The 57671-nt window shown below is 44.3% G+C and carries 51 protein-coding genes (2 of these 51 only partly in view); 29 read left to right on the forward strand and 22 right to left on the reverse strand.

The annotated features are described in order from the left end of the window. Together K7G75_RS10590 and K7G75_RS10595 are read right to left on the reverse strand one after the other, a co-directional pair. Nucleotides 1-982 carry the 5' portion of an NAD(P)/FAD-dependent oxidoreductase gene (locus K7G75_RS10590; protein ID WP_262420330.1) on the reverse strand. It extends 140 nt beyond the left edge of the window, so only the first 982 of its 1122 coding nucleotides appear in the window; the start codon lies at nucleotides 980-982; its stop codon lies beyond the left edge, outside the window. A gap of 171 nt (nucleotides 983-1153) precedes the next feature. Continuing rightward, the gene (locus K7G75_RS10595; protein WP_222984221.1) at nucleotides 1154-4282 is read right to left on the reverse strand and encodes a WD40/YVTN/BNR-like repeat-containing protein; all 3129 of its coding nucleotides are present in this window, start codon (nucleotides 4280-4282) and stop codon (nucleotides 1154-1156) included. A gap of 344 nt (nucleotides 4283-4626) precedes the next feature. On the opposite strand from K7G75_RS10595, the gene K7G75_RS10600 reads away from it, so the two are divergent. Next, a complete protein-coding gene (locus tag K7G75_RS10600) occupies nucleotides 4627-4986 on the forward strand; it encodes a hypothetical protein (RefSeq protein WP_222984222.1) in 360 nt (119 codons plus the stop codon). Between the two features lie 9 nt (nucleotides 4987-4995). Here K7G75_RS10600 and K7G75_RS10605 read toward each other — a convergent pair whose 3' ends face one another. Further along, nucleotides 4996-6213 carry a PQQ-dependent sugar dehydrogenase gene (locus tag K7G75_RS10605; protein WP_222984223.1) on the reverse strand — a complete coding sequence of 406 codons (1218 nt, stop codon included), beginning with the start codon at nucleotides 6211-6213 and terminating at the stop codon, nucleotides 4996-4998. Between the two features lie 78 nt (nucleotides 6214-6291). Next, a complete protein-coding gene (locus K7G75_RS10610; RefSeq protein ID WP_222984224.1) occupies nucleotides 6292-6849 on the reverse strand; it encodes a DUF4251 domain-containing protein in 558 nt (185 codons plus the stop codon). A gap of 92 nt (nucleotides 6850-6941) precedes the next feature. On the opposite strand from K7G75_RS10610, the gene K7G75_RS10615 reads away from it, so the two are divergent. After that, a complete protein-coding gene (locus tag K7G75_RS10615) occupies nucleotides 6942-9167 on the forward strand; it encodes a DUF5916 domain-containing protein (RefSeq protein ID WP_222984225.1) in 2226 nt (741 codons plus the stop codon). An 80-nt stretch (nucleotides 9168-9247) separates the two neighbouring features. On the opposite strand, the gene K7G75_RS10620 is transcribed toward K7G75_RS10615, so the two are convergent. Next, the gene (locus K7G75_RS10620) at nucleotides 9248-9598 is read right to left on the reverse strand and encodes a winged helix-turn-helix transcriptional regulator (protein WP_222984226.1); all 351 of its coding nucleotides are present in this window, start codon (nucleotides 9596-9598) and stop codon (nucleotides 9248-9250) included. Between the two features lie 80 nt (nucleotides 9599-9678). Here K7G75_RS10620 and K7G75_RS10625 point away from each other — a divergent pair, with 80 nt between their 5' ends. After that, nucleotides 9679-10452, forward strand: coding sequence for a type 1 glutamine amidotransferase domain-containing protein (locus K7G75_RS10625; protein ID WP_222984227.1), 774 nt, complete (start codon nucleotides 9679-9681; stop codon nucleotides 10450-10452). Then, a complete protein-coding gene (locus K7G75_RS10630; protein ID WP_222984228.1) occupies nucleotides 10449-11078 on the forward strand; it encodes an NADPH-dependent F420 reductase in 630 nt (209 codons plus the stop codon). Before K7G75_RS10625 ends, K7G75_RS10630 begins: the two co-directional genes overlap by 4 nt. Nucleotides 11079-11087: 9 nt before the next feature. Here the strand turns inward: K7G75_RS10630 and K7G75_RS10635 are convergent, their stop codons facing one another. The 5 genes from K7G75_RS10635 to K7G75_RS10655 all read right to left on the reverse strand — a co-directional run bounded on the left by K7G75_RS10635 (nucleotide 11088) and on the right by K7G75_RS10655 (nucleotide 15819). Then, entirely contained in the window at nucleotides 11088-12005 is a 918-nt protein-coding gene (locus K7G75_RS10635) for an EamA family transporter (protein ID WP_222984229.1), read from the reverse strand. A gap of 76 nt (nucleotides 12006-12081) precedes the next feature. After that, entirely contained in the window at nucleotides 12082-12411 is a 330-nt protein-coding gene (locus tag K7G75_RS10640; protein WP_222984230.1) for a hypothetical protein, read from the reverse strand. Nucleotides 12412-12576: 165 nt separating this feature from the next. Beyond that, a complete protein-coding gene (locus K7G75_RS10645) occupies nucleotides 12577-13269 on the reverse strand; it encodes a YiaD family glycine zipper/OmpA-like lipoprotein (RefSeq protein ID WP_222984231.1) in 693 nt (230 codons plus the stop codon). 4 nt (nucleotides 13270-13273) lie between these two features. Then, on the reverse strand, nucleotides 13274-13756 hold the full coding sequence (locus K7G75_RS10650; protein ID WP_222984232.1) for a lipocalin family protein: 483 nt from the start codon (nucleotides 13754-13756) through the stop codon (nucleotides 13274-13276). Nucleotides 13757-13842: 86 nt separating this feature from the next. Beyond that, complete coding sequence (locus tag K7G75_RS10655; RefSeq protein WP_222984233.1) at nucleotides 13843-15819, reverse strand: alpha-ketoacid dehydrogenase subunit alpha/beta; 1977 nt, start codon at nucleotides 15817-15819, stop codon at nucleotides 13843-13845. Between the two features lie 105 nt (nucleotides 15820-15924). On the opposite strand from K7G75_RS10655, the gene K7G75_RS10660 reads away from it, so the two are divergent. From K7G75_RS10660 to K7G75_RS10680, 5 genes are all read left to right on the forward strand, one after another. Then, the gene (locus tag K7G75_RS10660) at nucleotides 15925-16881 is read left to right on the forward strand and encodes an isopenicillin N synthase family dioxygenase (RefSeq protein ID WP_222984234.1); all 957 of its coding nucleotides are present in this window, start codon (nucleotides 15925-15927) and stop codon (nucleotides 16879-16881) included. 2 nt (nucleotides 16882-16883) lie between these two features. Next, nucleotides 16884-17210: a translation initiation factor gene (locus tag K7G75_RS10665; protein ID WP_222984235.1), complete on the forward strand. Its 327-nt coding sequence runs from the start codon at nucleotides 16884-16886 to the stop codon at nucleotides 17208-17210. A 132-nt stretch (nucleotides 17211-17342) separates the two neighbouring features. Continuing rightward, nucleotides 17343-18275 carry a DUF1835 domain-containing protein gene (locus tag K7G75_RS10670; RefSeq protein WP_222984236.1) on the forward strand — a complete coding sequence of 311 codons (933 nt, stop codon included), beginning with the start codon at nucleotides 17343-17345 and terminating at the stop codon, nucleotides 18273-18275. A gap of 4 nt (nucleotides 18276-18279) precedes the next feature. Continuing rightward, nucleotides 18280-19152, forward strand: a complete 873-nt coding sequence (locus tag K7G75_RS10675) for a nucleoside phosphorylase (protein WP_222984237.1) — start codon at nucleotides 18280-18282, stop codon at nucleotides 19150-19152. Next, nucleotides 19153-20004, forward strand: coding sequence for a substrate-binding domain-containing protein (locus K7G75_RS10680; protein WP_222984238.1), 852 nt, complete (start codon nucleotides 19153-19155; stop codon nucleotides 20002-20004). A 12-nt stretch (nucleotides 20005-20016) separates the two neighbouring features. On the opposite strand, the gene K7G75_RS10685 is transcribed toward K7G75_RS10680, so the two are convergent. Next, a complete protein-coding gene (locus K7G75_RS10685) occupies nucleotides 20017-20682 on the reverse strand; it encodes a uracil-DNA glycosylase (RefSeq protein WP_222984239.1) in 666 nt (221 codons plus the stop codon). A gap of 118 nt (nucleotides 20683-20800) precedes the next feature. Between K7G75_RS10685 and K7G75_RS10690 the strand changes: the two genes are divergently transcribed. Continuing rightward, the gene (locus K7G75_RS10690; RefSeq protein WP_222985010.1) at nucleotides 20801-22972 is read left to right on the forward strand and encodes an endonuclease MutS2; all 2172 of its coding nucleotides are present in this window, start codon (nucleotides 20801-20803) and stop codon (nucleotides 22970-22972) included. A 124-nt stretch (nucleotides 22973-23096) separates the two neighbouring features. On the opposite strand, the gene K7G75_RS10695 is transcribed toward K7G75_RS10690, so the two are convergent. After that, nucleotides 23097-24695 (reverse strand): thiol-activated cytolysin family protein, encoded by a 1599-nt coding sequence (locus K7G75_RS10695; protein ID WP_222984240.1) that lies wholly within the window; start codon nucleotides 24693-24695, stop codon nucleotides 23097-23099. Nucleotides 24696-25008: 313 nt separating this feature from the next. On the opposite strand from K7G75_RS10695, the gene K7G75_RS10700 reads away from it, so the two are divergent. The 3 genes from K7G75_RS10700 (at nucleotide 25009) to K7G75_RS10710 (ending at nucleotide 28443) form a co-directional block, all read left to right on the forward strand. Then, complete coding sequence (locus K7G75_RS10700; protein WP_222984241.1) at nucleotides 25009-26889, forward strand: tetratricopeptide repeat protein; 1881 nt, start codon at nucleotides 25009-25011, stop codon at nucleotides 26887-26889. 116 nt (nucleotides 26890-27005) lie between these two features. Then, the gene (locus K7G75_RS10705) at nucleotides 27006-27890 is read left to right on the forward strand and encodes a hypothetical protein (protein ID WP_222984242.1); all 885 of its coding nucleotides are present in this window, start codon (nucleotides 27006-27008) and stop codon (nucleotides 27888-27890) included. A 145-nt stretch (nucleotides 27891-28035) separates the two neighbouring features. Further along, nucleotides 28036-28443: a thiol-disulfide oxidoreductase DCC family protein gene (locus K7G75_RS10710; RefSeq protein WP_222984243.1), complete on the forward strand. Its 408-nt coding sequence runs from the start codon at nucleotides 28036-28038 to the stop codon at nucleotides 28441-28443. Here the strand turns inward: K7G75_RS10710 and K7G75_RS10715 are convergent, their stop codons facing one another. The 5 genes from K7G75_RS10715 to aroC are packed head-to-tail and all read right to left on the reverse strand — an operon-like array spanning nucleotide 28444 to nucleotide 33913. Next, nucleotides 28444-29616 carry a flavohemoglobin expression-modulating QEGLA motif protein gene (locus K7G75_RS10715; RefSeq protein ID WP_222984244.1) on the reverse strand — a complete coding sequence of 391 codons (1173 nt, stop codon included), beginning with the start codon at nucleotides 29614-29616 and terminating at the stop codon, nucleotides 28444-28446. It abuts the gene before it with no gap. After that, on the reverse strand, nucleotides 29613-30440 hold the full coding sequence (locus K7G75_RS10720) for an N-formylglutamate amidohydrolase (protein ID WP_222984245.1): 828 nt from the start codon (nucleotides 30438-30440) through the stop codon (nucleotides 29613-29615). Before K7G75_RS10720 ends, K7G75_RS10715 begins: the two co-directional genes overlap by 4 nt. Next, nucleotides 30433-31464, reverse strand: a complete 1032-nt coding sequence (gene gshB, locus K7G75_RS10725) for a glutathione synthase (RefSeq protein ID WP_222984246.1) — start codon at nucleotides 31462-31464, stop codon at nucleotides 30433-30435. The genes K7G75_RS10720 and gshB overlap by 8 nt, the downstream gene beginning before the upstream one ends. A 23-nt stretch (nucleotides 31465-31487) precedes the next feature. Further along, nucleotides 31488-32792: a dicarboxylate/amino acid:cation symporter gene (locus K7G75_RS10730; protein ID WP_222984247.1), complete on the reverse strand. Its 1305-nt coding sequence runs from the start codon at nucleotides 32790-32792 to the stop codon at nucleotides 31488-31490. A 56-nt stretch (nucleotides 32793-32848) separates the two neighbouring features. Beyond that, complete coding sequence (gene aroC, locus K7G75_RS10735) at nucleotides 32849-33913, reverse strand: chorismate synthase (protein ID WP_222985011.1); 1065 nt, start codon at nucleotides 33911-33913, stop codon at nucleotides 32849-32851. Between the two features lie 193 nt (nucleotides 33914-34106). On the opposite strand from aroC, the gene K7G75_RS10740 reads away from it, so the two are divergent. Next, the gene (locus K7G75_RS10740; RefSeq protein WP_222984248.1) at nucleotides 34107-35024 is read left to right on the forward strand and encodes a UDP-2,3-diacylglucosamine diphosphatase; all 918 of its coding nucleotides are present in this window, start codon (nucleotides 34107-34109) and stop codon (nucleotides 35022-35024) included. On the opposite strand, the gene K7G75_RS10745 is transcribed toward K7G75_RS10740, so the two are convergent. After that, nucleotides 35013-37928: an FAD-binding and (Fe-S)-binding domain-containing protein gene (locus K7G75_RS10745; RefSeq protein ID WP_222984249.1), complete on the reverse strand. Its 2916-nt coding sequence runs from the start codon at nucleotides 37926-37928 to the stop codon at nucleotides 35013-35015. The two genes, K7G75_RS10740 and K7G75_RS10745, sit on opposite strands and share 12 nt — an antisense overlap. A gap of 89 nt (nucleotides 37929-38017) precedes the next feature. On the opposite strand from K7G75_RS10745, the gene K7G75_RS10750 reads away from it, so the two are divergent. Next, nucleotides 38018-38515: a hypothetical protein gene (locus tag K7G75_RS10750; protein ID WP_222984250.1), complete on the forward strand. Its 498-nt coding sequence runs from the start codon at nucleotides 38018-38020 to the stop codon at nucleotides 38513-38515. 101 nt (nucleotides 38516-38616) lie between these two features. Continuing rightward, the gene (locus K7G75_RS10755) at nucleotides 38617-39732 is read left to right on the forward strand and encodes a TlpA disulfide reductase family protein (RefSeq protein ID WP_222984251.1); all 1116 of its coding nucleotides are present in this window, start codon (nucleotides 38617-38619) and stop codon (nucleotides 39730-39732) included. Nucleotides 39733-39785: 53 nt separating this feature from the next. Here K7G75_RS10755 and K7G75_RS10760 read toward each other — a convergent pair whose 3' ends face one another. Then, nucleotides 39786-40436 (reverse strand): rhomboid family intramembrane serine protease, encoded by a 651-nt coding sequence (locus K7G75_RS10760; RefSeq protein ID WP_222984252.1) that lies wholly within the window; start codon nucleotides 40434-40436, stop codon nucleotides 39786-39788. Between the two features lie 54 nt (nucleotides 40437-40490). On the opposite strand from K7G75_RS10760, the gene K7G75_RS10765 reads away from it, so the two are divergent. Together K7G75_RS10765 and K7G75_RS10770 are read left to right on the forward strand one after the other, a co-directional pair. Next, a complete protein-coding gene (locus tag K7G75_RS10765; RefSeq protein WP_222984253.1) occupies nucleotides 40491-41387 on the forward strand; it encodes a lysophospholipid acyltransferase family protein in 897 nt (298 codons plus the stop codon). Between the two features lie 107 nt (nucleotides 41388-41494). Further along, nucleotides 41495-42031 (forward strand): Cif family virulence factor, encoded by a 537-nt coding sequence (locus tag K7G75_RS10770; RefSeq protein ID WP_222984254.1) that lies wholly within the window; start codon nucleotides 41495-41497, stop codon nucleotides 42029-42031. 4 nt (nucleotides 42032-42035) lie between these two features. On the opposite strand, the gene glmM is transcribed toward K7G75_RS10770, so the two are convergent. Then, complete coding sequence (glmM, locus tag K7G75_RS10775) at nucleotides 42036-43427, reverse strand: phosphoglucosamine mutase (RefSeq protein WP_222984255.1); 1392 nt, start codon at nucleotides 43425-43427, stop codon at nucleotides 42036-42038. Nucleotides 43428-43519: 92 nt separating this feature from the next. Between glmM and K7G75_RS10780 the strand changes: the two genes are divergently transcribed. The 4 genes from K7G75_RS10780 to K7G75_RS10795 are packed head-to-tail and all read left to right on the forward strand — an operon-like array spanning nucleotide 43520 to nucleotide 47413. Further along, on the forward strand, nucleotides 43520-44113 hold the full coding sequence (locus tag K7G75_RS10780; RefSeq protein ID WP_222984256.1) for an acyl carrier protein phosphodiesterase: 594 nt from the start codon (nucleotides 43520-43522) through the stop codon (nucleotides 44111-44113). Continuing rightward, nucleotides 44101-45783: a gamma-glutamyltransferase gene (ggt, locus tag K7G75_RS10785; protein ID WP_222984257.1), complete on the forward strand. Its 1683-nt coding sequence runs from the start codon at nucleotides 44101-44103 to the stop codon at nucleotides 45781-45783. Before K7G75_RS10780 ends, ggt begins: the two co-directional genes overlap by 13 nt. 11 nt (nucleotides 45784-45794) lie before the next feature. Continuing rightward, entirely contained in the window at nucleotides 45795-46712 is a 918-nt protein-coding gene (locus K7G75_RS10790) for an ATP-grasp domain-containing protein (RefSeq protein ID WP_222984258.1), read from the forward strand. Continuing rightward, a complete protein-coding gene (locus K7G75_RS10795) occupies nucleotides 46709-47413 on the forward strand; it encodes a hypothetical protein (protein ID WP_222984259.1) in 705 nt (234 codons plus the stop codon). Before K7G75_RS10790 ends, K7G75_RS10795 begins: the two co-directional genes overlap by 4 nt. A 22-nt stretch (nucleotides 47414-47435) precedes the next feature. Here K7G75_RS10795 and K7G75_RS10800 read toward each other — a convergent pair whose 3' ends face one another. Next, nucleotides 47436-48194 carry an XRE family transcriptional regulator gene (locus K7G75_RS10800; protein ID WP_222984260.1) on the reverse strand — a complete coding sequence of 253 codons (759 nt, stop codon included), beginning with the start codon at nucleotides 48192-48194 and terminating at the stop codon, nucleotides 47436-47438. A 192-nt stretch (nucleotides 48195-48386) separates the two neighbouring features. Here K7G75_RS10800 and K7G75_RS10805 point away from each other — a divergent pair, with 192 nt between their 5' ends. The 4 genes from K7G75_RS10805 (at nucleotide 48387) to K7G75_RS10820 (ending at nucleotide 51915) form a co-directional block, all read left to right on the forward strand. Continuing rightward, the gene (locus K7G75_RS10805) at nucleotides 48387-49649 is read left to right on the forward strand and encodes a putative DNA modification/repair radical SAM protein (RefSeq protein WP_222984261.1); all 1263 of its coding nucleotides are present in this window, start codon (nucleotides 48387-48389) and stop codon (nucleotides 49647-49649) included. A gap of 109 nt (nucleotides 49650-49758) precedes the next feature. Beyond that, nucleotides 49759-50535, forward strand: a complete 777-nt coding sequence (locus K7G75_RS10810) for a TIGR03915 family putative DNA repair protein (RefSeq protein WP_222984262.1) — start codon at nucleotides 49759-49761, stop codon at nucleotides 50533-50535. Between the two features lie 5 nt (nucleotides 50536-50540). Beyond that, nucleotides 50541-51326 (forward strand): DNA alkylation repair protein, encoded by a 786-nt coding sequence (locus K7G75_RS10815; protein ID WP_222984263.1) that lies wholly within the window; start codon nucleotides 50541-50543, stop codon nucleotides 51324-51326. Nucleotides 51327-51393: 67 nt separating this feature from the next. Then, a complete protein-coding gene (locus tag K7G75_RS10820; RefSeq protein ID WP_222984264.1) occupies nucleotides 51394-51915 on the forward strand; it encodes a DUF1579 family protein in 522 nt (173 codons plus the stop codon). Nucleotide 51916: 1 nt separating this feature from the next. Here the strand turns inward: K7G75_RS10820 and K7G75_RS10825 are convergent, their stop codons facing one another. After that, the gene (locus K7G75_RS10825; RefSeq protein WP_222984265.1) at nucleotides 51917-52441 is read right to left on the reverse strand and encodes a hypothetical protein; all 525 of its coding nucleotides are present in this window, start codon (nucleotides 52439-52441) and stop codon (nucleotides 51917-51919) included. Nucleotides 52442-52544: 103 nt separating this feature from the next. Here K7G75_RS10825 and uvrA point away from each other — a divergent pair, with 103 nt between their 5' ends. The 3 genes from uvrA to K7G75_RS10840 form a co-directional block, all read left to right on the forward strand. After that, complete coding sequence (gene uvrA, locus K7G75_RS10830; RefSeq protein ID WP_222984266.1) at nucleotides 52545-55406, forward strand: excinuclease ABC subunit UvrA; 2862 nt, start codon at nucleotides 52545-52547, stop codon at nucleotides 55404-55406. A gap of 17 nt (nucleotides 55407-55423) precedes the next feature. Continuing rightward, nucleotides 55424-56110 (forward strand): LOG family protein, encoded by a 687-nt coding sequence (locus K7G75_RS10835; protein ID WP_222984267.1) that lies wholly within the window; start codon nucleotides 55424-55426, stop codon nucleotides 56108-56110. 107 nt (nucleotides 56111-56217) lie between these two features. Then, nucleotides 56218-57671, forward strand: partial view of a gluzincin family metallopeptidase gene (locus tag K7G75_RS10840; RefSeq protein ID WP_262420331.1) — the 5' portion only. The gene runs 1285 nt beyond the window's last position; only the first 1454 of its 2739 coding nucleotides appear in the window; it begins with the start codon at nucleotides 56218-56220; its stop codon lies off the right edge, out of view.

Here is a 57671-nt window from a genome sequence, read left to right on the forward strand (position 1 = left end):
TAGAATCAAAGTTTGACTTCCATAGTTTTGTGTAATCGTCTTCCATTTTGGTTCTGGAATATCCTTTTTCGTTAAAATAGCGCAGCGTAACATCTGAAGCTATTTTCCCGGAATGTATGGCCATGGCCATTCCATTTCCACAAAGTGGATGGATCAATCCTGCGCTATCCCCGCACATTAAAACGTGATCATGGACCAGTTCCTTTTTTGCGAAGGATATTTGGGCTATGCTAAGCGGATTTTTGAATATTGGTTCGGCGGTTTCCATAAATTTCTTTAGAAAAGGGTTTTTGGACACCACGCGGTCATTGAAGCCATCAATACCTTCGTACTGCTGAAATACCTTATAGCTGGCCAAATAGCAAAAATTGATGAGTCCATCCTCTGTCATGGAAAGTCCCCCATAGCCTCCAGGAAAACAGTGAAGGGAAACTTCATTTTCAGGATGGTTGGCATACCTAAAGTGCCCTTTAACCCCAAGCCAGGGCGATTTTGTTTGCATAAATGTGCGGTCCATTGACTTGTCCAAGACCGAACGTTTTCCAAAAGCCCCGATGACCATACTTCCTGTATATTCATTTTCCTTGCCTTGAACAAAAAACTGGCCATCAACATACCTGATTGAAGAAACTGTTTCGAATGATATCCCAACCCCCAGTCCCAAGGCGAGCTGATATAGGGCATTGTCCAAGGTATACCTGCTGATTCCAAAGCCGCCCAAAGGCAATTTGCATCGAAGTCTCTTTCCTTTTTGATTGCTTATTGAAAACGTGTCTATGGGAACGGCTCCCAATTCGGTCAGGTCTAGCCCCAAGGACTCCAGGAACGGTCGGACCTCATTGGAAATGTACTCGCCACACACCTTATGGTGCGGGTACTTATTTTTCTCCAGAATTAATGTGGATAACCCCTGCTTGGACAAACAAATGGACGCTGTGAGCCCAGCAAGCCCTCCCCCAACAATGATGACATCATGGTTCATCAGGGTAAGTTACATTTAAAAAGCCTTATTTCATCTCACCAGGAGATATTGTAGTGGTTCCAATGGTTTGAATCGGGCATTTCGAAGCTATTCGTAGAGGGCTCTTATCATTTGTAGTATGGAAACTGGATGATAACAAAAGGTCGTATAGTAGGCTCCAGCTGGACATGTTTACGAGGGCCAGTATAATTCTGGCAGTCCAGCGCCCTGAAGCAAAACATTGAACTGCGCCACATCTTGGGTTTTTATCCGCTGCAAATCCAATTTAAGTTGGGACCATTGACCCAAATAGTCCCGGGCCACGTCCCGTACCCCCTGGGTAACCGGAAGGTTTCCTTGGTCAATACTGTTCAGAAAATCCTTGAACTTGATTAGCAGCCGAGCTTCGAACATATAGTTGCTTTGATACGTTCGCATCTCTTTCTGTAAAATTTCTGCAATCCAAGTCTCTATTTTCTCATTTAGGGCCTTGCCCTGCTCTTGTAGCTCGGCATCCCTTGTTTCGCCGAGGACAAAATCCAATTGTTGCTGCACCTTTCGTAGGTCCCGGACTCCTTTGGCCATTTCACTGGCTCCGCCATAAATGGATTTGGAAATGCCATCACGTTCTGCATAGGCAGCCTCCACATTGGCCACGCTAGTCTTGATGCGTGGGTCTATGGTTATTGCAAAATCCTGGGTTTGGCTTGTTCCGCCTGCAGTGAGTCGTACTTTGTAGTTGCCGGGGGCCGCATCGTAGGCACTAAGGTCGCGGTTAGTAGTATAGAGTTCGGTAAGGCAATCAAAGCGACCCACTTTCATATTCCAACTGTAGCGGTGTGCCCCTATACCCTTTTTCAATTGGGGTTTAATCAGCGTATCACAGCCCATACGGGCACGATCACTATATTCCGCATGGATGACTTTACCTGCACTATCCAGGATTTCCAAGGCCATTTGGGCGTTCTCACCCACTTCTTTGTTGTTTACATAGTGTATTTGCAATCCTTTTGGTGGATTTTGACCATATCCCCCATCAATACTATACGCTACCGATAATTCTGCATGGGTATCCCTGGGCTTAAACAGAAAATGGTCCGACTGGGCCACTGCATCGGAAATCTGATGCAGGGGCGTAAGGTCATCCAAAATCCAGATGGCGCGGCCCTGGGTCGTCACCACAAGGTCTTTGCGCTGCACCCGCATATCGGTTATGGGAACTTCAGGCAAATTGTTCTGCAGAGGAAGCCAGTGTCCACCATTATTGAATGAGACAAATACCCCCGTTTCAGTACCGGCATAGAGCAGTCCCTTACGGTCAGGGTCTTCACGAACACTGCGCACAAAAGTATCATTGGGCAGTCCGTTTACAATTTTCTCCCAAGATGATCCATAATCGTTCGTTTTGTACAATAACGGAGCAAAGTTGTTCAATTTATAGCCCGCTACGGCAATATATGCCGTTGCTGCATCGTGAGGTGACGGTTCCACTACGTTGATTATGGCCTCTGGCAATCCTTTGGGTGTGACATTGGTCCATGTTTTACCAGCGTCTTGGGACACGTGGACGAGGCCACAGTCCGAACCCACCCAGATTATCCCTTCCTTCATGGGAGATTCTTCAATATTGAACAGATTGTTGTAGCTCTCTGCAGTAATCTGTTCGTTGCTAATTGGATAGCCTCCTTTACCCTGATGCTCTTTGTTGTTTCGGGTGAGGTCCCCACTAACGGTTTCCCAGGTCACACCCCTATCCGTGGATTTCATCACATATTCCGATCCATAGTAGATTACATTGGGATTATGGGGCGAAACGATGACCGGACCGTTCCAATTAGCGCGCAGTTTTAGATTTTTTGGTTGCTCACCACTAATTCGTTCAGGATAGGGCCTTACCATGCGTGTATTATCAATATCCCTATCCCATTCCACAAAGTTGCTCGCAAAATAGGTGGAATACACAAAACGGGGATTGTTCGGGTCCATGGCCACTGTAGATGATTCTCCTGCACGCATAACATCCCAATGCATTTCACCAATGCCATCGTCCATTACACGACTATCTATGGCAATTGTACTATTGTCCTGTTGGCCTGAATACACTCGATAGGGATGCCCATTATCCGTAATACAGCGATAGAACTGTCCTGTAGGCTGGTTCATCAAGGTAGACCAAGTTTCACCTCCATTGTAAGTGACCGAAGCCCCTCCATCATTAGCGTTAATCATGATATCACTATTGTTTGGATTGATCCAGATATCATGATGGTCCACATGGCTTCCGGGACTTCCTGAAAATGTTTTCCCGCCGTCAACGGATTTCATGGCATAACTGTTCATAACCCACACTTCGTCCTCATCGTTGGGGTCCGCAATAATGTGCATATAGTACCATGCCCGGGCATGGGTGCCTGCATCATTCGATGTTTGCTCAAAAGTTTCCCCGGCATCATTGGAACGGTATACGCCTCCCTCCTTCCCAAGAGCCTCAATGGCCATGTAAACGATATTGGGATTGGCAGGTGAAATGTCGATCCCCATTTTCCCCTTGAGCTTGGGCAAACCTTTGGTGATTTCCTTCCAAGTTTTGCCACCGTCGGTGGTCTTGAAGACCTTGCTTCCCTCTCCACCACTCTGTACCACCCAGGGTTTCCTTTGAAAATCCCAGGAAGTGACCATCATAATATCTGGATTTTCGGCGCTCACGGTCATATCCACAATTCCGGAGTGATCATTGACGTACAGCATCTTTTCCCAACTTTCTCCCCCATTTTTGGAAAAATAAAGCCCTCTATGTTCATCTTCACCCCATGGATTCCCCTGCGCAGCCACGTAAACCAAGTCAGGGTTCTTGGGATGAACGACAACTTCCCCAATATGACGGGTAGCCTCCAACCCAATGTGCTTCCATGTTTTTCCTGCATCCGTGGATTTGTACATGCCATCCCCATGGGAGGTTTTGACTCCCCTGATACAGGATTCTCCGGCACCTACATATACAATATTATGGTCCGAAGGTGCCACAGTAATATCACCAATACCTGTAGTATTAAAAAATCCGTCCGAGATATTGTTCCAACTATTGCCACCATCAGTGGTTTTCCAAACACCGCCACCGGTGGCCCCCATATAATAGGTGAAGATATCGTTAGGCAGGCCCTCTACTGTGGTTACCCGTCCCCCCCGAAAGGGTCCGATGTTGCGATACGACATGGATTCATATAATTTCTCGCTAATCTTGGCCTCGGGAGCCTTTCTTTGCGCCTTTAGCGGAAGGATAAGGCAAAAGCCAAATACAAATAGGTGGATACGCATTCTCATCAGGTCGATTTTAATGTTGTTGGAGATAAATATAACATGAAAAAGGCAAGTATTTCCGCTCTAATGGGATTAACTTGAGGACAAGCTGTATAGTCCAGAAATTGGTATTTATCAATTGAAATAACCCATCTGTCAATTCAAAATACGTATCTGTCAATTTTTAGAATGTGAATCGTTCATTACGCTCTAATTTGAGGCTCATTATAATTAAGAAAATGACTACTCTAGAAACGATAAACCTCTTACAGATAATCAGTTTGATTCTTGTCGGATTTATTTTATACATGTTAGGGTTCCTTCATGGCACATACTGGAAAAAAAGAAACGGGATTTAGCAACTAGGGATGATTGACTATACGTCTAAACAAAACCTCGTTCTTTGCAGCAATCAGGAATTCATAATCAAGGTGGACGAGCTGCAAAACCAAAAAATCCGATACAGGTGCTGGCGGCGGCCCAAGACCACCATGGAGGATCCTGATTTAATCCTGCTCAATGGCAGCATCCGGGTTTTTGAACCTGCGGATAAAATGGAGTTTGTTTTTCCGTTTGGTGAACGAACCTATGTACTAGAGAAGATAATGCCACAAAACGAGCAGAATACCTCACATATATTCCTTGAGGTCTCTGATGATCAAAACCAAAAAACCACTTGGAAGCTCCAAGATGCTGTTATTCCCAATCAAGTTGACCGACTTTTGTAAAACTAAAAACTAGTTGCCCGCTGCATACGTGACCCTGTAGATTGCATCCCCAACATCATCTGAAATCAAAAGTGACCCATCTTCCAAAAACAAAAGGTCCACCGGACGGCCAAAAGCTTCCTGCTTTTCCTCATCCAGCCACCCATCAATAAAGGGTTCGTAACTTATCGCCTTATTGCCATCCAACTTTACCAAGGTCACCCTATATCCCACTTTGGATGACCTATTCCACGACCCGTGCTCTGCAATAAAAGCGTGACCCTTGAAGGCTTCGGGGAACATGGTTCCAGTGTCGAACTTAACTCCAAGTGGAGCCACGTGGGCGCCAAGGGGTTGAATGGGCGGAACAAAATCGGAGCATGGACGCTGATCACCGAATTCAGGATCTTTTACGGTTCCGCCATGGCAATAGGGGTAACCAAAATGCTGTCCTGGTGCCGTAATATGATTCAATTCACATGGGGGCACATCATCTCCCATAAGGTCTCTCCCATTGTCAGTGAACCACATTTCTCCCGTTTGCGGATGCCAAGTGAATCCAACCGTGTTCCTCACACCCAGCGCATAAATTTCCCTATTGCTCCCATCCATGTCCATTCTGGTGATGGTGGCAAAACGTTCATCTTCATTACTCCTTTCGCAAATGTTGCAAGGTGCCCCCACAGGAACATACAACTTTCCATCCGGACCAAAGGCGATATACTTCCAACCATGATGAAATTCTGTAGGATAATCATCATAAACAACCTCAGGTTGAGATGGGTTTGAAAGCTGCTGTTCAATATTTGGATAACGCAACAATCGACTTACCTCAGCCACGTATAGCGCCCCATCCCTAAATGCAACTCCATTCGGCTGCTCCAGATCTTTTGCGATTATGTGAACTTCATCCGCTTTAAAATCACCATCCGTATCCCGTATGGCATATACCATACCCTCGTTGCGGGTTCCCACAAAAAGGGTCCCCTCCGGTCCCATCGCCATGGACCTGGCACCATCCACGCTTTCGGCGTATGTATCAATTTTGAATCCTTCAGGAAGGTTCAACAGATGTAATGGCAAATTGGAAGTTGGGGCCTCCCCGCCTGGTTGATCGTCCTCCGCTTGTTGGACTGAATCATCTACAGCTTCCGACCCAGGAAGCTCTTTTTTTCCATTGCAGGACATGGTCAATAGACAAAACAACAAGCATATGACCAAGGATAAAGGTTGAAAATAGGTTTTCATAGTTCTTTTTGATTTGTAGCTATAAAGCTATCATAAATTGATTAGATAAGTAGAAATCGAAGCTACTTTGTCCGAAGATTATTCCTTCGTATCGGCCGATATTTTTCCAAAGTATTGGATAAGCCTGCGGTGGCTGCTTCCAATGGTGACCGTGCTTGACTTGGATGTAAGCATCAAGGCGGAAACCTGAAAGCTTTCGGTCCCATTGTTTATATTGAAGCTCATGTTATATCCACCTTGCTTTGCATTGGGTCGCATTTCAAAATCTGTGGGTACCCCATTGAATACGATTCCGGCATCGTCCGGATTATAAATACCGGGCATCTGCTGCTCCCCAAAATAGGGAAAACGTGCCATGACGCTATCCCCGGAGACACGCAGATAACTTTCTGTGCCCGCAAGGTCAATTCGGTTCAATGTACTCCCCAAGGGCAGCAAACCGGCATTGGCTATGGCACCCATGCTTTGGGTAGGCAAAGGTTTTGCCCAATCTGCTTTTATAACAAAGGAACGTTGCTGCAAAAGGCTGTCCAAGGTTGCCATTTGTTCAGGGGTAGCCCTGTTTTTGGGGTTGGACGCGCAGCCCAGCACCATGACCAATGTCACTATTAAAATAATTCCAGAAAAAAACCGCATTGTCAATTATTTGTTCCCTTCTTGAAGTTACAAAATTTGCACAGGATTTCCGATTTATGGAGTATATTTAAATCCTAACCAGACCTCATTTTATGAAAATCCCTCCAAGAAGACTGTTCTTGGTTTTGTTGGCCATCTACTCCAATTTAATTCTGGCTCAGGATGATTTGACCAGGAAAGGAACAGTCAATATGCCAGCTTACTACGCCACTGCATTACAACAAGACCCCATTATTGATGGGGAGGTCATCAACGACCCCCTTTGGCAGGGCGTACCTCCCATCACTGATTTAATTCAACTGCGACCGAATTATGGGGAACTTGTGTCTGAAAAAACAGAAGTTCGAATTGCCTATTCAAGTTCTACTTTTTATGTGTCCGTGGTTTGTTATGACACCGATGCGCAAAAAATTGTGGTGTCCGATTCACGTCGCGATGCCGATTTAAATGATGAGGACAGTTTTCTATTTATCATTGACACCTACCACGACCGGCAAAATGGATTTCTTTTTGGCACCAATGCCCAAGGCATGGAATATGATGCCCAAATCGACAATGAGGGCAAGGGAAATTTCAACGCCAATCGTCAACAGGGAGGCGTAATTGGAGGGACCAACCTGAATTGGGACGCCACTTGGAAGGTAAAATCACAACTGGGCGACTATGGGTGGAGCGCGGAATTTGCCATTCCCTTCCGGTCATTGCGCTATGCTCCCGGTGAGGACAGGACATGGGGCCTCAACCTTAGAAGGAACATCAGCAAGAACACCGAAAGTGCCTATTGGACTTCCCTACCATTGGGTTTTGATATGAAGCGTCTTTCCCTGGCAGGCGAGCTAAAGGGATTAAATCTTAGGAATCCTGGCAATCTAAAGTTTATCCCCTATGTTTTGGGGCAGTATGTCAACGATAAGTCTTTGGACCCTAACGAGACCGAGACAAATTTTGATGCAGGGGCAGACATCAAGTACAGCATTACCCCCAGTCTAACCCTGGACCTTACATACAATACGGATTTCGCCCAGGTTGAAGTGGACGATCAACAGGTAAACCTGGACCGATTCAATCTCTTCTTTCCAGAAAAGAGAGCTTTCTTTCTTGAAAATGCAGGGCAGTTCAGTGTGGGAAGCCCTGGAGAAGTCGACCTATTTTTCAGTAGGCGAATAGGTATTGGGGAAGATGGGGATTTGGTTCCCATTATTGGTGGAGCCCGATTATCTGGCAAGGTTGGTCAAACGAATGTGGGCTTTTTGAGCATGTTCACGGAAGATGTTGAAGAGGCTGCCATTGAAAAGAACAACTTTACTGTGGCCAGGGTGAACCATGATTTTCAGGGTACCCGCTCCTCTTTGGGCGGTATATTCATCAATCGGGCCGGTTTGGGGTCCATGGAGGACGATTACAATCGGGTTTATGCTGTTGACGGCAAATGGGGCATTGGGAACAAAGCCGAAGTTGATGGTTTCGTGGCAAAAAGTGCCACTCCCGGTATTGACGGCAATGATCACGCTTTTAAAATTTTGGGCAACTACAATTGGAACGGCTGGGACCTCAGGGCTGGATATACCGAGGTTGGCGAAGGATTTAATCCCGAGGTGGGTTTTTTGCAACGAACAGCATTCCGAAAACCCGAGTTTTTGGTATTCAAGGCGCATCGCTTTAAGAATACCGGAAATCTATTGGAAATACGTCCCCATGTTTCCTATCGAGGATATTGGAACTTTGATGATCAGTTGGTGACCGGTTTTTTGCACGTGGACAATCATTGGGAGTTCAAAAGTGGTTTTGAAGTGCATACCGGAATCAATTTCACCACGGAGCGGGTGCTGGAGGATTTCACAATTTCTGATGTTATCGTTCCTGCGGGGAATTACAAAAATGAAGAACTTCAGTTGATTGTCATCACCAATCCCAACAACGCCTTCTCATTTGATACGCGAACAATCATTGGTGGGTATTTTAACGGCCATCAAATTTCCAACAGTGGCACTGCACGGTACCGCATCGGTGACCGATTCAATAGTTCACTGACCATGAGCCATAACGATATTCAACTGGATACGGGCAATCTGACCGCTTTGGTCGGAGGCCTGCGGCTTTCCTATTCCTTCACGCCCAGAATGTTCCTTCAAAGTTTGATCCAGAGGAACAATGTGTCGAACATTACATCGGTGAATGCCCGGTTTGCCTGGTTGCAAAATGCCAATACGGGATTGTTTGTGGTCTTCAACATTGTGAAGGATGATGATTTGATTGACAGGGTGGATAATCAGGTCTTTACCATTAAATACACGCACCGTTTTGATATACTGAATTAAGATAATATGACCTTGAGCAACACCATGAACCAATCTGAAAGAGTTGAGACGTCCAATACAAATCGAGGTGTTTTGTCCACTTAGTCGGCTATTTCGATTCCATCCTCCGAGATAAGCTGGAACCCATAATCCCTGAGGTTTGAAATGATGGGAATGGCCCGTTTACCCTTTTCAGTGATATGGTATTCCACCTTTACGGGAACCTCGGCATAAACACTTTTGGCAACAAATCCATCATCCACCAATTCTTTTAATGATTTGCTCAACATTCGGTCAGAAATACGCTCGAAGCTGTTCTTTAATTCAGAAAACCGTTTGGCCTTGTCTTTCAAGCGCCATAGCAATGGCATTTTATAGGTACCCCCTACTTTGGCGAGTACATATTCCACCGGTGTGTAATAGACCTTATTATCAGTGATAAATTTTGGCACTTACTTTAATGTTAGTTTCTAACAAAGATGCTCAATTACCCTTTTGATTCCAAATCCCCCATACCTTTAAAACAAAAACAATGGGAAAAACAATAGAAAAAAAGAGCTACGTGCACATGCACGGCATGCCCACAAAAGGGAAAATCGCAATGGTGGCCAGCAGTCCTGCAATCTCCGAGCAAACAGGATGGCCCATAGGCTTTTGGGCAGCAGAACTTACACATCCCCTACGTGTTTTTCAAGAGGCCGGATACGAAGTGGAAGTTGTCTCTACCGAAGGTGGGAAAATCGAAATGGACTCCTATTCCAACCCACTGGATGAAAGTGGTTATTCGGCACATGATATTGTTTCACTTGGGTACCTACAGCAATCATGGTTTGTGGAATGTTTGGAAAACACCAAACAGCTGGCTGAAATCAATACCAAAGACTACGATGGCATTTTCTTGGTGGGTGGACAGGGTCCTATGTACACTTTTAAGGATAACCGGGCCTTGGAAGATATTTTTAGTGATTTTTATGAATCTGGTAGACCAGCGGCAGCGGTGTGCCATGCGACCACCTTGTTGCTAAGCGCGAGGACATCGGATGGGCAGCTCTTGGTCAAGGGCAAGGCCTGGACCGGGTTTGCCGATACTGAGGAGGCCTATGCCGATAACGCGGTCGGCATGCGTATTCAGCCTTATTGGATTGAGGCGGAGGCCAAAAAAATCAAGGATACCCATTTTAAGGTAGCGCCTCCCTTTTGGTCCCATGCCATTGCCGATGGAAATCTGATCACAGGTCAACAGCAAAATTCGGGAACAGCCGCAGCAGAACTTATGGTGGAATTTTTAAACAACAAGAGGTCATGACATTGGGTTTTATTGGTATTGGAAAGGTCGGCTTTGCCTTGGCCAATGGTTTGCAAAATAAGGGACACTCCATCATCATTGGCAATGATGATCCTTCTTCCAAAAGTGTGAAAAGCGCCTTGGAGAGCAATGAAAGCTTCAGAACCATGTCGATTGGGGATATGTTGACTGAGGTCAACATGGTCTTCTTGGCCACACCTTTTAGTGCTGTGGAGGACATAGTTTCAAAAATAGGTCTGGAAAATATGATCTTGGTGGACTGCACCAATCCAGTGGGGCCAAATATTTCACACGGATTGGAAAGCAAAATCTCGGGGTCTGAAAAGATCCAGGAGTGGGCACCAGGGGTCCATGTGGTCAAAGCATTTACCATTTATGGTTTTGAAAATTTTCAAAACCCAGTATATCCAAAGTATCCCATGGAACCAGTAATGCTGATGGCAGGAAACGACCCCGAATCCAAGAAGCGAGTTGCGGCCCTTGTGATGGATTTAGGCTTTGAAGCAAAGGATGTAGGCCCTCTGGACCAGGCATTGCATTTGGAACATATGACCCTACTCTGGGTCAAAATGGTGCGAAGGGACGGACATCACCCAAACTTTGTTTGGGCTCTTTTGGAACGATGACCTATCATTTCATCGTTTGAATCTTTCAAAAAGCGCCAATTTCCTTTTCGTGTTTATGAAATATACTCCAGTAAGTAGGATTACGGCTGCCAAAATGGATTGAGGGGTAATCTGCTCATCTAAAAAATACCAGCCCAGTATTAGCGCAACAATGGGATTTACATAGGTGGATGTAGCTACCTTCTCCGGTGAAACGGCCTTTAAAAGGTAATTGAAGGAGGTAAATGCCACGATGCTTCCGAACAACACCAACAAAACCATTACAAGTTGTACATTTCCACTCCAAGCCAAAGGAGAGGACCATTCCTCTTTGAAAGCGATGCTCATCCCGGCCAACGCCAGCCCTCCCGTGAACATTTGGTAGCCGGTATTCACAAAATAGTTATTGGGCAAGTCCGCTCTGGAGACAAAAATACTGGCGTAGGCCCAACTCAGCATGCACACAAAAATCATTATAACACCTATCAAGGTTCCCTCCTTGGCAATGATCTGTTGTTGGCCTATGAGCAGGTATATGCCCACAAATCCGAGAATCACCCCTATAATGGACATGGGTTGAATCCTTTTTCCCTGCAAAATCCACATCATCAACAAAATGACCAAAGGTTGTGCGGATATTTCGAGTGCGGCGAAACCGCTATCCAAATAGCGAAGTGCCCATACGGCTAGGCCGTTTCCAATGCTTAGAAAAAGAAAACCGGCCAAAAAAGTGTTCCAAAGTTGTTTTTTGGTGATCCCCAACGGAATTTTCATTACCCTGGCCCATACAAAAATGAGGATGCCCGCGGTCATAAATCGAAAAGAGGCCAACATAAATGGGGGAAGCTCTGTAACGGCTATCTTATTGAGCAAGTACGTTGATCCCCAAATGACGTAGATGGCAAAAAATGCAAGAACCACCAAGGTGGAGTTTGAGGATTTTCCCATTGCAGCTAATTATCGTCCTGCAATAATAAGGATGTTTCCAAGAGTAAAAAACAGAAATATAGGGCTGCCCTATTTTTTATTGATACTTGTTTGTGGACAGCATATAGGCAGCTATTTCCTTTTCCAAGTCCTTGAATCGCTCCAGATGACCGATTATCTGATCTTCCATCTGCCCCACTTGTTGGCTTTTCTGTTGCAACAAACGCAAAATGTGGTTTTGTTGGTCTTTGAATACTTTAAAACTACGCTTCAAATTATCCAATTTTTCGAAACAGGAATGATTATTTGGCTCGCAGGTATAGGAACCTAGTTTTCGGGACAGTCGTTGGACAAGGTTGTTGTTGCGCTCCATGCGGATCAGGAGCTCTTGTATTTCTCCGGTATCTGTTTTAACAGTTTTGTTCATGGCGTCAATTTGACCTAGGCGGTGCTGTTTCACCCTTTAAGTTATTGAATCCATTGCACTTTTGAAGAATCTTGAATGCTATTTTTTTGTTATTTAACATTTCAATGGTTAAACAAAAAAAGCCCGATGCAGTGCATCGGGCCCCTAAACTATGTGTTTTGGTGGTTAGCCCTTCGTTTTCTCGTAGGCTTCCTCCTTTAGTTCCTCGCTTGCAATAATGGCCAGCTCAACCCTTCGGTTTTTGGCTTTGCCCGCTGCGGTTTCATTGCTTTCCCGGGGTTGTGTTTCACCATACCACTTTGTGGTAAACCTTCCATTTGAAATCCCTTTGGAAATCAAATAGTTTGTCACGGATTCGGCTCTTTGCTGGGATAATTTCCAATTGTATTCGTCGCTTCCAGCACTATCGGTATGGCCTTCGACCAAGATGTTTGACTTAGGATATTCCATGAAAATCCCGGCCAATTTGTCCAAAGTTGTTGCGGAAGTGCCTTTTACGTCGGATTTGTTGGTGTCGAAATAAACTCCGGCCTCTTCATTGAAGATTACGTTGATTCCCTCACCAACACGGGTAACCTCGGCACCTGGAATTTCCTCTTCGATGCGTTCTGCTTGTCGATCCATGCGGTTTCCAATATAACCACCAGCAGCACCTCCCACTACGGCTCCAATGATGGCCCCTAGTGCGGTATTGCCTTTACCGACATTGTTTCCTACAACGCCACCGATCACGGCACCGCCTGCAGCGCCAATGACCGCTCCTTTTTGTGTGTTATTGGCATTTTTTACCGCATTACAGCTAAAAATTAGGCCCATGGCCAACACAACGGCCGTATTCTTTATCAATATATTTTTCATGTTGTTATTTTTTAGTGAATTCATAAACAATGGTAACCAGTTCCCCATCAACGGAAACATTGGACTTTAAGGTCATGGCTTGCTCTGAGATGCTGGCAATGTTCAACCTATATCCCGCACCGCCGGATATGTCTTTACGGTTTTCATCGATGAATTTGAATTGCAATTGACTTGTGTAGTTTTGCTCCGGTTCCACAACGGACCATCTGAAGAAGCGGTCCCCTCCCTGACAAAGGGTGCTTTGAGAAATGGTGTACCTGCCGGTACTGTTGTTGTCCCTGAAGAACCAATCGCTTCCTTCAAAGCAGATGTCCTCAGCGTCATTGAAGATGACCGATTTGAAATTTCCCCTGTTGTTTTCGTAGGAAATGTTGTCCAAGGACCAAGAGCCACTGAATAGGTTACGTTGTGTCCTTGCACTTTTGGAAACAGAGCACGAAGAGCATACGAGCCCTGCAAGCGCAATAATTAAGAATGTGTGTTTCATAAGAATTTGGAGTTTAATTTTAATATATACGACCAAAGGTCCATAAGAGTTTTTGAAGGTATTAAAAAATGTCAATTTGTATGTGTTCAATATGCAATAAGTTTTAACAATTCCATTTCGAACCGTTCCTTGGGAAGAAAGTTCTTCTCCAAAGTTTTGGTGAAGGGAACCGGTGTTTCCAGACTTCCTACCCTAATTATCGGCGCATCGAGGTATTCAAAGCAATTTTCCATGGTCTGCGCAGCAATGTCGCTGGCTATTCCGCCGAAAAGGGTATCCTCTTGAAGCAGTATCATTTTTCCCGTCTTCTTGATGGATCGGTATACCGCTTCCATATCCAAGGGTTGCAACGTTCTTAAATCAATAAGGTCCGCTTTCACTTCGGGATGTTTATCCAATATCTCCAATGCCCAGTGCACCCCTGCTCCGAAAGTAACGATGGATATGGTGTCCCCCTCCCTGATGAGGCTTGCATTTCCGAATGGCACCGTATAGTAATCCTCAGGAACGTCCCCATAAACACTTCGATAGAGTCCCTTATGCTCAAAGAAGAGAACGGGATTGGGGTCGTTAATGGCTGTGTTCAACAATCCTTTTGCGTCATAGGGGAATGCGGGATAAACTACTTTCAGGCCCGGAGTTTTGGTAAACCAAGCCTCGTTGGTCTGGGAATGGAAAGGTCCTGCCCCCACACCTCCCCCGCAAGGCATCCGCACCACCACATCGGCATTTTGCCCCCAACGATAGTGCACTTTTGCCAAATAGTTGACAATAGGATTGAAACCAGAGCTGACGAAATCGGCAAACTGCATTTCAACAATGGCCTTCATACCGTTTATGGAGAGTCCCATGGCCGCAGCAACAATTGCTGATTCACAAATGGGTGTATTCCTTATCCGGCTCTTCCCAAATTTGGGGACAAAGCCCTCGGTAATTTTGAACACGCCTCCATATTCTGCGATATCTTGCCCCATGATAATCAATTCATTGTGCCTGTACATGGATTGTTCCAATCCTTGTGAAATGGCATCGACAAATCGAATATTGTTTACTTTATCCTTTGGCTCAAAATGCTCATATTGATAACTTTGATATACATCATTTAATTCAACACTTTCATTAAATAATGTTTCCGGTTCATCATATGCGGTTTTTAGATTCTCATTTATTTCTTCCGAAATTTCCTCCTTCAGGGCATCTATCTGTTCCTTATGGATGATTCCATTCTCCAATAAGAAAGCTTCGTAGTTTCCGATGGGATCCTTTTTGGCCCATTTGTCCATCAATTTATCCGGAACATATTTTGTTCCGCTGGCCTCCTCGTGTCCCCGCATTCGAAAGGTCTTGAATTCCAAAAGTACAGGTCTGGGGCGCTTTCGGATTGCCTTGGCCAATTCATCCACCTTGGTATAAACTTCCAAAATGTTGTTCCCATCAATAATCCGCGATTCTATGCCATAGCCTTTTGCCCTATCTGCCAAATGCTCACAGTTATATTGTTCATTGGTGGGTGTGGAAAGTCCATACCCGTTGTTTTCAATGCAGAAGAGAACGGGAAGGTTCCAAACCGAAGCTACGTTCAATGCCTCATGGAAATCCCCTTCGCTGGTTGCTCCCTCACCGGTAAATACCGCTGTGACACGCTTCTTGCGTCTGAGCATATCTGCCAAGGCAATACCATCAGCAACACCCAATTGGGGGCCCAGATGCGAAATCATCCCAACGATCTTATACTCTTGGGTGCCAAAATGAAAGCTTCGGTCCCTACCCTTCGTAAAACCATTTTGTTTGCCCTGCCATTGGGAGAACAAACGGTATAATGGTATATTTCTGGATGTGAACACCCCAAGGTTTCTATGCATCGGCAATATGTATTCATCCTCTTTAAGCGCATGGGCGACCCCTACCGAAATGGCTTCTTGGCCAATGCCACTGAACCACTTGGATATTTTTCCCTGCCGAAGCAAAACCAACATTTTTTCCTCAATCATTCTGGGCTTGAGCATGCCCCGATATAGTTCCAGGAGTTTCTGCTGGTCCAAATCCCCTATATGATATCTCATACTTTAAAATTTCACGGGCTAAAAGTAGTAAAAATGACATCTACCAAGCTCCAATTTTTGCCAACCTTTTGCATAATTCATTACTTTTGATACAAACCATTTGCAATGAACAAGAGCGCCATCCCAAGTGTCGATTTAAAGGATTTCATCTCTGGAGATCCGGAAAGAAAGGAAAAATTTGTAAAAGAGATAGGAGCCGCCTTTGAAGACATCGGTTTTGTGGCATTGAGCGGGCACTTTCTTTCAGATGAACTGGTGGAGCAGCTTTATGATGAGATCAAGAACTTTTTCCAATTGCCCCAGCACATCAAGGACAACTATGAGATCGAGGGCATTGGCGGGCAACGGGGCTATACCTCATTTGGCAAGGAACATGCCAAGGGACGAAAGGAAGGTGACCTCAAGGAGTTCTGGCATTTTGGGCAGTATGTGGAGAACGATCCAAAGCTGGATAGCGAGTATCCCGACAATGTGGAGGTAACAGAGCTCCCAAATTTTAACGTTGTGGGGAAGGAAACATACAAGATGTTGGAAAAAACAGCCCAATACGTGCTTCGCGCACTTGCACTGCATCTTGGTTTGGAGGAAATGTATTTTGACAAGTGGATAAAAAATGGAAACTCCATATTGCGGCCGATTCACTATCCGCCGATTACACAAGAACCCAAGAATGCGGTACGTGCAGCCGCCCATGGCGACATCAACTTGATAACCCTGCTGATGGGCGCCCACGGCAAAGGTTTACAGGTGCAAAACCACAAGGGTGAATGGGTAGATGCCATAGCTGAAACCGACGAACTGATGATCAATGTGGGCGATATGTTGTCCCGTTTAACAAACAACAAACTGAAATCCACCATACACCAGGTGGTGAATCCCCCCAGGGAACTCTGGGGCACATCAAGATATTCCATCCCCTTCTTCATGCATCCCATTAGCGAAATGCCATTAAACTGCCTAGAAGATTGTGTTGACGAGGAACATCCCAAAGGTTTTGAAGACATCACCGCCGGGGAATATTTGAATGAAAGACTCATTGAACTGGGATTAATCAAAAAATAGGAATGGATTTACAAGACCAACTGAGAAATCTATTTCCAGACCATGTGCCGAAAGAACAAGAGCAGGAAACCGCAAAGCCAGATTACTGGATGCAGGATGCACCGATAATCTGCAAATACGAAAAACGAAAAGGGAAACCGGTAACGCTATTGGAGGGTTACACGGGAGCAGATAGCGACTTCAAAAAATTGACCAAGGACCTTCAAACACACCTGGGGGTTGGGGGTAGTTTTAAGAAAGATGTCATCTTGATCCAAGGGGATTATCGTGATAAAATAATGGACTTCCTTAAAGGCCAAGGCTTCTCCGTGAAGCGGGTCGGAGGTTAGGAATCGGTTCCATTTCATGCTTTCTGAGTGTTAAATTTGGATGTTGAAAATCAATGTTTTAGGAAAAAATTTTTCTGTTCTTTATATAAATCTTACTTTTAATACTTCTAACCAACATAATCCTAACTGAAAATGAAATCACTGTTGCATATAACCAACGGGGACGCTTTCACTTCCAGGCTGCAATCACTTAAAATAAAAGGAGATATCATTACGTGGCGGGAAATGCTCTGTGAAGGCAAGACCCTTTGTGCAGTGGGAAGTGAATCATTTTGGAAAACCCGATTTGAGTTCTTGAACAAGAACTATAAAATTTCCAAATCCTGGTTTGTTGAAAAAACCCTAAAGGAATATCGGTCGCTTTGCAATCATAAACAACAAGACCAGATTGTGCTTTGGTTTGAATATGACCTATTTTGTCAAATCAATATGTTGGCCGTGCTGAGTTGGTTAAAAACGCATAGGAGACACGCTGAAATATCGCTAATCTGCAGTGGAAATGAAGAAGGGGGCGATACCCTGTACGGCCTCAATGAGCTCAGTGATGAGAAATTGTTGAAACTATACGAAAAACGTACCTTGTTGAGCCAAGATGATATCGAGTTCGCGGATTATGTGTGGCAACTGTACTGTAGTGACAATCCCATAAGGCTGGAAAACATCATTTCGAACACCGATTTTTCATTTGAATATCTGTCGGATGCCTTAAAGACCCATTTGAGACGTTTTCCCACCATTAAAAATGGACTCAATGAATTGGAGAATCGAGTCTTGGAAACCGTAGAGTTACAAAAACCAAGCTCCAAAAAGGAATTGCTCGGGCAGTTGGTAGGAAACCAAGGGTATTATGGATTTGGAGATACCCAGTACGAGCGCATCATCACCTCACTAAAGCCGCTTTTCAACTCCTTCAATCCTGTAAAGCTTACCAAAAAAGGCAGGGAAGTACTCAAAAATCAAACAAATTACTATTCCCAAATACGTGACAATCAATTATATTTGGGAGGTTCTTTAAAGTATAACTTTTTATATAATTCAGATACTGGCCGCATTCTAAAACTCTAAATTGATGGCGCAATTCGGTAATTCTGAATTAATCCTTAATCCGGATGGGAGTATTTATCATCTTAATCTTAAGCCTGAGGACATTGCTACTACCGTCATCACCGTTGGAGACCAAGGCAGGGTAAGCCAAGTAAGTCAATACTTTGATTCCATCGAAATCAAGAAGGGCAAGCGGGAATTCATTACACATACTGGATATTTTAAGGGAAAAAGGATTACTGTAATTTCCACCGGCATTGGAACGGACAATATCGACATCGTTTTTAATGAAATGGATGCCTTGGTCAACATAGATTTTGAAACAAGGGCGGAAAAAAAAGAAAAAATACAACTGAGTATTATACGGGTTGGTACATCGGGCGCTATACAACCTGACATACCAGTGGATTCATTTCTTTTAAGCAAATCTGCCATTGGCATGGATGGTCTGATGCACTTCTATGACAGTGGACACGTAAGAAATAAACACCTTGAGGAAAGCCTGCACAGTCATTTGCGCTGGGAATCTTATGATATAAAGCCGTATGCAGTGGATTCGGACGAAAGTTTGGTTTCCCATTTTACATCAAATCGTATACGATATGGCATAACAATAACGAATTCAGGGTTTTATGGTCCGCAGGGAAGAACACTGAGACTGGCCCCAAGAATCACTGATTTCAATACCACTCTGGCATCATTTCGGCATGAAAATCTTGAGATTACCAACCATGAAATGGAAACGGCGGGCATGTATGGCCTGGCCAAAATGCATGGACACAGGGCCGTTTCGCTGAACGCCATTCTTGCCAATAGAGCCACAGGGGAATTTTCAAAACAAGGTTTCAAGACCATCGACAACCTGATACAATTTACCCTCGAAAAGCTTACTTCCTGAATGAAAACGGTGAGGATAATCGGAGTACCCGAACACTTCAACCTTCCCTGGCATTTGGCCATGGAGGAAGGAGCCTTTGAAGACCGCGGCATCGAACTTCAATGGAGTGATGTGCCCGAGGGCACGGGTAAAATGGTCCAAATGTTGCAAGAGGACCAAACTGATCTGGCCATCATTCTCACGGAGGGAATCATAAAAAGTATTTCACAGGGCAATCCGAGCAAAATTGTCCAGCAATATGTTGCTTCCCCCCTGCTTTGGGGAATCCATGTTGCAGCAGAAAGCAAAAGAGAGAGTGTTACGGAATTGGAGCCTGACCCGGTTGCGATCAGTCGCATGGGAAGTGGCAGCCATCTTATGGCCGTGGTACATGCGCAGAATAGAGATTGGGACACCACAAGACTGCATTTTGAAATAGTGCACAATCTGGAAGGGGCCATAACGCGGTTAAGCAAGGGGTCCAATGCATATTTTATGTGGGAACACTATACCACAAAGCCTTGGGTGGACAAAGGTGTTTTTAAAAGATTGGGGGACTGTCCCACCCCTTGGCCCTGTTTCGTGATAGCCGCAACCGACAAATTCTTGTCCGAGCATCAAAACCTGTTGAAACCTATCTTGCAAACCATCAATACCTATACCTTTGAGTTCAAACAGATTCCCAGTATCGACAGGACCTTGGCCAATCGGTACGGACAAAAATTGGAGGACATCCAAGAATGGTTGGGAACAACAACCTGGGGACAACAACAACTTTCCAAAGACACGTTGAACGAAGTTCAGGAGCGTCTGCAAAGCCTTCAACTTGTGGATGGCATAAAAAAGCCTGAGATATTTCTTTACCACTGGTGATTTATGATGCTCTCACCACACAACAGCCTGTTTGCCCATCTGTGAAAGCAATTGGTTGGTTTTGCTGAAATGCTTGTTGCCAAACCAAAGTCCCCGATTCGCACTCAAGGGTGATGGATGTCCCGAAGTAAGGATATGATGCCTGCGTTTGTCAATTAAAGTGGCCTTCTTTTTGGCAAATCCGCCCCAAAGCAAGAAAACAACCCCTTCAAGCTCGCTGGAAACGGTTTTGATAACGGCATCGGTAAAATGCTCCCATCCTTTATTTTGATGGCTTCCCGCTTGATGGGCACGAACGGTCAATGTGGCATTCAACAAAAGTACTCCTTGGTCTGCCCAGCGTTCCAAATTGCCACTCTTTGGATAAGGTTTTTCCACATCCACTTTAATTTCCTTAAAAATATTGACCAGGGATGGCGGATGCGGAATGCCATCCTTCACCGAAAAACACAGCCCATTCGCCTGATTTGGGCCGTGGTAAGGGTCCTGTCCAATAATGACCACCTTGGTTTCCTGGAAAGGGCAATGGTCAAAAGCCGCAAAAATATCCTTGCCCTTCGGGTAACAGGTGTATTGGGTATATTCCCGTTTCACAAACTGGGCCAATTCCTGAAAATAAGGCTGCTCAAACTCTTGTTTTAAATGTGCTTTCCAACTAGGCTCAATATTCACATCCATTTGTTAATGTACTTTCTTTAATGGCGAACTTATGTCAACAATAATCGATGGTAAACATACAAAAGACAAAAATTCTTTTCCGGTCAAAGTCCTATCTTTGTCCAGCTTTTATCAAAGAATGCACGCCATACATCCAAAAACGCTGGAAGATTTAGAGTTTCCCACGGTATTACAACAAGTGGCCGCACGCTGCAACACCGAATTGGGCAAGGAAGGCGCATTCAAAATTGAACCTATTTCGGAAAAGGGACATCTCCTTCAGCTATTGGAACAGACCTCTGAATATCTGGCTTCCTTTACCAATGAAAATCGCATTCCCAATCACGGATTTGACACCATCAATGCGGAACTACGGCTTTTGAAGGTTGAAAATACCACGTTGGAGGTAAGTGGATTTCGAAGAATAGCCACCATCTGCAATACAGTATCGGTTCACAAGAAATTCCTGAAAAAATTCAAGGAATACTATCCCCGGCTTTTTGAATTTTCGGAGAACTGGGAGGAGAACAAATCCATTTCCGAAGAAATAGGGCTTATAATTGACAAGTTTGCTGAGGTACGTGATGATGCTTCGACGGATTTAAAACATATCCGGAGGCAAATCAACGAGGTGCGCGGCAAGATCAACCAAAGCTTCAATGCCGCTTTGCAGCGATATCAAGCATCCGACTTTTTGGACGAGATTCGGGAGTCGGTTGTAGAAAATAGACGGGTTTTGGCGGTGAAGGCCATGCATCGCAGAAAAGTGAAGGGAACGGTGATGGGATCTTCCAAGACCGGTAGCATAGTTTATATAGTGCCGGAATCCACCTTGAACCATACCCGGGACCTGAACAACCTGGAATATGATGAAAAAGAGGAAATACAGCGTATCCTAAAAGCGTTGACAGACTTTATTCGTCCCCAAGCAACCTTATTGGCAGGCTATCAGGACTATTTGACGCACATCGACATCACGGCGGCCAAGGCCAAGTATGCCTCTGAAATGAATGCCATCTTGCCCGAAATCAACACTAAAAAAAAGCTGGTGCTTAAAGATGCCTTCCATCCCCTGCTCTATCTGTCGAACAAATCCAAAAGGGAAAAAACATGGCCCCAAACCATTGAACTGCATCCTGAAAATCGGATTATTGTTATTTCGGGACCCAATGCTGGTGGAAAAAGCATCACCCTAAAGACCATAGGTCTTTTACAAGTGATGTTGCAGAGTGGCCTTTTGATACCGGTGCACGAACGTAGTTCCGTTTGTTTGTTCCATACCATTTTAACGGATATTGGCGACAACCAATCCATTGAAAACCATTTGAGCACCTATAGCTATAGGCTCAAAAACATGAATGCCTTCTTGAAGAAATGTGATGACAGGACCTTGTTTTTGATCGATGAATTTGGAACCGGTTCCGATCCCGAACTGGGCGGTGCTCTGGCAGAGGCATTCTTGGAAGTATTCTATGAACGGGAAGCCTTTGGCGTTATCACCACGCACTACGCCAATCTCAAGGCCTTGGCCGATGAACTGCCCCACGCCACCAATGCCAACATGCGATTCAATTCAAAAACCTTGGAGCCCACTTTTCAACTGGTGTTGGGCGAAGCGGGAAGCTCCTTTACCTTTGAAGTGGCCCAGAAAAATGGAATCCCCTATTCCCTGATCAATAAGGCAAAGAAGAAAATTGAACGGGGCAAGGTCCGCTTTGATGCCACTATCGCCAAACTGCAAAAAGAACGGAACAAAATGGTCCAAACCGGTTCCCGGCTACAAGAAAAAGAAATCAAAGCCCGGGAAGAAGCCGAACGTTTGGAAAAGCTAAATGCCAAAATAAAGAACAAGCTGGAAAACTATCAGGAGCTTTATGATCATAACCAGCGAATGATCCAACTGGGCAATAAACTAAACACAGCCGCGGAACAATACTTTCTCGATAATAAAAAAAGGCCTTTGATCTCCGAATTGCTGCGAATTGTGGAGACCGAGAACAGTAAACGGAAGAAAACGACCGCAAAGCAAGTAAAGGCCGAGCGGGAGCAAAAGAAACAAGTATCCCAAGAACTGGAGAAGAAAATAGTACAGGTTAGGGAAGAGAAAAAAATTGAAAAAAAGAAAGTCATCCAACAGGAAAAGAACATGCCGAGGCCTATTTTTAAGGTGGGAGATCGGGTGCGCCTTCAAGATGGCAAGGCCGTTGGCAGTATTGACACTTTGGAAAAGGGAAAAGCCGTTGTGAACTATGGCATGTTTACCACCAATGTGAGTGTGGATCAGTTGGAACTTGTGGAAGCTAAAAAATAAATTCCGTGTCATTCCGCACTTGATGCGGAATCCACAAAAAAGATTCCCGCCTCCGGGGGAATAAAAATAACAGCCGGCATCAAGTTGTTGAACCCAACCTGAGCGGCCGACTGTCGACACTATATTAGTTACAGCTAATTGGCGTAAGGAAAATTTGAAGGATAAAATTATTAGTCACTTCAAAACACTTTTGACTACTGATATAGTTATAGGAAATCGGGTCACCCAAGGCTCGCCATACAAAGGCATCTTGGAATTGGAACTCTACCTCCACATCGTGCGAACCATCCGGCGGGCTCTTAATGGAACGTTGACCGTTATTGACCGTATTATATCCGCCAATAACAGTATTGTTCGTACCAGCCGTCTTGTATACAAATCGATAGCGTACATCAAATATGGAGTTGTTGTCCACATCTACACTTTCGTGGTCGTAGTTGAAGGTTTGGCAACTTTCAATTTGATAGTCGGTAGTGTATCCCATTTTGGCCAAGGTGTTATCTTTTAGATACCTAATGGTGTAGGCAATCGGAACACCGGGATTATCTCTACTATAAACGGCATTTTCTCCAGTAATCACACTATTTAAAGAACCGAATCCGGAATCGATATCGGCAAGATTGATGGCTTCTGAAGCGGCTTCCGCATTCCCACCAATGGTAACGACGGTTACACTTGACGTCTTTAGGATTTCGTCATAGGTGGAATTAACGGTTCCCACTCCACTAACACCGCCGGCGTATTCCAAAACAGCATCCAAACTAATGGAAGTGTCGGTATTGGTGGTTTCCATTCTTACCATTATAATTCTACCATACGATACTGAACTTACGTAGGCTGGAGGAGTGTCGGAACCTATGGCATTTTGGACTTGCGAATTCGTCACATCTGGTCCAAAAACACTTCCTGGCGAGCTTGGGGTGTCCATGGTGACGGTGTAAAAAACTTGCTTGAACACCAATCCTGCGTAACGTTTTTCCGTAGTGCTCTCATAATCAAATTGAGAGGCAAGCGAACCTGTGGCCCACTCCACATTCAATCCTACATCCAAACTGAATTGTTTGGAACTGTATGAGGTGGAAGCTTGGTATGAGGAGTTGGATGCATTAACGTAGCCTTCCTGATAGGCATTCGCGTTCCACCACTCCAGGGCATCATCAATACCCGATTGCACCAATGAATTGGTGGGATTATCCACAGTAATGTTGCCTTGACTCCCAATACCAGGCAGGTCAAGACGGAGCGTCACGGGTGCTCTTCCCAAAGTCAACGGGTCTGGTGCGCCATCTAGCATTCCCTGATTACCTACGACCAAGGCTCCAGGGAACACCACCCCATTCGTGGGCCTCAATATAGCTACGTCGTCAAAGTTGGAATCCAAAGAATATTCTTGGGTCCGACATTCAAACAATCTACCCTGGGTCGGCCCGGTGTTGATAGTATTGTCGTTATTAAGTGTACGCTCCGAAGCTGCACCCCCTGTGTCTTTCACATTCAGTAGCTCATCAGCGTTGTAGTTAAGGTTGGCTATAGTACTATTTATTGCCTCAAGATCATCATTGGTGCCTCCCCCATTATTCCCACCATTGTTTCCGCCATTATTATCCCCATTCTCTATAGGAGGTTCGGGGCTTTCATCCTTGCTACAAGAAACAGCAAGGCAAAGGGTAAAAATCATGGCCATTGAAGACCAATTTCTGAGGTTGTGTGTGATTGTTTTCATAATTGTCTGGTTTTAAGGATTCAACATGCCAAACCTAAACGAGAAAGTGAGCCAAACCTAATATTCGGCATGGACAAAGTATGGACAGTACCTATGGACTTAGCCTGAAACAGATATGGACAGTGAAACTTTTGAAGTCAAATTATAATCATTCTAAAACATTGATATTTAATGTTTTAAAGACGAATTATAATGAATTTAGCACTTAAAGAAACATGGACTTTTCATGGACAATTCGAAAAACATGATTTTATGAGCCGTTATTCAATATGCTTTATTGTTATCTTCGGATAAACCCATCAACCTCAAGATTATGAAATACTTAAATGGTTTCCTATTCCTCACCATTGTATTGTCCACTAGTCTTTATGGACAAAATCAAGATAAAATTGATAGCCTCACTTCAGCTTACAAGAAACAGAAAGAAGATACCCTGAAGGTCCAAACTATAAAAGCTTTATTCAATGCTTATCTCTACAGCGATCCAGAGGTTGCTAAAAAATTTGCTCAGGAGCAGCTTGCATTATCAAGAAAAATTGGTTTTGAAAAAGGTGTTGCTAGTGGTCTTTACAACTTGGGCGTCTATCATAGCAATTTGGATAATATAGACTCTTCAAGAATTTACTATCAAAATGCTTCCAAGAAATACAATCAGTTAATGGATTTAGATGGACTTACAGGAGTTAATCACGGTTTGGCCATATTAGAATACTCTGAAGGCAACTATAGTAAGGCATTGGGCTTACTGGATAAAAATATAAAATTATACTCGGAAGAAGTAAATGATTCGTCCGGACTTGCGATGACATACGATTTTATTGGATCAATTAATATGTATATGGGAAACCATAACATTGCCTTGAAAGAAACTTTGAAGGCTTTAAACATTTTAGAAAAAATCGATGAGGAAATCAGAAAGGCAGATGCCCTCAATCATTTGGCGGCAATTGAATTTTACCTTCATAATTTTGAAGAATCTATTGACTACAACTTTCAAGCCCTACAAATATATCGGAATGAAAATGACAGGTATTTTGAGGCCCAGGCGCTCAACGATATTGGTAACACCTATTATTATCTGGAAGAGTATGAAAAAGCGATTGAAATACTAGGGCAAAGCCTTGATATATCAACAGAAATGGGGATTGTAATTCTTCAGGCAACAGCATTCAATAATTTAGGTAAGACCCATGCCGAGCTAGAGCAGTTCCAAACCGCAATCTCATATTTGGAAAAGAGCCTTTCCATTTTAGAAAATACCAACAATAGAAATAAAACTGCTGAAGTTCTTAATGACATCGGCAACGTTTACAATGCACAAAACAAACCTGAGTTGGCCATTACATATTTAAACAAATCCATTGCTTTGGCCGATAGCATCCAAGCGAGGGAAAATCTAAAAAATGGCTTTTTCTACAGGTCCAACTCTTATGAAAACATGGGGAACTACAAAATGGCCCTTACAGATTTCAAAAACTACAAATCAACGACGGATTCAATTTTTGATGCCACAAAGTCAAAACAAATCGAAGAATTGCGAACCATCTACGAGACGGAAAAAAAAGAAGCTGAAATCGCGCTGCAGCAAGAAGAAATCAAAACACTGAACGAAAAGGCCAAGGTGGATAAGCTTACAAAGGGGCTTTATGCCGGAGGTATGGCCTCTGCCCTAGCCTTATTTGGCTTATCTGTTTTTGGGTACCGACAACGCATCAAAAAGAACAAAATAGCCCGAGAAAAACAGGAGGAAATCTTCAGGCAGGAAATCGAGCATAAGAAAAAGGAACTGGCCAGCCAGACTTTACACTTGGTTCAAAAGAACACCTTCATCCAAGAACTCAAGGAAAATCTGGAAAGCCTTAAAAATTCCCCAGAAAAATTTAAAGTAGAGTTTCGACGCATTGTGATGCTGCTTAAAAAGGAAAAGGCCTCCGACAAGGACTGGGAAACCTTTAAAACCTACTTTTCAGAAGTGCACAACGATTTTGACCAAAAACTCAAAACGATTTATGCCGATATTTCAGAAAAAGAAATCCGATTAGCCGCTTTTCTAAGGATGAATCTCACCACCAAAGAGATTGCAGCCACCATGAACGTATTGCCCGATAGCATTTTGAAATCAAAATACCGTTTAAAAAAGAAGTTCGGATTGGATAAGGAAACTGATTTGAACTCCTTTTTGAATACACTGTAAAAAGGGTGGCCAAACTGTTGATAAATCTTTGTAGCTGAGCAACCATACCCGATGATTTTAAAATTGATTTGGCGAAATTCGTTTTATAAGTCCAATTTATCATCGTTACCAGCATCATGGCGCATATTCTAAAAAATAATAGTCTGGAGGTTCACATTGACGACCCACTAGAAAATTATCAATTTTCACGGTTCGACTGGACTGGAAAAATTACTACACTCAAGTTTCAGGATGTTCCGTTATCAATTTCCGAGAAAAATGTGGGGGTCGACGACCGTTTTTTTGGAAAAGGCTTTTATAATGAATTTGGGATTGACACCGCTTTGGGTTTCGAGGATGCTTCTATTGGCGGGTGGTTCCATAAAATTGGGATTGGGCTTTTAAAAAAGGACGGAAACGAATATATCTTCAACAAAAGGTATGAGATAAGACCGGCAGCGTTTGAAGTTAAGGTTGAACCGAATAAGGTAATCATCAGTTGTCTGCCTCCGGCAGAAAATGGGTATGCCTATTTTCTTAAAAAGGAGATTAATCTACTGGCCGATGGCTTTTCCATCGACCATTATCTGGAAAATACCGGGGAGAAAGTCCTCGCCACTGATGAGTATAATCATAATTTTATGGCCATCAACAAGGATTTGATTGGTCCCAACTACCTTCTCAAATTTCCATTTCAACTTAAGCCTACATTGTTTGACGAAATGGTCAACCCTGAGGACAAGGTGGTCCTTGGAAACAGGGAATTTAGATTTAAAGGTGAAAACAAGGAGCCTTTCTTTTTCAGCAACCTTACCGGAGGGGAATCTGTGGATGCCGAATGGGAGTTGCTAAACCTGAAAAGTGGTATTGGAATTCGGGAAACGGGAAACTTCAAGACCAACAAGATAAATCTTTGGGGTTGGGAACATGTGGTAAGTCCTGAGCTTTTTCACAAAATACGTCTTGAGCCCGGCCAATCAACGGAATGGTCCAGAACATATTTGGTGTTCAGTTTGCCCTAAACCAAATTATCCATAAAAGGTTGGCTTTTGTTCGTTGTTTTCAATCTTTTCAAACCAAACAAACTTTGCCCACTAGGCTTTCAATCCAAAGCGCAGTATCTTTGTAGAGAAATAATGAGATTCCCGTTTATTAGGGACCCATGGTATGGAGGAAAGCAAGAAAATTATCCTATTCGACGGCATTTGCAATTTGTGCAACGGTGCAGTTCAATTTATCATCAAAAGGGATAAAAAAGATGTGTTCCGTTATGCGGCCCTGCAAAGTGAGGTGGGTAAACAAATGGTAGCGGAGCGCGGTATCGATACCTCCAATGTAGATTCTATAATACTAATTGAACCTGGGGTGGCCTACTTTACCAAATCGGATGCGGCCCTACAGATTGGGCAGGATTTTGGGGGCCTGTGGAAAGGGTTGGTCCTCCTTACTTGGATTCCAAAAACTTTACGGGATGCCATTTATGATTTGGTGGCGCGAAACCGATACAAGTGGTTTGGCAAAAAAGACCAGTGTATGATTCCAACACCTGAGCTACAGGCCAAGTTTTTGGGGTGATTATTTTAAATTGTTCAGGATAAAATCCAAGGTCATGTTGGTGTTCATCTTCCTGTCAAACGATGAGCTTCTGTAGGCAATCGGCTGCGCCAATCCCAAAGAACGCAGTTTTTTTATGGCTTCCAGCTGCTCAAGTGCCACTTTCCCAGAAAACAAAAGGTCCATGGGTTCCTCCCTTTTATAACGTCGGTATATTTTTCTCAACCCACTAAGATACAGGCGGTCCTTAGTGAATCCTCCACCCCTGTGTGCCCTAAGCGTAATCGAGAAAGCTTCGTCCCTATTGAGCTTGTAATGTCCATGTATCAGGTCGAATGTATCTGAAAACGTATAGCCTTTGATCAAACTGTCGGCCGCCAACACACGGTAGGCCAGTTCCTTAAGTCGTTTCAAGGTCAATGCGCCACCCATATACTCGCTAAAAACTGCCAAACCTTCCTGGGTTTCCACATTGTTGGGCAATCCATTGGAAAAAATCTTCAGGGGCTGTGCCAATCCGTTGAACGTGGTGACCAAATGTACCCCAATCTCATGATGGGCCAAGGTCAGCAATTGGTTTTTACTGAATTTGGCATTCTTTTTAATGATCAGTGTCTGTGTACTGTTCTTCACCATGGCATCGGCGGCCATGTGGGTTGAAAAACGCACTTCCAAGGGGAATTCATATTGTTTGGCAAAATCTTCAAAATAGGCCCTGGCCTCCAACGGGGAAAACACTTTTTCCAAATCCATAGAAGGAGGCTCGTCCTCAAAATGAAGGATGAACCTGGCGTTTTGGACGTCTTTTTCGGTAGGGGTGCCATAAACGCTGAGGGAATTATAATAGAAACGCTTGCCCTTGCCAATAGTCTCTATACATTGGATCATATTGGAATAGTAGTTGATCACCTCCTTGTACATCTTCCGTATCACCTCATCCTCAATCCTTTCCAAACGCTGGGCAAAAAACAAACGCTGAAGTTTGAATGCATTGAATTTGACCCTGGGATATTTGAACTCCGGCTCACAACTGTATTTGGATGCGAAGAACCGATGCTTTTCCTTTTCAATATTCTGGGGGTTCACGTAATTGAGCAGTTCAATCCGCTTGACCAATCGATCAAGATTGGCATCAATTTCAAAAAGGCTTTCGTTCTCCCGCTTTAGCGCTTGTATTTCCTTTTCCCCGATCATGCTTTTGATTTTTCAAACTCCAATACCATTTGAGGAATCAACACCTTTAGTTGTTCTTCCACGGAGCGAACCACTTCCGGGAACACTACACCGGTGTGTTCGTCGCAATAGATCTTTGAGATTTCCGTCGCCAAAACTAACGTATTCTTGAAATTCTGGGTAATGTATTTTAAAAAATATCCGTTCCCAAAAAAGGTGTCATTGATTTTGGAAGTTGACTTTATACCATTCGGTAGCCGTATTGTCGCCAGTTTGGACCTCCATTGTTCGATCAAGGCCCCAAAACGGTCATTGTCCACATTGGTTGTCCCCAGGTTCCAGACGGGAACTTCCCTATCCCAGCGTTTCCAGTTGTAACTGTGCATATCAAAAACAATCACTTTGGCATGAAGGGATTCCAATTTTTGGATCAAGGCATGTGTAACCTTGAAAAAATTGGCGTGTTTTTGCAGGCTGAGCTCTTTTTCCTCAGTACCAAGTGGTGCGCGCCATAACTTTTTGCCCCATGCCGTATCAAAAATGGCAGTTTCCGGTGGCCTGTTCAGGTCATATTCAAACCTACTGTCCCTTCCTGCGATAACAATGGGATGGGACTGCACCATTTCCTTGGTGCAGGGATCCTCTTCGTACCAGCGCTCATATTGGGAATGAAGGCAATTGTCCCACAAAGACTTCCGGAATTGATGCCCGTCGTGCACTGCGCCACAAACGAAGGGTACATAGGCATCTATTTTTATGGATAGGGAATAATCTTCCGCAACGGCCTCAAAACAATTTTCCGCTTCTATTAAGCGAATAATCTCTGCAATGGGAAGTTTACGCATTTTCTACTTCGCTTCGTAATCTAGATCTTCTATCAAAGGCCTTGAGCTTGTCCAACACCTTACTTTCGATAAAATCAATAACCTGGCATTGTACCTTAGTCTTGTAGACTTTGTTCATGTAGGTGATTCCGCCTGGAGACATAACATTGACCTCCACCAACTTTCCGCCAATAACATCGATTCCCACGAAATAGAGACCGTCCTTGACCAATTTGGGGCCTATCTGCTTGCAAAGTGCTTTTTCTTCCTTGGTCAAGGTGTGCTTGGCCACAGATCCCCCTGCGGAAACGTTGGACCTATGATCATCACTGCCCGGTACCCTTCGCATGGCGCCAATGGGCTCTCCATTAAGCAAAAGTATGCGTACATCGCCCTGGTCCGCCCCCTCAATGTATTCTTGAAGTATCACGTAGTTAGATGTTCCATCTGAGTTAGTTACATAAAAATCAAGAAGGGATTTGATATTGCTCATCGCAGATTTCTCAATAAGGATGACCCCAGAACCGCCATAACCGTTCAAGGGTTTCAATATCATCTTGTCCGCTTTGGATTCCTTGATCTGCTGCACCAAATATTTTTTGTTCTTGGACACATGGGTCACCGGAATAATATTGCTATGGCTGTCACCAAATGCGGCAGTATACAGCTTATTGTTGGCCTCGCGAAGGCCTTGAAGGGAGTTAATTATGAACACATCATCCTTGACCGAGTCCAAAAAATTCAACATAAGGGGATCCAAGGGAGGATTGGCCCGCATAAAAATGACATCAAAGCCGGCAAGAGGAAGCATCTCTTCACGAATGCTGGCTTGTCTATAAAAGGTTTTTAAGCTACCGGGCACCTTGTCCATCCTGTTTATTACTGTGCAAAATGCGTTCGTGACACTGTTTCTAATGGTCAGGTTGGCCGGAGAACAGAGGGCAACGCCATGGTCCCGCCTAACACATTCATGGATCAATGCTAAACTGGTATCGTTTTCTGGATCTATTTCATCCCAAGGATACATTAAAAAACAAATGTTCATAACGCTTTCGTTTTTCTTGTTGTCTAGTTTTTGTCGTAGTTATCGTCCCAATTTCTCACTTTGGGCTCTCCCAATTTCCCGACGGACTTGGCCACGATCATGGAAACTGTGGCATCCCCGGAAACATTCACCACGGTTCGACACATATCCAGCGGTCGGTCCACAGCAAAAATCAAAGCCAATCCCGCCTCAGGTATGCCCGCTTGTGCCAAAACGATCACCAGCATTACCATTCCGGCTCCGGGAACGGCGGCACTTCCAATAGAGGCCAATGTGGCGGTGACTATAATGCCCAACTGGGCCGAAAGGCTTAGGTCCATGCCAAATGCCTGTGCAATGAACACAGCGGCAACAGCCTGGTAAAGACTGGTGCCATCCATGTTGATGGTTGCCCCAATTGGCAGCACAAAACTGGTAACTTCTTCCTCTACCCCCAAATGCTCCTCCACCCTTTCCATGGTTACGGGCAAGGTTGCGGCGCTGGAACTTGTGGAGAATGCCAACAACTGGGCCGGAGACATTCCCCTCATAAAGAACGAAGGGGTCTTTTTGGTAAATATCCAAACAATGAGCAAGTATACCGATAACATTAGCACAAGGCCAAAAACGACACAAAATGCATACCATGCCAGAGCTTTGAACAGGTCCAAGCTTGGTGATTCTACCACCAAAGCGGCCAAAAGAGCAAATACCCCGTAGGGAGCGGCGAGCATGATGATGTCTATAAGTTTTAGAATTACCTCGTTGAAGCCATCAAAAAATTTCTTCACCGGCTTTGCCTGTTCCGCGGGAATAAGAATCAGCCCTATTCCGAAAAAAATGGCAAAAAAGATAACTTGGAGCATATTGCCATTATCGCTGGCCGCATTAAAAATGTTGCTGGGAACCAGGTCCTCCAAAGCCTGTAACGGCCCGGCTTCCCGTTGTTTATCCGCTTTGGACTTAACGGAATCCGCATCTCCTCGGTAATTCTCAACCAATTCGTTCCTTGTCTCCTCGGAAATGGAATTGCCGGGTTTTACTATGTTTACTACCAACAGTCCTATGGTAACCGCAATAACAGTGGTAATGATGTAAATACCGATGGTGCGCCCCCCCATTTTGGATAGTTTGGAAATGTCCTTTAGGTCCGATACTCCTTTAATTAGGGATGCCAATATCAATGGCACGGCAATCAACTTTAAGGAATTGATGAAAATGTTGCCGAAAGGCTTGATCCAATCTGCCACGATTTTGGGTCCCCAGGAGAACTGCACCATAAAAAGAGCAAAAACAACCCCCAGCGCCATGCCAATAAGGATGCGCCAGTGTAATTCCAATTTCTTCATAGAACTGTTTTGATGGTAGTAAGATACCTTTTTGATAGGAAACGTCCTAACCCACTTTAGATTTTATTGGAACGGGCCAGCAGGGTGTAATCCGCAAGGACCAGTGCCGCCATGGCCTCCACAATGGGTATGGCCCTAGGCACCACACAGGGGTCATGCCTGCCCTTGCCCTGGGCGGTCACCTTTTTTCCCTCTTTGTCTATGGTCTCATAGGACTGCAGCACCGTGGCCACAGGCTTAAAGGCTACATTGAAATAGATGTCCATACCGTTGGTGATGCCGCCCTGAACACCACCACTGTGATTGGTTTTTGTGCTACCATCGGTATTAAAGGCATCGTTGTGCTCGCTTCCTTTCATGGCAACGCCCTCAAATCCACTGCCATATTGAAACCCCTTGACAGCATTGATGGAGAGCATGGCCTGACCCAATATGGCATGAAGTTTATCAAAAACAGGTTCCCCGAGGCCTACGGGCACATTTTGGATGACACAGCTGATAACACCACCAATGGTATCCCCTTCTTTTTTAATGGCCTTGATATATTCCTCCATCTTTTGTGCCATTTGGGCATCTGGACAGCGAACGGCATTGGATTCAATCTGTGAAAAATCCAACTCATTGTAATTTTTTTCCAATTTAAGTGTCCCTACTTGGGACACATAGGCATTTATTTTAACATCCTTCAAGAACTGCTTGGCTATGGCCCCTGCCACCACGCGACTTGCGGTTTCCCGGGCAGAACTCCTGCCGCCACCACGATAATCGCGAAAGCCGTATTTTTTGTCGTACACATAGTCCGCATGCGAAGGCCGGTAGGAATCCTTTATATGGGAATAATCATTGGATTTTTGGTTGGTGTTGTGGATTACAAAACCTATTGGCGTGCCAGTGGTCTTACCTTCAAATACCCCGGAATAGATTTCAACAGTGTCAGGTTCCTTACGTTGGGTCACAATCTTGGATTGCCCCGGTTTTCTCCGCTCCAATTCACGCTGTATCGCTTCCAAATCCAATGCGACCCCAGCGGGACAGCCATCCACGATGCCGCCAATGGCCTTTCCGTGGGATTCCCCAAAAGAAACCAGCCTAAAAAGTTGTCCGAAGGTATTTCCTGCCATCTTCTGTCCAATTAAATTCATTCAAAGGTAGATGTTCTGGGGCTTATTATAAAACCACACCTGCACTTAATGATTTTGTAACATATTCCATTTGAAGTTCATGTTTATTTAACCATTAGCTCATGAATAATTGATTTGAATTTGATATTCAGTTTATTCCGACCAGTTTATTTTGCATTCAAACCGTATACCATTGAAAAAAAGGAAGATAGAAATAGCCGTCGTCTCCGATGTTCATCTTGGCACCTATGGCAGCCATGCGGATGAACTCATTGCCTATTTGAACAGCATACAACCAAAAAAGCTGATCTTGAACGGCGATATTATTGACATTTGGCAATTCAGCAAACGCTATTTTCCTGCTTCGCACTTAAAGGTGCTTAAAAAAATCATTGGTATGGCATCCAACGGAACGGAGGTATACTATATTACTGGCAACCATGATGAAATGCTCCGCAAGTTCAGTGACACATCCATGGGCAACATCAAAATTGTAAACAAACTTGTTCTTGAACTTGACGGAAAAAAGGCATGGATTTTTCATGGCGATGTGTTCGATATATCGATACAAAATGCCAAATGGCTGTCCAAACTGGGTGGACATGGCTATAATCTCCTCATTTTGACCAACAGCTTTGTGAACTGGTGTCTGGCTAAAATGGGCAAGGAAAAATACTCACTGTCCAAACGCATTAAGAACAGTGTGAAAAGTGCCGTAAAATACATTCACAACTTTGAGAAAACCGCGGCCGACCTGGCCATAGAGAATCATTATGATTATGTGGTGTGCGGCCACATCCATCAACCAAAAAAGGAGTATTACGAAAATAAGAATGGTCGTTGCCTCTATCTTAATTCGGGCGATTGGGTGGAAAATTTGACCGCTTTGGAATATTCCTTAAAACGCTGGCGAATTTACCACTATAGCCACGATCGCCTATCCCCTTTCTTTGCGGATGAGGATTTGAAGGAAATGAACATGAACGAGCTCATAGCCTCCATAACCAATGGCAATGAGGAACTGCCCACCGATTTTTCAAACATTATTTCTGAAGACTTGGGAGAGGTTCCAAAAATAAGGAGTGAAAACGAAAAAACACTAGACGATTAGTGCCTTTCGTAGGATTGACACCGGATGTTCTGCCAGCCTTCCGGTACCATCCTTAATCTGGTGCCTGCAACTGGTCCCATTGGCAGCAATCAAGGTGTTCTTGTCAGACTTCGATACAGATGGGAACAATTTGAGGCCACCCACCTTCATGCTTATGTCATAATGCTCTTTCTCATACCCGAAGGACCCCGCCATTCCGCAGCATCCTGATGGTATGACGGTAACTTGATAGTTCTTTGGCAGATTGAGCATGTCAAAAGTGACTTTTTGGTTGCTTAATGCCTTTTGATGGCAGTGATTATGGATTTTCACCTGGCGTTCATCCTCAGTGAACTGTTTCGATGTGATTCGTCCTGCAGCTATTTCGGTTGCCAAAAACTCCTCTATTAAAAAAGACTGTTTAGCCAAACGCTCCAAAAGCGCTGTGTCGGTATGAAGCCGTTGGTATTCATCCCTAAAAGAGAGTATTGCCGAAGGTTCCAATCCCACTATGGGAATATCTTTTTCCAAAACGGGCTTTAGCTTTTTCAGATTTTCATCCACCAATTTCTTGGCTTGCTTTAAATAACCTTTGGATAAATAGGTCCTTCCGCTTTCTGCATAAAAAAGCTCCAAATCGTAGCCCAATCCGCATAACAGCGCTATGGCATCCTTTCCCACTTCAATATCGAGATATTTGGTGAACTCATCCAGGTAAAGAACCAACTTGCCCTTGGTCGGATTTGGGTTCATGGAACGGAACTGGTCCAAATACGCTTTAAAATTAAAGTTGTGGACACTGGGGAAACTTCGCTCCATCGAAACACCGGAAAATCTTTTCAAAAGTCCGCTAAGGATTTTTGATCCATAAATGCCATTGGTGAACCAGGCCATTTTGCTCCCAAGTGCATTCAACTTGGTGTTGTGGGCAAACAATTTACTCCGCAAGCTATACCCATTCGATTCTTGATATTGATAAAGAAACTCGGCCTTGAGTGTGGCAATGTCGACATTGCTGGGGCATTCGCTTGCACACGCCTTGCAACTCAGGCAAAGGTCGAAAACATTCTTGAGCTCTTCTTGATCGAACCGATTGGTTTTTTCGGAATGGGTCAAGAACTCGCGGAGGGCATTTGCCCTTGCCCTTGTGGTGTCCTTTTCGTTTTTGGTGGCATGATAGCTTGGACACATGCCACCTTTCACGGTATGACTTTTTCTGCAATCCCCGCTTCCATTGCATTTTTCGGCCGCCTTCAAAATCCCTTCACTGTCGGAGAAATCCATCAGTGTGCTTATCGTGGGTTCCTCCCTGTTCACTTCATAGCGGAGGGACTCGTCCATGGGAAAAGCATCAACAATCTTTCCTGGATTGAATATGTTCTTTGGGTCAAAAAGCGTTTTGATCCGTTTCAACAGTTGATAGTTGGACTCCCCTATCATCAAAGGAATAAATTCTGCCCTAACGATCCCATCACCGTGCTCCCCACTGAAGCTCCCCTTATATTTTTTGGTCAAATGGGCCACTTCCGTGGTTATGGAACGGAACAGGACCACATCTTCCGACTTTTTGAGGTTCAAAATGGGTCGCAAATGCAGTTCCCCAGCTCCGGCATGGGCATAATAAACGGCATCCTGCCCGTATCTTTTCATGATCTGGGTAAATTCCCCGATAAAGTCCTTTAAATCTTCCAAGGCCACTGCGGTGTCTTCTATGCAGGCCACTGCCTTGCGGTCGCCCACCATGTTACCCAAAAGGCCCAAGCCGGCTTTGCGCAGTTCCAAGGCCTTGTTGATGTCATCTCCTCGCAACACGGGACTGGCATAGCTGAATCCAGTTCCCTGAATGGTCCCGAGCAGTGCATCCAATTGTTGTTGTAGCTCTTGTTCCGTCTCTCCCCGAACTTCCAACATCAATATCCCGGCCGGATCGCCTTCCACAAAAAAACGATTCTCCAACTGGGCACGGTTGTTTTTTGTACAATCCAGAATCACCTTGTCCATCATCTCACACGTGTGCAGGTTGTGCCGCATCACAGGGGCCACATCGCTCAGACAATCTTCCAGGCTTCTGTAATGTGTGGCAACCATGGCGGACAGGGGCGGTGGTAGGTCGTCCAGTTGCAGTGTTATTTCTGTGGTTAGGGCAAGTGTTCCTTCGCTGCCAGCAAGTAATTTACATAGGTTTATTTTTCGTTGGGACCCACCAAAAAGATTGCCCTTCAACAGTTCATCTACCGCATAGCCCGTGTTCCTGCGGTGTATGCTTGCTTTGGGGAATTCCTTTTTTATACTTTTTTGAATCTCCGGATTGGAAAGCTCTGCCGATAGCTTGGCATAAATGGCACCTTCCAGGGTGTTTTCGTTTTTCTTACGTTCAAATGTGTCTTGGTCCACTTCCGAGAACAAAGCTTCGCTGCCATCGGATAAAACACAGCGCAAGGAAACTACCTTGTCCCTTGTTACGCCATATTGAATGGAAGTGGTCCCCGACGAGTTATTGCCCACCATTCCGCCGATCATACAGCGATTGGATGTGGATGTGTTCGGTCCGAAGAACAGTCCGAAAGGTTGCAGGTACTGGTTCAGTTCATCACGCACCACTCCGGGCTGCACGCATATCTGTTTTTTTTCCTTATCAAAATGAAGTATTTCAGTGAAATGTCTGGATACATCCACCACAATGCCATCTCCGACACATTGTCCTGCCAAAGAGGTTCCAGCTGTTCTAGGAATTAGCCCTATCCCATGTTGTTCCGCAAAGCGGACCAAGCATTTGATATCCCCTTTATCCTTGGGGTAGGCCACTGCCAATGGAACTTTTCTGTACACGGAGGCGTCAGTGGCATAGAGCGTCCTGCTGAGATTGTCTGTCAACAACTCCCCTTGCATTGCTTCTGCAAGAGGTTTTAACAATGATTTATTCAATTTGGAACAATTTTTGGAAACTAAAACAGCGTTTTAAACGTAAATCTAACACAAAACTATCTCTAATTTTAAACTTAAAAGAGAAACACATGAAGATTACCACATTATTTTCCGTACTTTTTTTATTTGGAACAATTGCAGTAAGTGCGCAGAGCATTTCCGAGCATGCACTTGGGCTCCGCTTGGGTGATAGCGACGGTTTTGGGGCCGAGATCTCCTACCAAAAGTCCATTGGCCAGCGAAACAGGGCTGAATTTGACCTAGGTTGGAGGGACAGCCGAAACTTTGATGCCTTTAAGCTGACGGGGCTCTACCAATGGGTACACCAATTGGATGGAAATTTCAACTGGTACTATGGCGTTGGTGGTGGACTTGGAAGCGTTGATTTTGATCCCGCACCCGGTTTTGACGATGACGATGATGGGGTTTTCATATTTGCGGCCGGCGACATCGGGATAGAGTACAATTTTGACATCCCATTGCTACTGTCACTGGATTTCAGACCGGAAATTGGACTTGTTGGGTACGATGGGTTCGACAATGATTTTGATTTTGACATTGCCCTCGGTATACGGTACCAATTCTAGGAAAATTCAACATAATTTATTGCCCTTGGCTTTTTTTCAAAAGGTCAGGGGCTTTTTTATGCCATAAGTAATGAATACCTTAGCACTTTTAAAACAACAGAATGAAACGAATATTGATACCCATTATGGGCATACTTGTTTTGGGGTCCTGTGGGTCCAAACCTGATGGATATACCTTGAACGCCAAGGTGGTTGGAGATTTGGAAAACGGAACCAAGGTCTATCTAAAGACCACTGACTCCCTCAATCAACTGGTAGATATAGATTCCAGCGCCATTGAAAATGGCACCTTCGCCTTTCAAGGCATGCAAACGGAACCCAAGGTCCACTATATCTTTATTGATGACAACAGGGGAAATGTCCCTTTTGTGCTGGAAAATGGCGACATCGAAATCTCGTTCCAAAAAGACAGCATGAACTATGCAAAACTCAAGGGCACTGAGCAGAACGAACTTTTCATGGATTTTTTGGAAGGGTCTAGGAAATTATCGGAAAGGGCAGCCTCCATGCAGAATGATATGCGAATAGCTGCACAAAGAAGGGATACCGCCACGGTCACCTCTTTAAGGGAAGAATATATTGAATTTCAAGAAGAGGTCAATAACTATAATATTGACTATGTAAAGCAAAATCCCAATGCCTTGATTTCGGTATTGGTCATTGGCAGTTTGATGAATACCAAAACCGTCCCTGCCGATGAGATCAAGCAGATGTATGAGAATTTGACCCCAGAGATGAAGGCAACGGAACCTGGAAAAAGGTTAAAGGAACAACTGGACAAAACCGAAGCTACCGAGGTAGGTGCCATTGCACCGGAATTTTCGGCCCCTACTCCCGATGGAGATTTATTGGCATTGAGCGACGTGAAAAAGAAAAGCAAGCTTACGTTGATTGACTTTTGGGCCGCATGGTGCAGGCCCTGTCGTGCCGAAAACCCCAATATTGTTTCCATATACCACAAGTATCATGACAAAGGCTTTAACGTGGTCGGGGTTTCCTTGGATACCAAGGCCGAGACTTGGAAAAAAGCCATTGAGGATGATGGGCTGGTATGGAACCATATTTCCAATCTGATGCGCTTTAATGATCCCATTGCCCAATTGTACAACATCAATGCCATACCCGCCGCATTTTTATTGGATGAAAACGGGGTTATCGTGGCAAAAGATCTTAGAGGACCCGCCTTGGAGCAAAAAGTGGCGGAGTTGCTCAACTAAAAAGTTTGTCAAACAAATGATTCAAGGCCCTAGTATGGGTCTTTTTTGTTTGATTATATTTTGCCCATTTTTTCCAAGGCAAACAAAATTGCGATGGGCACGGCCAACAAAATAACAATCCAGGTGTCCGTAACAAAAAGCTCAGGTTTGAACAAAAGGGTCACGGCATATCCGCCAATGGCCCCGCCAAAGTGTGCGGTATGGCCAATATTGCCCAACCTGCTCCTCATCCCATAAATGGAATATAGCAGATAGGCAATCCCCAACACATAGGCCGGCAAAGGAATCGGGATGAACATGATCCCCAATTGCATTTCAGGATACAAGAGAATTGCCGCATACAGCACCCCCGTGACCGCTCCACTCGCCCCAACCGCGCTGTAATGTGGTTCGTCCTTATGGAAAAAAAGCGCCAACAAGCTTCCCGCAATCAAGCTGATAAAGTATATGATCAAAAATTTCCCCGGGCCAAACCAGTTGATCACGACATTGGCAAAAAAATAGAGCGTGAACATGTTGAAAAACAGATGTGAAATATCCACATGCAAGAATCCAGAGGTTACTGTTCGCTCCCGTTGGCCGGCCCTTATGGAGCCAATGTTGAATTTATAACGGTCAAAAAAAACGGAGTCGTTAAAACCCCTCAAGGAAACCAGGACATTTGCAGCAATAATGGCAATGGTGGCAATATGTAAATTGTACATGGGCGTGTAAGGTTAAGATTCAAATATAGCTATATTTGCACACAAGAATTGTATATGCAACTTGTAGTATTTGTTCTTGCCTATCCCCTGCTCTGGTTGATTTCCAGGCTTCCCTTCCGAATTCTCTATATACTTTCCGATGGTGTGTTCGTGTTACTTTATCACGTTTTCGGCTATCGAAAAAAGGTGGTTAGGAACAATTTGGCGCTGGTCTTTCCAGAAAAGTCCACCCAGGAAAGGTTACAAATAGAAAAGAAGTTCTACAAGCATCTTTGCGACATGTTCATTGAGATGATTAAGACCTTGGGGATATCGGATGCCCAAATGAATAAAAGGTATGCATTTACAAATGTTGAAGAATTCTTGCGATGGGAAAACAGTGGCAAGCATGTGATGATAATGATGCCGCACTACGCCAGTTGGGAGTGGGTCTTTTCGTTAAATACCCAAATCAAATCCAAGGCCTACGCAATTTATCAACCGATACAAAACAAGTACTTTGATAAGCTGGTGCGTGACATCCGTAGCAAATATGGCACAACCCTCATAAGAACCTATGAAAGCAGAAAAATCCTAAAGGATGCCAAAAAAGCGAACGAATTGATAACCGTGGGCATTATTAGCGACCAGTCCCCTATGGTCAATAGGGCCCGCCATTGGTCAAAATTCATGGGCATTATGGTACCCATCCATGTTGGGGGTGAGGAACTTTGCAAGGATCATGGCATGATTCCCGTGTACTTAAAGGTAGAGAAAGTTGGACGTGGACAATATCAGGCAACCTTCAAAACTTTGTCCGAAAATCCAAAGAAAGTTGAAGATTATAAGATTTCGGAGGATTTCCTAAAGGAAGTGGAAGCCTCTATTTATGAAGCTCCCGAATATTACTTTTGGACCCACAAACGATGGAAGCACAGGAACAAAGTACCCAAGGAATTTCAAAATTCCTGATTTTTGCCATTCCTTTCCCGCTTTCATTATAGTCATATTCTTTTCTTAAAATCACACCCATTTTAGAGATTGATTTATATTTTAAAGAACACTAAAACAATCAAAAAATGAAATATTTTATAATCCCTGCATTTCTGCTGCTTTTTGGATTTACCTCGGCCCAAAAGGGGCAAGTTGTCCAAGTCTCCGATGAAATCTTGAAATCCATTGAAGTAGATATTTGGATTCCATTTATGGAAGCCTATAATGAATCCGATTCGGAAAAATTAAAGTCCATACATTCCCAAAACATAATAAGAGTCTCCTTGGATCAAAACCAAATTCAAACCGGGGAAGCCTATTTGGAACGATTTGGCAACTTTGTTGAGGGCACCAAGGAACGAGGGGGGCAGATAGGAATAGCCTTTGCAATCCTGTCCACGGCCTTGGACGAAACCGAACAATTGGCCCATCAAAGTGGCTACTATCGTTTCAGCTCAAAGAATCCTGAAGACGAAGAGCTTGTAATTAGAGGATATGGTCAATTCGATGTTGGGCTTAAACAGGAAAACGGTGTATGGAAAATTTGGCTGGACTCCGATAAGCGAATCCAGCTGTCCAATGAGGAGTTTGACGCGCAAGAAATTGTTTATAAATTAAAGTAATGATTTAATTTATTTTTGCAACTTCCTTAATCTCAGAAATAATCATATCTGCAAGGTCATCGGCCTCCGTTTGCGATTTCGCTTCCGTATATACACGAATGATAGGCTCCGTATTGGACTTTCTCAGATGTACCCAGTTTTCCGGAAAATCAATCTTTACCCCATCGATTGTCGAAACCTTTTCATCTTTGTATTTCTTGTGCATGGCATCGAGTAAACTGTCCACGTCCAGGTCGGGCGTCAACTGAATCTTCTTTTTACTCATAAAATAACTGGGGTAAGTCGCTCGAAGCTCTGCCACTGTTCCACCTCTTTCTGCCAATAGCATCAAGAACAGGGCGGTGCCGACCAGGGCATCCCGACCATAATGGCTTTCAGGGTAGATGATTCCACCATTGCCCTCACCCCCTATTATGGCATTGATAGCTTTCATTTTGGTCACAACGTTCACCTCACCAACGGCAGCAGCCTCGTAACGCCCTCCGTGTTTTTCCGTAACGTCGCGCAAGGCCCGCGAGGAAGAGAGATTGGATACCGTGTTCCCCTTGGTCTTGCCAAGAACATAATCCGCACAGGCAACCAAGGTATATTCCTCGCCAAACATTTCCCCGTCATTGCTGATAAAGGCCAATCGGTCCACATCGGGATCCACTACAATGCCAAAATCTGCCCTTTCCTCAACCACCTTTTTACAAATATCCCCCAAATGCTCCTTCAATGGTTCGGGATTGTGGGGAAAATGGCCGGTGGGCTCACAATAGAGTTTGACCACCTCTACACCAAACGACTCCAATAATTTTGGGATGGCAATGCCTCCTGTGGAATTCACCCCATCAACCACGACCTTAAAACGCTTTTCTTTTATAACATCTGCATCCACTAACGTTAGGTTCAGGACTTCATCAATGTGAATGTCGATATAGGCATCATTTTTAACAACTTTGCCCAACTCATCCACCTCTGCGAACTCAAAATCCTCCTTTTCGGCCAATTCCAAGATCTTTATGCCCTGCTCGGCATCCAAAAACTCTCCTCTTTCATTCAACAACTTCAATGCATTCCATTGTTTTGGATTATGGCTTGCAGTCAAAATGATACCTCCATCTGCCTTTTCCAAAGGCACGGCAATTTCCACGGTAGGTGTTGTGGAAAGTCCAAGGTCAATCACATCTATGCCCAATCCCACTAAAGTCGACACCACTAAATTTTGGATCATCTCACCAGAGATTCGGGCATCCCTCCCAATGACAACTGTCAATTTCTCCTTTTGGGTGTAGCCCTTCAACCACGTGCCATAAGCAGCCGCAAATTTGACCGCATCCAAGGGCGTTAGGTTTTCGTTTGTGCGGCCCCCAATGGTTCCCCGTATCCCCGAGATTGATTTGATCAGTGTCATATACCTGTTGAAAAAGTTTTTGCAAATATAAAGGGCTGTTCCCTATTCCATGTTTCGAATTTGTAAATTTCACCACAAAACCCAATAATCCCATGAATTTCCTGGCCCACATTTATCTTTCCTTTGATGACCCGGAAATAACATTGGGCAATTTTTTTGCCGACCACATCCGAGGCAACAAATACCAGCATTTACCCGACAAGGTGCAAAAAGGAATTATTTTGCATCGGGAAATAGACACCTATACCGACTCCCACCCGATAGCCAAAAAGAGCAGCAGGCGTTTGCACCAAAACTATGGGCACTATAGCCAAGTCATTGTAGATATTTTCTATGATCATTTTCTGGCAAAAAATTGGAAGCTGTATTCCGAGGTTCCTTTGGAAGAATTTGTGACAAGGTTTTATGGCCTTTTAAAAGAGAATTCTGGAATTTTGCCCATACGCACCAAACAAATGATGCCCTATATGATTACAGATAACTGGTTGCTGAACTATGCCAATTTATCGGGCATCTCCAACGTCCTAAGTGGTATGAACCGCAGAACCAAAAACAAATCCAGGATGGATTTGGCCATTACGGATCTTAAGGAGCATTACACTGATTTTGAAACCGAGTTCACCACATTTTTTTCAGAATTGATTACCTTTTCCCGTCAAAAATTCATCTCACTATGCGAAGATTGATATTTCTATTGCCCCTTATCTTATTGGTTAACTGTAGACAACAGCCCGCACCGCCTACGGGACTGGTTGCTGAAAAAGCAATGGTTGTCTCTGCTCGTGAAGAAGCCTCAAAAATAGGTGTGGAGATTATGAGGCAAGGAGGCAATGCCTTTGATGCCATGGTGGCCACGGAACTGGCACTGGCAGTCGCCTATCCTTATGCTGGCAATCTGGGTGGAGGAGGTTTTATGGTGTACAGAAAAAGTAACGGGGATATTGGCGGGCTGGATTATCGGGAAAAAGCCCCGCTATCAGCCCACAAGGATATGTACCTGGACTCTTTGGGAAATGTGGTACCCAACATGAGCACGGTTGGGGCCACTGCGGTAGGGGTGCCTGGGACCATTGCCGGTGTTATCGAAGTACATCAAAAATTTGGCACCCTTCCCCTACGGATAATTATGGAGCCTGTTATTGCCCTTGCGAATAAAGGTGTTGTGGTGACCGAAAAACAAGGGGAGAGACTGGAAAAACACCGAAATCAGTTTGTGGAGGTTAACGGTGACAGCACAAAGTTTTCCACGGTATACAAAATGGGTGATACCATAAAATATCCCGCATTGGCAACCACTTTGGAAAAAATACTTCTTCATGGCAGGGATGGCTTTTACAAAGGTGAAGTGGCCCAAAAACTGGCCTCCTTTATCCAGGAACAGGGCGGTTATATCACTGAGGAAGATTTGGCCCAGTATGAGGCCAAATGGAGAGCACCCATCACCTTTGACTATAAGGACTTAAGGATAATCACAATGAGTCCGCCAAGCAGTGGAGGGGTAACCATCAATCAAATTTTTAAGATGATGGAACCCTACAACATAGCCCGTTTTGGACACAACTCACCAAAAACCATACAATTGTTTACGGAGGCTGCTCGGCGCGCCTATGCCGATAGAAATTTCTTTTTGGGCGACCCCGATTTTGTGGACATTCCGTTGGACGTGTTACTGGACGATGCCTATTTGGCGGCAAGGTTTTCCGATTTTTCCTTTGAAAAGGCAACGCCTTCCGAAGAAGTTTCCTACGGCGCAGTAGAAGTAGTGGAAAGTATGGAAACCACCCATTACTCCATTGTCGATTCTGAAGGAAATGCCATTTCTGCCACAACAACCCTGAACGGTGCTTATGGATCCAAGCTGTACAGCGATGAGCTTGGTTTCTTTTTCAATAATGAAATGGATGATTTCAGCGCCAAGCCCGGAGTACCCAATATGTATGGCCTCATCGGCGCAGAAGCCAATAGCATTGCGCCCCAAAAAAGAATGTTGAGCAGCATGACGCCTACCATTGTGGAAAAGGAAGGACAGCTTTATATGGTGGTTGGCACTCCGGGTGGGTCCACCATCATCACAGCGGTAGCACAGACCATTTTGAGTGTGTACGAGTTTAACCTAAGCATGCAGGAAGCGGTCAACGCACCTCGGTTTCATCACCAATGGCTGCCCGACGTCATAAAGTTTGAGGAAGAAGGCTTCCCAGAAGCGGTCAAAACAGCACTTCAATCCAAAGGGTACGAAATTCTGGAAGGGCGCACCCCGGTAATCGGTAAAGTGGACGCCATTCGGGTACTGCCCAACGGTTCGCTGGAAGGAGGGGCGGACAAACGGGGCGACGATACCGCAGCAGGCTTTTAACGCTGGCGTCGATGAACTTTGATGTAGTCGTTTTAACGGATAACAGGTATATCAACCCCACGAAAAAGGGAGCATACGTGGAAAATATACTCTTGGAAGACCATTTGATTTTGGAAGCGCTCCAGGAACAAGGTCTCAGCGTAATCAGAAAATCTTGGGATGATCCTAATTTTGATTGGTCAACCACCAAATATGCGCTTTTTAGGACCACATGGGATTATTTTGACCGATTGGAAGAATTTTCAAAATGGTTTGGCAAAACCGCCGAGCACACCCAATTCATAAACCCCAAAGCCCTGATTGAATGGAATATCGACAAGCATTATTTGCGTGATCTACATGATCACGGCATCAACATTCCAAATACGATTTTTATAGAACGGGAAGAACAATTGAATTTGGAACAGGCGCTTGAAAAAGCGGATATGACCTTTGGTTTCCAATGTAATAATTTTGTGTTGAAACCCTGTGTGTCGGGAGCAGCAAGGCACACCTATAAATTCAATAGAAGGGATTTGGCGGAGTACGACACTATTTTTCAAAAATTGATTGCCCAAGAAGCGATGATGCTGCAAGAATTTCAACATCACATAGTCGGCGAAGGAGAGATTTCGTTGATGGTGTTTGATGGAGCATTCACGCATGGCGTGCTTAAGGTTGCCAAACCTGGTGATTTTCGGGTTCAAGATGATTTTGGTGGGTCTGTACATGCCTACAAGCCTACGGATGAACAAATCGATTTTGCAAAAAGAGTGGTTCGGGCAACCCCATCGCTGCCACTTTATGCGAGGGTCGATATTTTTAAGGACAACTATGGGGAATGGGCCTTGGCCGAATTGGAGATTTTTGAACCCGAACTTTGGTTTCGGATGCAACCTGAAGCTGCTAAGGTATTGGCCAAAGCCATCAAAAAAAGAATGTTTTCATGAAGATGATATTGAAGATAACTGGGCTTTTTATTGGGATACTGCTGCTATCGGGAGTTGTTTGGGGATTTCTTGCGCACGAACCGCTGCCGTCGGGAGCAACCGGATCCGAAGCTGACGCATTGGCGCAGAAGATGTTGGATGCACTGGACCATGAAAAGTATGCAGACACCCGCTTTCTGCATTGGTCTTACCGTGCAGGTGCAAACGAGTATGAGTGGGACAGGGCAAAAGGTGTTTGTTTGGTAAAATGGGATGATAACGAAGTCCATTTGGACCTTACCAATGCATCGGCCTCCGAGGTAAAAGTCAACGGTTTATCTGTTACCGCGACAGAGCAAATGGAACTTGTGCAAGATGCCGTGAAAATGTTCAACAACGATTCCTTCTGGCTTGTTGCTCCCTACAAAGTTTTTGACGTAGGCACTCAGCGCAGTATTGTGGCCCTGGAAGACGGTGCCAAAGGACTTATGGTCACCTATACTTCCGGAGGCAGCACTCCCGGGGACAGTTATCTGTGGCTGCTGGAGGATAACGGGCGCCCGTATGCTTTTAAGATGTGGGTAAAAATCATACCCGTTGGCGGAGTCAGGGCCTCTTGGAGTGACTGGGTAACCACATCAAGTGGTGCCCAACTACCAAAATCCCACAAAATAGGACCCATTACACTAAGCATGGGCGATGTGAAGGGATTTAATCCCTGAACCGATTCAAAATTCTAAGGATTCAAGCCTTTTCCTCCATTTTCTTCTTAAGCTCATCCATGGATTGTTGCAATTGACGAAGCAGCCCACTATCCGATGTGGCGTCCATATTGAATGTAAGCTTGCTACTCACCTCCCAAATCTCCTGAATTTGAAAAGGTTTTATTTCATAAGGAGGATAGGTTTCATTCAGCGATACCAAGGTGATGTTGTTGGAATTGGGCTTTCTTTCAATCTTTTTTACCATTACCGAGTCCTGTAGTACCACAACATATATTTTATTCGGACTCACATGGTCGATATGCTCAATGGCCCTTGCCAAGACCCAATCGTTGGGCCTCAAACTGGGAAGCATACTATCCCCTTCCACCTGAAAACCACGGTAAGTGGCGTTTCTAAATTCCGGAATGGGCAAATCAAAGGCAGGCAACTGTCGATACCAACTGGTATCGGCAATGTTCTGCGGATACCCCGCCGCCGCCTTGGCGTTCACCAACACCATATTGTCCTGATCGGAACTATCCACGGTGACCACTTTGGGAATTACACTGGTTCGGGAAGTCTCCAAATGTTTTTGGTCACTTTCGCCAAAAAGCCATAGCGGATTAATCTTGAACTGTTTCAGGAGTTCGGTTACCACTTTTCCGGAAAGTTTGGTCCGCCCCCTTTCTATATCGGCCGTGGTGTTTTTCACTCCCAGCAAATCGGCAAACTCAGCTTGTGTATAGCCCAATTCCCTTCTGAGGTCCGTAAATCGCTTTAAGGTAAGTTCGTTTTCCATTCAAAAGTTATTGGAGTCAGGTCGAGCGCTATAGAGATCCATTTCAGATTCCTTTTTACTACCTCTTTACGGCGTTCTCATTGACTTTATTCCTCAAATATAGTAAAATTGGATTATTTCCAAAAATAATTATGGATTATTTCCATTATTTGGATTATATCCATATCTTTGATTGGATTATTTCCAAAAAGTATGGACTTCAACAGAATACAGGAGAAATTGAACATACTGGCAGATGCGGCAAAATATGATGTGTCCTGTGCCAGCAGCGGTAGTGACCGGACCAATAGGAACAAGGGGCTGGGCAATGCATCAAAAATGGGCATATGCCATAGTTACACAGAGGACGGTCGCTGCATTTCGCTTTTAAAGATACTGCTTACCAACCATTGCATATTCGATTGTGCCTATTGCGTAACCCGGAAAAGCAATGATGTACAAAGAGCGGCCTTTAAGATTCAGGAGGTAGTGGACCTCACCATCAACTTTTACCGTAGAAACTATATTGAAGGTTTGTTTTTGAGTTCGGGCATCTTCAAAAGTGCCGACCACACCATGGAACGCTTGGTGGCAGTGGCCAAAAAACTCCGTGTGGAGGAAAACTTCAACGGTTACATCCATTTGAAATCGATTCCCGGAGCAAGCGACGAATTGATGTACGAGGCTGGGCTGTATGCCGACAGACTTTCCGTAAACATTGAGGTGCCAACCATTTCCGGACTCAAATTGTTGGCACCGGATAAAAAACACGAGGATTTTACCAAGCCCATGCTCAAGGTGCGGAACGAGATTGTGAAGTACAATGCGGAGCACAAAATCATTAAAAGCACCCCAAAATATGCCCCAGCTGGCCAAAGTACCCAGATGATCGTTGGTGCCTCTGGGGAAACGGATAAGGACATCATGTATTCGGCAACCTATTATTATAAAAAATATCAAATGCGCAGGGTTTATTATTCGGGCTATGTACCTGTGGCTGGTGATTCCCGTCTGCCTGCCATTGGATCCCAAGTACCCATGCTTCGGGAAAATCGATTGTACCAATCCGATTGGTTGCTGCGATTTTACGGATTTGCGGTCAATGAAATAGTGAACGACGACCATCCCAACTTGGATATGGATGTGGATCCAAAACTTTCCTGGGCCTTGCGGAACATGCATTTATTCCCCTTGGATATCAACAAAGCAGAAAAAGCGTTGCTAGCAAGAATTCCTGGGGTGGGTATGAATTCAGTAAACAAGATTTTACATGCCCGAAAGTTTCGGAAACTGAATTGGGGCCACCTAAAGAAAATTGGAATTGCATTTAACCGAGCCAAGTATTTTATGGTTTGTGATTCCAAAAATTGGGAACGCCGTGATTTGGATGCAGCCAAAATCAAAGGATTGATTTTGCAAAACTCGACGGGTAAGTTTAGAAAACAATACGGCAATCAATTGGCTTTATTCAATTAGCAATGGACAATGTGCAATTATCAATAATGTCATTTGGAACGCATGTTGGAAATCTAGATTTATTTGTCATAAGCTACTTAGAAAGGACACGAAAACGAAATATAAAACTATGAAACCTTCAACAACCTTAATTTATGACGGCAGTTTTAATGGATTTCTAACCGCCGTATTCGTCGCTTTTGATGAAAAAATCAATGTGGCGGACATCCAGAAGAACAGTGAAGTGCAAAACGGATTGTTCTCGGAGACGGAAACGGTCTTCACCCATGTGGAAAAGGCCAAGAGGGTATGGAACGGTATCCGCAACAAGAGCCACAATGCCATTTCCAATGTGTATTTTGCCTTTTTGAGTGAAACCGAGGGTGTGGAACTGATGCTCTACACCTATATTCAAAAGTTGATGACCACCAAAAGTGGCAAACAAATCGATTATTCCGATAACATTGTCCTTTACATCAACCAATTGGCCAGAAAAGTAGGGCGCGAAAAACACCGTATGGAGGCTTTTGTGCGGTTTCAATTGACCAAGGATGATATCTACTTTGCCAATATCGAACCAGATTTTGATGTCCTGCCCTTGATTTCAAAGCATTTCCGTAACCGTTACGCAGACCAGCAGTGGCTGATCTATGACGTAAAACGCAACTATGGCATCTATTACAATCTGGACCATGTGGAAATGGTGTCACTTAACCTAAAGGACATTCACCACAACAAGATTCGGAAAAGTGATGCCTTTGTAAATGAGGAATACGATTACCAAACGCTATGGAACGATTACTTCCGCAGCACACACATCAAATCCCGCATCAACCCAAAACTGCACAGACAGCATGTGCCCAAACGATATTGGAAGTATCTTAGTGAAAAGAAGCAAGCGGTTTAACCTTAATGGAATATAAACAACTAAAACTTTGGTTTGATAAAGAATTGGCAGAACTACTTGCCGATAAACTGTTGGCAAACAAAGTGGATTTTGATAAAACCTCCTTTGTTCACGAAATAGAAAATAAAGTAGAGGGGCTTGAATTGAAGGACCGTATTGAGTGCATTGCCGATGCGCTTAAAATATATTTGCCCGGGCATTATGACACAGCTATAAGTCAATTGATGGAAGTTCTCGGCCCTGAAAATGATAAAGAAACGGGCATGTTCAAGCAATATTATTGGGTGATGCCCATTGCCAAATACGTTGAAAAATATGGATTCGAAAATCTTCAAACATCCATGAAGGCAATTTATGAAATCACCAAACGAAATACGGGGGAATATGCCATAAGGCCCTTTTTAAAAGCTTATCCCCACGAAACCTTGAAAACAATGTATGCTTGGTCCAAAGACGGTAACAAGCACGTGCGACGGCTCAGCAGTGAAGGGGTAAGGCCACGGCTGCCCTGGGCCCAAAAATTGGATCAATTCATTGAAAACCCAATTCCCATTTTACCAATTCTGGAAAATTTAAAGGATGACAACAGCAGGTATGTCCAGAAATCTGTGGCAAATTGCATTAATGACATTTTAAAGGACAACGAAACTTTGGGAAAAGAACTGATAGAAGGTTGGGTTCCCAGATCCTCACAAAATAGAAATTGGATTATTAAACACGCCTTGAGAAATTTACTAAAACGTGATGTTGCGTGGGCAAGAGAAATGGTTATCGAATTGGGGATAGCTTGACGACCATTGATTTGAACAATAGTTAATTGCTAAAAGGTTTAGTATCTTGTGTATATAAACAAACGTTATGAGACTCGTTTCATCCATCCTGTTATTTGTTTGGCTGTTTACAACAATAAGCTATGGACAAGAAGTCAATTTGCAAAGTCTGAAAGGCTTTGTAGGCTCATGGGAGCATGTATCAAAGGAATTTCGAACGGACGGTAGTACCAATATTGAAACCGGAACAATGTCCGCAGATTGGGTTTTGGGCAATACGTACATAAAAATAGACTGCACCCTGAACGGCGAGGGATATGTACGGTATTATTCCCAATTTATTGGTTACGATTCGGGTTCAAAAAAATTCCAGTCCACATATCTGTACAGCGGTACTTTGCAAAAAGTCTTTGAATCTGGCCATTTTGATCCTGCTCTTGATCAACTTCACCTAGCGGGGGTCAATCCTTTTTCCAATCAGCTTGAAAATGGCATAAACATTAGGAGCCTCTTTACAATTGAAGAAAACAAAATCGTATTGGAACTTATGGAATTACGGGCCAGTGGCGAATGGGAACTTGGCTATAGTGCCGTTTTCACCAGAAAATAAATCATTTGCTCCGCTCCCCCACAAAACGATCACTTTCATTTTTGAACAGCACGTTAAAACTGGTCAAACTGCCATAAATGCGGGTAACATATTGTTGCAGGTCCACTTTTTCCTGATCATCCAAGTTAGGACTGCTGTTTATTTTTTGTTCCATCACCCGAATGCGGTCACGTACCATCACGATTTTATGGAAAAAGGTGTCGATGGGCATTTCCTTATTGGCCAGGGCGTCGCCAGGTTCCAAGATCAATTTTCCGCCCTTCCACTTGTCCGCAATCGGTACTTTCTCATGGGTGTCGCTCCACTTTTCCAAAATCTTGACCAATGACCGTTCCACATCGAAAAAGCTTACCGTGTCCACATCGTCTTCCAAACCTTCAATCACCTCAAATTCCGAATCCAAATCGATGGTCTCCAATCCCTTTTCTAAAAAAGTGACCCAATAATGTCGTGAGGAAACATTTGTTACCACCCCTTTTCCGTATTCGGGATGGTCAATGCGAGAGCCTATGCCCAGTATTTTCATGAATTTACTTTTTAGCGTCCAAAAATAGGTCTTCCCCAAACAAAATGAAAACGAAAGCGGTTTCCTTTTTACGTGCCAAACCCGTACCTTAGCGTCTTGTGCTATGATCAACTACGAAGAAAACATTGAAGTCCGAGGGGCAAGGGTCCATAACCTCAAAAACATTGACGTAACCATCCCCAGGGAAAAGCTGGTGGTAATCACCGGGCTCTCCGGAAGTGGGAAGTCGTCCTTGGCTTTTGACACCATCTATGCCGAAGGCCAACGGCGCTATATTGAGACCTTTTCAGCCTATGCAAGACAGTTCCTTGGCGGACTGGAACGACCCGATGTGGATAAGATTGATGGACTTTCTCCCGTGATTGCCATTGAACAGAAGACCACCTCAAAATCACCCCGGTCCACAGTGGGCACCATTACCGAGGTATACGACTTTCTTCGCCTTCTTTTTGCCCGTACCGGTGATGCCTACAGCTACGCCACAGGTGAAAAAATGGTGAGTTACACTGATGAGCAAATCAAGGATTTGATCATTGAAACCTATCTGGATAAAAAAATCAACGTGTTGGCGCCGATAGTAAAGTCCAGAAAGGGCCATTATCGGGAGTTATTCGAGCAGATTGCCAAACAAGGATTTGTAAAGGTCAGGGTTGATGGTGAAATCTTGGACATCGTCAAAGGCATGAAGGTTGACCGCTACAAGACCCACGATATTGAAATCGTCATCGACCGATTGAAGGTTTCGGATACCGAAGAATTTCACAAGCGACTTAGTGAGACCATCAATACGGCCATGTACAGTGGTGACAACGTGCTCATGATGCTCGAAGAAGGGGAAACAGAGCCGCGCTACTTTAGCAGGGACCTTATGTGTCCCTCCACCGGCATCTCCTACCCTGCTCCCGAGCCGAATACTTTTTCCTTCAACTCTCCAAAAGGGATGTGTCCCGAATGCAATGGTCTCGGCCATGTATACCAGGTCAATGAGCAAAAAATCATTCCCGATAGAAAAAAATCCATTAAAGCTGGAGGATTGGCACCTTTGGGCGAGTACAAAAAATCATGGGCCTTCAAGCAATTGGAGACCATCGCCCAGCGGTATGATTTTGATCTCGGAGATCCCATAAGCAAAATTCCTGCAGAGGCCCTGGACATCATTCTGAACGGGGGCAAGGAAAGCTTTGAGGTGGATTCCAAGACCCTGGGGGTAAAAAGGCAGTACAAGATTGACTATGAGGGCATTTCCCACTTCATAAAAACGCAGTTTGAGGAAGCCAATAGCACTTCAATTAGGCGCTGGGCAAAGGATTATATGGACAAAATCCAGTGCCCCAGCTGCAATGGGGCAAGATTGCGCATAGAGTCCCTTTATTTTAAGGTCGGTGGAAAGAACATTGCCGAACTGGCCAAGATGGATATAGCCGAGCTTGCTGATTTTTTTGAGCAACTCGGAGACAGTTTGGAAGGAAATCAAAAGAAAATTGCCGAGGAAATAATCAAAGAGATAAAGACCCGCATCCGTTTTTTGTTGGATGTTGGCTTGGATTATCTTTCATTGCACCGAAGTTCAAAATCCCTCTCGGGAGGAGAGGCCCAACGCATTCGTTTGGCCACCCAGATTGGGTCGCAATTGGTAGGGGTGTTGTATATATTGGACGAACCCAGTATCGGCCTTCATCAAAGGGACAATGAAAGATTGATCCGTTCCCTGGAATCCCTTCGGGATATCGGGAACTCCGTTATTGTGGTGGAGCACGACAGGGACATGATAGAACACGCCGATCATGTAATCGATATCGGTCCACGGGCCGGAAAACATGGGGGCGAGATCATTTCAGAGGGAAACCCACATGAATTGAAAGACCATCATACCCTGACTGCACAATATATCACCGGAGAACTGGAAATCCCGGTACCGGCAAAACGCAGAAAAGGCACCGGCAAAAATATTGTGCTATCGGGCTGCACGGGCAATAACCTCAAAAATGTTACAGCAGAGTTTCCTTTGGGAAAATTGATAGGTGTAACGGGTGTATCGGGCAGTGGCAAATCCACCCTTGTGAATGAGACCCTCTACCCTATCATGAACGCCCATTACTTTAATGGGGTGAAAAAACCCATGCCGTATAAAAAGATTACTGGACTACAACATATTGACAAGGTAATCGACATAAACCAATCGCCCATCGGGCGGACCCCACGGTCCAACCCAGCGACCTATACCGGAGCGTTCAGCGAAATCAGGTCACTCTTTGCCAAAACCACGGAGGCTACCATAAGGGGCTACAAACCTGGCAGGTTCAGCTTCAATGTGGCCGGGGGGCGATGTGAGACCTGCAAGGGCGGTGGTCTTCGGGTCATTGAAATGAACTTTCTTCCCGATGTCTACGTGGAGTGTGAAACCTGCAATGGCAAGCGGTTCAACCGGGAAACCCTTGAGATTCGGTATAAGGGTAAATCCATTGCCGATGTGCTGGAAATGACCATCAATGAGGCTGCGGATTTTTTCGAGAATATTCCCAAAATCTACCGTAAGCTAAAAACAATAAAAGATGTGGGATTGGGTTATATATCTTTGGGACAGCAATCCACTACCCTATCGGGAGGCGAGGCACAACGGATAAAGTTGGCCACGGAGCTTTCCAAACGTGATACTGGCAACACGTTTTACATCCTCGATGAGCCAACAACGGGACTACATTTTGAAGATATACGGGTGCTTATGGAAGTGCTTAACCGATTGGTGGACAAGGGCAATACCATTTTGGTGATAGAGCACAATATGGACGTAATCAAAATGATGGACCATATCATTGACATCGGATACGAAGGGGGTCGAGGTGGCGGCATGATCGTAGCCGTTGGAACACCGGAGGAAGTGGCTGGGGATGATAAAAGTTATACTGCCAAATTTTTGAAAAAGGAATTGCAAAACAACAAGCAAAAGGTGGCCAGGGCCGTTTAATACAAAAGGACATGCAAATGCGAAAAGAACAGCACATCAAGGGATGGAACGAGATCAAGACCAATGACTCCTGGGCCATCTTTAAAATAATGGGAGAATTTGTGAACGGGTTCGAGAAAATGAGTGCCATTGGGCCCTGCGTTTCCATTTTTGGTTCCGCCCGTGTAAAACCCGGCCAACCTTACTATGATTTGGCCGTAAAAGTGGCCCAGCGTGTTGCGGAGGCGGGCTACGGAATAATTACCGGAGGCGGTCCGGGAATCATGGAGGCTGGTAACAAGGGAGCAAGTCTGGCCGGAGGCATCTCCGTGGGCCTGAACATCGACCTTCCATTTGAGCAACACGACAATCCTTTTATAGATAATGATAAGAGTTTGGATTTTGATTACTTCTTTGTCCGAAAGGTAATGTTCGTGAAATATTCACAGGGATTTGTGGTGATGCCGGGAGGCTTTGGAACACTGGATGAGTTTTTTGAGGCCCTTACCCTGATACAGACCAATAAAATACACAAGTTTCCCATTATTTTGGTAGGAACGGAATTCTGGAAAGGCCTGATCGATTGGATTAAGAATACCTTGTTGGAACAAGGCAACATAAGCCCGAAAGATCTGGACCTGATCAAACTGGTAGACACCGAAGATGAGGTGGTCAATATCATAGATGACTTTTATAAGAAGCGTAACCTGAGTCCCAACTTCTAACTCGCTGTCCTTTGGTTTGTACCCGTTCCCCTTTTTTATTGTTGCTCGCGTTCCTTTTGGTCGTCCATTTTTCATGGGCACAACACAGAAACGAGATTACTGCAACCTTGGATGGAACAACAAAGGAAATCCAGGTCACCCAACGCTTCACCTATGCAAACAAATCCGAAACAGGCCTGACCCAACTGTATTTTAACGATTGGAACCATGCCTATGCCAACAAGAACACAAAATTGGCCAAGCGCTTTGGTGAAGAGTTCAACCGAAGTCTACATTTAGCAAAGGAAAGGGAACGCGGTTGGACGGAAATCAAGACGATAGTCGGTGATGACTATTCCGGTCTTGACTGGAAACGACTTGGCAACAGGGACATTATTTCGATAAATCTTCACGAACCTTTAGCTCCAGGGGAATCCATTCAGTTGTTCTTTACCTACATCGTAAAGTTGCCCGATGCAAAATTCACGGCCTATGGTTTTTATCCTAATGGGGAATACTATTTGAAGGATTGGTATTTAACCCCTGCCGTATTTGACAAGGAATGGTTACTATACGACAATGTGAACCTCAATGACCTGTATACTGAGGTTATGGAAACCACCATCCACTTAAAATATCCCCCTAAATTATTTCTTTCCTCCAACTTCGACCAGTGGAGCAATACCGATTTTCCTGGAGGCCAGTACATCAATTTAAAAGGGTCGGACAGAAAAACCTGTGAAATTATCCTCGGCAGCAACAAAAGGTTCACCAAACACATCACCCCGCATTTCACTATTTTAACAGACCTGGAATCCAATAAGTATGATGCAATTTCCCAGGGTATTTCCATAAACAGGATTGCCCAGTTCCTTACAGAAAACCTTGGAGAATACCCACATAAAAACTTGTTGGTCAGCGAGTTCGACTACAATACCTTGCCACTTTATGGTATCAATCAGCTGCCTCCATTTATCCGTCCGTATGAGGAACAATTTCAGTTCGAGATGAAGTTCTTGAAAACGGCAACCCGAAACTTCTTGAAGGAAACACTTTTCCTGAATCATCGAAGGGAAAGATGGGTAGAGGATGCCATTGGGTATTATTTAATGATCAAGTTTGTTGAAGAAAATTATCCCGACCAGAAGCTTGCGGGCAAGCTTTCCAAAATATGGGGATTCAAAGGTTTTAATCTGGCACAGATGGATTTTAATGAGCAATATGCCCTGTTCAGTATGCTATCCGCTAGAAAGAACATTGACCAGGCCCTAACGACACCCAACGATTCGCTGATAAAGTTCAACCAGAAAATAGCCAATGGATACAAGGCAGGGTTGGGCATGTCCTATCTGTCGGCGTATTTGGGAGACCAAAAAGTGGATAGTAGCATTGTACGTTTTTATAGGGACCACAGACTAGATCCAAGGGTTGATGCCGAAGATTTTCGAACCGCCATTGAACAAGTTGCAGATAAAAACGTGGACTGGTTTTTTGATGAATATGTTGGCTCCGATAAAAAAATTGATTTTAAGATAAAGAAAATCACCAAATTGGAAGATTCCATCCAAGTGGTGCTAAAAAA

Origin of the sequence: Flagellimonas meishanensis, assembly GCF_019880545.1 — a bacterium.
GTDB lineage: Bacteria > Bacteroidota > Bacteroidia > Flavobacteriales > Flavobacteriaceae > Flagellimonas > Flagellimonas meishanensis.

Excerpts from the sequence above, each read along its gene's own strand:
- K7G75_RS10595 (WP_222984221.1), bottom strand. The coding sequence starts at position 4,282 with ATGAGAATGCGTATCCACCTATTTGTATTTGGCTTTTGCCTTATCCTT.
- K7G75_RS10600 (WP_222984222.1), top strand. The coding sequence starts at position 4,627 with ATGATTGACTATACGTCTAAACAAAACCTCGTTCTTTGCAGCAATCAG.
- K7G75_RS10605 (WP_222984223.1), bottom strand. The coding sequence starts at position 6,213 with ATGAAAACCTATTTTCAACCTTTATCCTTGGTCATATGCTTGTTGTTT.
- K7G75_RS10610 (WP_222984224.1), bottom strand. The coding sequence starts at position 6,849 with ATGCGGTTTTTTTCTGGAATTATTTTAATAGTGACATTGGTCATGGTG.
- K7G75_RS10615 (WP_222984225.1), top strand. The coding sequence starts at position 6,942 with ATGAAAATCCCTCCAAGAAGACTGTTCTTGGTTTTGTTGGCCATCTAC.
- K7G75_RS10625 (WP_222984227.1), top strand. The coding sequence starts at position 9,679 with ATGGGAAAAACAATAGAAAAAAAGAGCTACGTGCACATGCACGGCATG.
- K7G75_RS10630 (WP_222984228.1), top strand. The coding sequence starts at position 10,449 with ATGACATTGGGTTTTATTGGTATTGGAAAGGTCGGCTTTGCCTTGGCC.
- K7G75_RS10635 (WP_222984229.1), bottom strand. The coding sequence starts at position 12,005 with ATGGGAAAATCCTCAAACTCCACCTTGGTGGTTCTTGCATTTTTTGCC.
- K7G75_RS10640 (WP_222984230.1), bottom strand. The coding sequence starts at position 12,411 with ATGAACAAAACTGTTAAAACAGATACCGGAGAAATACAAGAGCTCCTG.
- K7G75_RS10645 (WP_222984231.1), bottom strand. The coding sequence starts at position 13,269 with ATGAAAAATATATTGATAAAGAATACGGCCGTTGTGTTGGCCATGGGC.
- K7G75_RS10650 (WP_222984232.1), bottom strand. The coding sequence starts at position 13,756 with ATGAAACACACATTCTTAATTATTGCGCTTGCAGGGCTCGTATGCTCT.
- K7G75_RS10655 (WP_222984233.1), bottom strand. The coding sequence starts at position 15,819 with ATGAGATATCATATAGGGGATTTGGACCAGCAGAAACTCCTGGAACTA.
- K7G75_RS10660 (WP_222984234.1), top strand. The coding sequence starts at position 15,925 with ATGAACAAGAGCGCCATCCCAAGTGTCGATTTAAAGGATTTCATCTCT.
- K7G75_RS10665 (WP_222984235.1), top strand. The coding sequence starts at position 16,884 with ATGGATTTACAAGACCAACTGAGAAATCTATTTCCAGACCATGTGCCG.
- K7G75_RS10670 (WP_222984236.1), top strand. The coding sequence starts at position 17,343 with ATGAAATCACTGTTGCATATAACCAACGGGGACGCTTTCACTTCCAGG.
- K7G75_RS10675 (WP_222984237.1), top strand. The coding sequence starts at position 18,280 with ATGGCGCAATTCGGTAATTCTGAATTAATCCTTAATCCGGATGGGAGT.
- K7G75_RS10680 (WP_222984238.1), top strand. The coding sequence starts at position 19,153 with ATGAAAACGGTGAGGATAATCGGAGTACCCGAACACTTCAACCTTCCC.
- K7G75_RS10685 (WP_222984239.1), bottom strand. The coding sequence starts at position 20,682 with ATGGATGTGAATATTGAGCCTAGTTGGAAAGCACATTTAAAACAAGAG.
- K7G75_RS10690 (WP_222985010.1), top strand. The coding sequence starts at position 20,801 with ATGCACGCCATACATCCAAAAACGCTGGAAGATTTAGAGTTTCCCACG.
- K7G75_RS10695 (WP_222984240.1), bottom strand. The coding sequence starts at position 24,695 with ATGAAAACAATCACACACAACCTCAGAAATTGGTCTTCAATGGCCATG.
- K7G75_RS10700 (WP_222984241.1), top strand. The coding sequence starts at position 25,009 with ATGAAATACTTAAATGGTTTCCTATTCCTCACCATTGTATTGTCCACT.
- K7G75_RS10705 (WP_222984242.1), top strand. The coding sequence starts at position 27,006 with ATGGCGCATATTCTAAAAAATAATAGTCTGGAGGTTCACATTGACGAC.
- K7G75_RS10710 (WP_222984243.1), top strand. The coding sequence starts at position 28,036 with ATGGAGGAAAGCAAGAAAATTATCCTATTCGACGGCATTTGCAATTTG.
- K7G75_RS10715 (WP_222984244.1), bottom strand. The coding sequence starts at position 29,616 with ATGATCGGGGAAAAGGAAATACAAGCGCTAAAGCGGGAGAACGAAAGC.
- K7G75_RS10720 (WP_222984245.1), bottom strand. The coding sequence starts at position 30,440 with ATGCGTAAACTTCCCATTGCAGAGATTATTCGCTTAATAGAAGCGGAA.
- gshB (WP_222984246.1), bottom strand. The coding sequence starts at position 31,464 with ATGAACATTTGTTTTTTAATGTATCCTTGGGATGAAATAGATCCAGAA.
- K7G75_RS10730 (WP_222984247.1), bottom strand. The coding sequence starts at position 32,792 with ATGAAGAAATTGGAATTACACTGGCGCATCCTTATTGGCATGGCGCTG.
- aroC (WP_222985011.1), bottom strand. The coding sequence starts at position 33,913 with ATGGCAGGAAATACCTTCGGACAACTTTTTAGGCTGGTTTCTTTTGGG.
- K7G75_RS10750 (WP_222984250.1), top strand. The coding sequence starts at position 38,018 with ATGAAGATTACCACATTATTTTCCGTACTTTTTTTATTTGGAACAATT.
- K7G75_RS10755 (WP_222984251.1), top strand. The coding sequence starts at position 38,617 with ATGAAACGAATATTGATACCCATTATGGGCATACTTGTTTTGGGGTCC.
- K7G75_RS10760 (WP_222984252.1), bottom strand. The coding sequence starts at position 40,436 with ATGTACAATTTACATATTGCCACCATTGCCATTATTGCTGCAAATGTC.
- K7G75_RS10765 (WP_222984253.1), top strand. The coding sequence starts at position 40,491 with ATGCAACTTGTAGTATTTGTTCTTGCCTATCCCCTGCTCTGGTTGATT.
- K7G75_RS10770 (WP_222984254.1), top strand. The coding sequence starts at position 41,495 with ATGAAATATTTTATAATCCCTGCATTTCTGCTGCTTTTTGGATTTACC.
- glmM (WP_222984255.1), bottom strand. The coding sequence starts at position 43,427 with ATGACACTGATCAAATCAATCTCGGGGATACGGGGAACCATTGGGGGC.
- K7G75_RS10780 (WP_222984256.1), top strand. The coding sequence starts at position 43,520 with ATGAATTTCCTGGCCCACATTTATCTTTCCTTTGATGACCCGGAAATA.
- ggt (WP_222984257.1), top strand. The coding sequence starts at position 44,101 with ATGCGAAGATTGATATTTCTATTGCCCCTTATCTTATTGGTTAACTGT.
- K7G75_RS10790 (WP_222984258.1), top strand. The coding sequence starts at position 45,795 with ATGAACTTTGATGTAGTCGTTTTAACGGATAACAGGTATATCAACCCC.
- K7G75_RS10795 (WP_222984259.1), top strand. The coding sequence starts at position 46,709 with ATGAAGATGATATTGAAGATAACTGGGCTTTTTATTGGGATACTGCTG.
- K7G75_RS10800 (WP_222984260.1), bottom strand. The coding sequence starts at position 48,194 with ATGGAAAACGAACTTACCTTAAAGCGATTTACGGACCTCAGAAGGGAA.
- K7G75_RS10805 (WP_222984261.1), top strand. The coding sequence starts at position 48,387 with ATGGACTTCAACAGAATACAGGAGAAATTGAACATACTGGCAGATGCG.
- K7G75_RS10810 (WP_222984262.1), top strand. The coding sequence starts at position 49,759 with ATGAAACCTTCAACAACCTTAATTTATGACGGCAGTTTTAATGGATTT.
- K7G75_RS10815 (WP_222984263.1), top strand. The coding sequence starts at position 50,541 with ATGGAATATAAACAACTAAAACTTTGGTTTGATAAAGAATTGGCAGAA.
- K7G75_RS10820 (WP_222984264.1), top strand. The coding sequence starts at position 51,394 with ATGAGACTCGTTTCATCCATCCTGTTATTTGTTTGGCTGTTTACAACA.
- K7G75_RS10825 (WP_222984265.1), bottom strand. The coding sequence starts at position 52,441 with ATGAAAATACTGGGCATAGGCTCTCGCATTGACCATCCCGAATACGGA.
- uvrA (WP_222984266.1), top strand. The coding sequence starts at position 52,545 with ATGATCAACTACGAAGAAAACATTGAAGTCCGAGGGGCAAGGGTCCAT.
- K7G75_RS10835 (WP_222984267.1), top strand. The coding sequence starts at position 55,424 with ATGCGAAAAGAACAGCACATCAAGGGATGGAACGAGATCAAGACCAAT.